The sequence below is a fragment of the Dehalococcoidia bacterium genome (assembly GCA_035310145.1).
In the GTDB taxonomy this organism is placed as follows: Bacteria; Chloroflexota; Dehalococcoidia; order CAUJGQ01; family CAUJGQ01; genus CALFMN01.
Window position 1 is genome coordinate 55,834 of sequence record DATGEL010000078.1, and the last position, 57,671, is coordinate 113,504.

The 57,671-nt window shown below is 68.9% G+C and carries 46 protein-coding genes and 1 tRNA gene (2 of these 47 only partly in view); 20 read left to right on the top strand and 27 right to left on the bottom strand.

Going from position 1 to position 57,671, the window contains the following annotated elements:
- From VKV26_14810 to ftsY, 6 genes are all read right to left on the bottom strand, one after another.
- Positions 1-176 carry the start of a type III pantothenate kinase gene (locus VKV26_14810; protein ID HLZ71170.1) on the bottom strand. 592 nt of this gene lie to the left of the window's left edge, so 176 of the gene's 768 nt are visible here — the first part of the coding sequence; the start codon lies at positions 174-176; its stop codon lies beyond the left edge, outside the window.
- A 55-nt stretch (positions 177-231) separates the two neighbouring features.
- Positions 232-1,275 carry a lysylphosphatidylglycerol synthase transmembrane domain-containing protein gene (locus VKV26_14815; GenBank protein HLZ71171.1) on the bottom strand — a complete coding sequence of 348 codons (1,044 nt, stop codon included), beginning with the start codon at positions 1,273-1,275 and terminating at the stop codon, positions 232-234.
- 92 nt (positions 1,276-1,367) lie between these two features.
- Positions 1,368-4,823 (bottom strand): flippase activity-associated protein Agl23, encoded by a 3,456-nt coding sequence (locus VKV26_14820; GenBank protein ID HLZ71172.1) that lies wholly within the window; start codon positions 4,821-4,823, stop codon positions 1,368-1,370.
- 97 nt (positions 4,824-4,920) lie between these two features.
- Positions 4,921-6,570 carry a glycosyltransferase family 39 protein gene (locus tag VKV26_14825; protein ID HLZ71173.1) on the bottom strand — a complete coding sequence of 550 codons (1,650 nt, stop codon included), beginning with the start codon at positions 6,568-6,570 and terminating at the stop codon, positions 4,921-4,923.
- Between the two features lie 242 nt (positions 6,571-6,812).
- Positions 6,813-9,242, bottom strand: coding sequence for a DUF2298 domain-containing protein (locus tag VKV26_14830; protein HLZ71174.1), 2,430 nt, complete (start codon positions 9,240-9,242; stop codon positions 6,813-6,815).
- 126 nt (positions 9,243-9,368) lie between these two features.
- Positions 9,369-10,514, bottom strand: a complete 1,146-nt coding sequence (ftsY, locus tag VKV26_14835) for a signal recognition particle-docking protein FtsY (protein HLZ71175.1) — start codon at positions 10,512-10,514, stop codon at positions 9,369-9,371.
- A gap of 134 nt (positions 10,515-10,648) precedes the next feature.
- Between ftsY and smc the strand changes: the two genes are divergently transcribed.
- Positions 10,649-14,290 carry a chromosome segregation protein SMC gene (gene smc / locus VKV26_14840; GenBank protein ID HLZ71176.1) on the top strand — a complete coding sequence of 1,214 codons (3,642 nt, stop codon included), beginning with the start codon at positions 10,649-10,651 and terminating at the stop codon, positions 14,288-14,290.
- Between the two features lie 20 nt (positions 14,291-14,310).
- Here smc and rnc read toward each other — a convergent pair whose 3' ends face one another.
- The 3 genes from rnc to ggt are packed head-to-tail and all read right to left on the bottom strand — an operon-like array spanning position 14,311 to position 17,315.
- Complete coding sequence (gene rnc, locus VKV26_14845) at positions 14,311-15,048, bottom strand: ribonuclease III (GenBank protein HLZ71177.1); 738 nt, start codon at positions 15,046-15,048, stop codon at positions 14,311-14,313.
- On the bottom strand, positions 15,045-15,671 hold the full coding sequence (locus VKV26_14850) for a hypothetical protein (protein HLZ71178.1): 627 nt from the start codon (positions 15,669-15,671) through the stop codon (positions 15,045-15,047). Before VKV26_14850 ends, rnc begins: the two co-directional genes overlap by 4 nt.
- A 33-nt stretch (positions 15,672-15,704) precedes the next feature.
- Positions 15,705-17,315, bottom strand: coding sequence for a gamma-glutamyltransferase (gene ggt / locus VKV26_14855; GenBank protein ID HLZ71179.1), 1,611 nt, complete (start codon positions 17,313-17,315; stop codon positions 15,705-15,707).
- Between the two features lie 394 nt (positions 17,316-17,709).
- On the opposite strand from ggt, the gene VKV26_14860 reads away from it, so the two are divergent.
- A complete protein-coding gene (locus VKV26_14860; GenBank protein HLZ71180.1) occupies positions 17,710-18,273 on the top strand; it encodes a class F sortase in 564 nt (187 codons plus the stop codon).
- Positions 18,274-18,532: 259 nt separating this feature from the next.
- Here VKV26_14860 and VKV26_14865 read toward each other — a convergent pair whose 3' ends face one another.
- From VKV26_14865 to VKV26_14880, 4 genes are all read right to left on the bottom strand, one after another.
- On the bottom strand, positions 18,533-20,266 hold the full coding sequence (locus VKV26_14865; GenBank protein HLZ71181.1) for an ABC transporter substrate-binding protein: 1,734 nt from the start codon (positions 20,264-20,266) through the stop codon (positions 18,533-18,535).
- Positions 20,267-20,399: 133 nt separating this feature from the next.
- Entirely contained in the window at positions 20,400-21,305 is a 906-nt protein-coding gene (locus tag VKV26_14870) for an ABC transporter permease (protein ID HLZ71182.1), read from the bottom strand.
- Positions 21,292-22,251, bottom strand: a complete 960-nt coding sequence (locus VKV26_14875) for an ABC transporter permease (GenBank protein HLZ71183.1) — start codon at positions 22,249-22,251, stop codon at positions 21,292-21,294. The genes VKV26_14870 and VKV26_14875 overlap by 14 nt, the downstream gene beginning before the upstream one ends.
- Before the next feature lie 51 nt (positions 22,252-22,302).
- The gene (locus tag VKV26_14880; GenBank protein ID HLZ71184.1) at positions 22,303-23,976 is read right to left on the bottom strand and encodes an ABC transporter substrate-binding protein; all 1,674 of its coding nucleotides are present in this window, start codon (positions 23,974-23,976) and stop codon (positions 22,303-22,305) included.
- Between the two features lie 124 nt (positions 23,977-24,100).
- On the opposite strand from VKV26_14880, the gene VKV26_14885 reads away from it, so the two are divergent.
- From VKV26_14885 to VKV26_14900, 4 genes are all read left to right on the top strand, one after another.
- The gene (locus VKV26_14885; protein ID HLZ71185.1) at positions 24,101-24,898 is read left to right on the top strand and encodes a FadR/GntR family transcriptional regulator; all 798 of its coding nucleotides are present in this window, start codon (positions 24,101-24,103) and stop codon (positions 24,896-24,898) included.
- A 69-nt stretch (positions 24,899-24,967) separates the two neighbouring features.
- Complete coding sequence (locus tag VKV26_14890) at positions 24,968-26,371, top strand: penicillin-binding transpeptidase domain-containing protein (protein HLZ71186.1); 1,404 nt, start codon at positions 24,968-24,970, stop codon at positions 26,369-26,371.
- Positions 26,372-26,463: 92 nt separating this feature from the next.
- On the top strand, positions 26,464-27,237 hold the full coding sequence (locus VKV26_14895) for an FhaA domain-containing protein (protein ID HLZ71187.1): 774 nt from the start codon (positions 26,464-26,466) through the stop codon (positions 27,235-27,237).
- Positions 27,238-27,407: 170 nt separating this feature from the next.
- Positions 27,408-27,755, top strand: a complete 348-nt coding sequence (locus VKV26_14900) for an FHA domain-containing protein (protein HLZ71188.1) — start codon at positions 27,408-27,410, stop codon at positions 27,753-27,755.
- A 14-nt stretch (positions 27,756-27,769) separates the two neighbouring features.
- Here the strand turns inward: VKV26_14900 and VKV26_14905 are convergent, their stop codons facing one another.
- Positions 27,770-29,047, bottom strand: coding sequence for an FtsW/RodA/SpoVE family cell cycle protein (locus VKV26_14905; GenBank protein HLZ71189.1), 1,278 nt, complete (start codon positions 29,045-29,047; stop codon positions 27,770-27,772).
- Positions 29,048-29,156: 109 nt separating this feature from the next.
- On the opposite strand from VKV26_14905, the gene VKV26_14910 reads away from it, so the two are divergent.
- Entirely contained in the window at positions 29,157-30,422 is a 1,266-nt protein-coding gene (locus VKV26_14910; protein ID HLZ71190.1) for a protein kinase, read from the top strand.
- A gap of 14 nt (positions 30,423-30,436) precedes the next feature.
- On the opposite strand, the gene VKV26_14915 is transcribed toward VKV26_14910, so the two are convergent.
- The 4 genes from VKV26_14915 to greA all read right to left on the bottom strand — a co-directional run bounded on the left by VKV26_14915 (position 30,437) and on the right by greA (position 34,777).
- On the bottom strand, positions 30,437-32,179 hold the full coding sequence (locus tag VKV26_14915; GenBank protein ID HLZ71191.1) for an NAD+ synthase: 1,743 nt from the start codon (positions 32,177-32,179) through the stop codon (positions 30,437-30,439).
- Positions 32,180-32,298: 119 nt separating this feature from the next.
- On the bottom strand, positions 32,299-33,018 hold the full coding sequence (locus VKV26_14920; GenBank protein ID HLZ71192.1) for a cytochrome b/b6 domain-containing protein: 720 nt from the start codon (positions 33,016-33,018) through the stop codon (positions 32,299-32,301).
- Positions 33,002-33,661: a molybdopterin-dependent oxidoreductase gene (locus tag VKV26_14925; protein HLZ71193.1), complete on the bottom strand. Its 660-nt coding sequence runs from the start codon at positions 33,659-33,661 to the stop codon at positions 33,002-33,004. Before VKV26_14925 ends, VKV26_14920 begins: the two co-directional genes overlap by 17 nt.
- A 318-nt stretch (positions 33,662-33,979) precedes the next feature.
- Positions 33,980-34,777: a transcription elongation factor GreA gene (greA, locus tag VKV26_14930; protein HLZ71194.1), complete on the bottom strand. Its 798-nt coding sequence runs from the start codon at positions 34,775-34,777 to the stop codon at positions 33,980-33,982.
- A gap of 109 nt (positions 34,778-34,886) precedes the next feature.
- Between greA and rsmG the strand changes: the two genes are divergently transcribed.
- The 3 genes from rsmG (at position 34,887) to VKV26_14945 (ending at position 37,702) form a co-directional block, all read left to right on the top strand.
- Positions 34,887-35,642 (top strand): 16S rRNA (guanine(527)-N(7))-methyltransferase RsmG, encoded by a 756-nt coding sequence (rsmG, locus tag VKV26_14935; GenBank protein HLZ71195.1) that lies wholly within the window; start codon positions 34,887-34,889, stop codon positions 35,640-35,642.
- A 162-nt stretch (positions 35,643-35,804) separates the two neighbouring features.
- On the top strand, positions 35,805-36,440 hold the full coding sequence (locus VKV26_14940; protein ID HLZ71196.1) for a YIP1 family protein: 636 nt from the start codon (positions 35,805-35,807) through the stop codon (positions 36,438-36,440).
- The gene (locus VKV26_14945; protein ID HLZ71197.1) at positions 36,440-37,702 is read left to right on the top strand and encodes an MFS transporter; all 1,263 of its coding nucleotides are present in this window, start codon (positions 36,440-36,442) and stop codon (positions 37,700-37,702) included. Before VKV26_14940 ends, VKV26_14945 begins: the two co-directional genes overlap by 1 nt.
- Before the next feature lie 22 nt (positions 37,703-37,724).
- On the opposite strand, the gene VKV26_14950 is transcribed toward VKV26_14945, so the two are convergent.
- A complete protein-coding gene (locus tag VKV26_14950) occupies positions 37,725-38,435 on the bottom strand; it encodes a septal ring lytic transglycosylase RlpA family protein (GenBank protein HLZ71198.1) in 711 nt (236 codons plus the stop codon).
- A gap of 423 nt (positions 38,436-38,858) precedes the next feature.
- On the opposite strand from VKV26_14950, the gene VKV26_14955 reads away from it, so the two are divergent.
- Together VKV26_14955 and leuS are read left to right on the top strand one after the other, a co-directional pair.
- Positions 38,859-38,931, top strand: a tRNA-Ala gene (locus VKV26_14955).
- A gap of 454 nt (positions 38,932-39,385) precedes the next feature.
- Positions 39,386-41,851, top strand: coding sequence for a leucine--tRNA ligase (gene leuS, locus VKV26_14960; protein ID HLZ71199.1), 2,466 nt, complete (start codon positions 39,386-39,388; stop codon positions 41,849-41,851).
- Between the two features lie 27 nt (positions 41,852-41,878).
- On the opposite strand, the gene VKV26_14965 is transcribed toward leuS, so the two are convergent.
- The 4 genes from VKV26_14965 to VKV26_14980 all read right to left on the bottom strand — a co-directional run bounded on the left by VKV26_14965 (position 41,879) and on the right by VKV26_14980 (position 45,248).
- The gene (locus tag VKV26_14965) at positions 41,879-42,382 is read right to left on the bottom strand and encodes a hypothetical protein (GenBank protein ID HLZ71200.1); all 504 of its coding nucleotides are present in this window, start codon (positions 42,380-42,382) and stop codon (positions 41,879-41,881) included.
- Between the two features lie 63 nt (positions 42,383-42,445).
- Positions 42,446-42,922, bottom strand: coding sequence for a pantetheine-phosphate adenylyltransferase (coaD, locus tag VKV26_14970; protein ID HLZ71201.1), 477 nt, complete (start codon positions 42,920-42,922; stop codon positions 42,446-42,448).
- Complete coding sequence (rsmD, locus tag VKV26_14975; protein ID HLZ71202.1) at positions 42,891-43,514, bottom strand: 16S rRNA (guanine(966)-N(2))-methyltransferase RsmD; 624 nt, start codon at positions 43,512-43,514, stop codon at positions 42,891-42,893. Before rsmD ends, coaD begins: the two co-directional genes overlap by 32 nt.
- A 9-nt stretch (positions 43,515-43,523) precedes the next feature.
- Positions 43,524-45,248: a hypothetical protein gene (locus tag VKV26_14980; GenBank protein HLZ71203.1), complete on the bottom strand. Its 1,725-nt coding sequence runs from the start codon at positions 45,246-45,248 to the stop codon at positions 43,524-43,526.
- A 247-nt stretch (positions 45,249-45,495) separates the two neighbouring features.
- Here VKV26_14980 and lysS point away from each other — a divergent pair, with 247 nt between their 5' ends.
- Positions 45,496-47,070: a lysine--tRNA ligase gene (gene lysS / locus VKV26_14985; protein ID HLZ71204.1), complete on the top strand. Its 1,575-nt coding sequence runs from the start codon at positions 45,496-45,498 to the stop codon at positions 47,068-47,070.
- Positions 47,060-47,563, top strand: a complete 504-nt coding sequence (locus VKV26_14990; GenBank protein ID HLZ71205.1) for an NUDIX domain-containing protein — start codon at positions 47,060-47,062, stop codon at positions 47,561-47,563. The genes lysS and VKV26_14990 overlap by 11 nt, the downstream gene beginning before the upstream one ends.
- Positions 47,564-47,600: 37 nt before the next feature.
- Here VKV26_14990 and VKV26_14995 read toward each other — a convergent pair whose 3' ends face one another.
- Together VKV26_14995 and VKV26_15000 are read right to left on the bottom strand one after the other, a co-directional pair.
- A complete protein-coding gene (locus VKV26_14995) occupies positions 47,601-48,020 on the bottom strand; it encodes a hypothetical protein (GenBank protein ID HLZ71206.1) in 420 nt (139 codons plus the stop codon).
- Positions 48,007-49,122 (bottom strand): LLM class flavin-dependent oxidoreductase, encoded by a 1,116-nt coding sequence (locus VKV26_15000; protein ID HLZ71207.1) that lies wholly within the window; start codon positions 49,120-49,122, stop codon positions 48,007-48,009. The genes VKV26_14995 and VKV26_15000 overlap by 14 nt, the downstream gene beginning before the upstream one ends.
- Before the next feature lie 166 nt (positions 49,123-49,288).
- Between VKV26_15000 and serS the strand changes: the two genes are divergently transcribed.
- Both serS and VKV26_15010 read left to right on the top strand, forming a co-directional pair.
- Positions 49,289-50,557 (top strand): serine--tRNA ligase, encoded by a 1,269-nt coding sequence (gene serS, locus VKV26_15005; GenBank protein ID HLZ71208.1) that lies wholly within the window; start codon positions 49,289-49,291, stop codon positions 50,555-50,557.
- A 132-nt stretch (positions 50,558-50,689) separates the two neighbouring features.
- Positions 50,690-51,784, top strand: a complete 1,095-nt coding sequence (locus tag VKV26_15010; protein HLZ71209.1) for a DUF1786 family protein — start codon at positions 50,690-50,692, stop codon at positions 51,782-51,784.
- A 12-nt stretch (positions 51,785-51,796) separates the two neighbouring features.
- On the opposite strand, the gene VKV26_15015 is transcribed toward VKV26_15010, so the two are convergent.
- Positions 51,797-52,294, bottom strand: a complete 498-nt coding sequence (locus VKV26_15015) for a hypothetical protein (GenBank protein ID HLZ71210.1) — start codon at positions 52,292-52,294, stop codon at positions 51,797-51,799.
- A gap of 345 nt (positions 52,295-52,639) precedes the next feature.
- Between VKV26_15015 and VKV26_15020 the strand changes: the two genes are divergently transcribed.
- From VKV26_15020 to VKV26_15030, 3 genes are all read left to right on the top strand, one after another.
- On the top strand, positions 52,640-53,959 hold the full coding sequence (locus VKV26_15020; protein ID HLZ71211.1) for a hypothetical protein: 1,320 nt from the start codon (positions 52,640-52,642) through the stop codon (positions 53,957-53,959).
- A gap of 25 nt (positions 53,960-53,984) precedes the next feature.
- Complete coding sequence (locus VKV26_15025; protein HLZ71212.1) at positions 53,985-55,634, top strand: alpha-amylase family glycosyl hydrolase; 1,650 nt, start codon at positions 53,985-53,987, stop codon at positions 55,632-55,634.
- Between the two features lie 73 nt (positions 55,635-55,707).
- Complete coding sequence (locus VKV26_15030) at positions 55,708-56,145, top strand: DinB family protein (GenBank protein ID HLZ71213.1); 438 nt, start codon at positions 55,708-55,710, stop codon at positions 56,143-56,145.
- A 27-nt stretch (positions 56,146-56,172) separates the two neighbouring features.
- On the opposite strand, the gene VKV26_15035 is transcribed toward VKV26_15030, so the two are convergent.
- Positions 56,173-57,423: an FAD-dependent monooxygenase gene (locus tag VKV26_15035; GenBank protein ID HLZ71214.1), complete on the bottom strand. Its 1,251-nt coding sequence runs from the start codon at positions 57,421-57,423 to the stop codon at positions 56,173-56,175.
- Between the two features lie 38 nt (positions 57,424-57,461).
- Here VKV26_15035 and VKV26_15040 point away from each other — a divergent pair, with 38 nt between their 5' ends.
- A protein-coding gene (locus VKV26_15040; GenBank protein ID HLZ71215.1) for an ATP-dependent Clp protease adaptor ClpS crosses the window boundary here: on the top strand, positions 57,462-57,671 show its 5' portion. 114 nt of this gene lie beyond the right edge of the window; 210 of the gene's 324 nt are visible here — the first part of the coding sequence; it begins with the start codon at positions 57,462-57,464; the stop codon falls past the right edge of the window.

A 57,671-nucleotide genomic window follows, 5' to 3' on the forward strand; every position in this document is an offset into this window, starting at 1 on the left:
TCGCGCACATCGGCCGGATTGATGCCGCAGGTGCGCAGCAGGCTGAGCAGCAGGATCGCATACTCGTCCGGCAGCCGCTCGCGATCGGTGCCCAGGCGCCAGCTTGCGCGCAGCTCCTCGCCAATGAAGACGCCGACGTGGACGCTGGTGTTGCCGATATCGATTGCGAGCAGCATGGCTACAGGGTACAGGTTTCGAGGAAGACGGAACAGGGAACCGAATCGGTGAGATTCAGCGTTCTGCGACGGCGCGCGATCGGGGCGGGTCGGGCGCGTCGCCTTCTTCGACGTCTTCCGTAGCAGCGGTCTGCGCCGGTGCTTCTCCGAGCCTCAGGTGGTAGATCGGCAGGAAGAGCAGCCCCAGCACCGTGACAGGCACGATGATCATCGCGTGTGCGACAAGCGCATACGCGGTCGCTACGCCCTCGCCGGCGCCTGCGATCACGATCACCTGGCGAGCGAAGAACTCAAACGGGCCGATGCCGCCCTGCGTCGAGGGCGCGGTCAGCGCCAGGTTGCCAGCCGCCATCGCCATCATGAACCAGCCCAGATTCAGGTGCAGGCCGAACGACTGTCCCACCATCCAGAAGACGCCGGACTCCATGCCCCAGGCCAGCGGTGAGGTCACGACGGTGACGATCAGCGCCGCCGGATTGCGCAGCGCCACCATGCCGCTGAGCAGCGAGGTGGAAAGCTCCCGCCCCAGCGGCTGCAGCGGGTGCGGCAGCAGCGCCACGACCCGATGCGCCAGCGCCTCCGCGCGCTGCGGCCAGCGCAGGATCAGGCCGAAGATCGCCAGCGCGACGAGAAAGACCGCGACGGAGACGGCGGCCAGCCCGCGCAGCGTGCCGTTCGAGCCGAGCAGCGCCACCGTGACCAGAAAGAAGAGGAGCAAGGTTAGCCCGTCGAAAAGGCGCTCGACGATCACCGTGCCCAGCGCCGAAACCTTCTTCAGCCCGTAACGCTCGCCCAGCACATAAACGCGCATCAACTCGCCGGCACGCGCGGGCAGCAGGTTGTTGGCCATGAAGGCGATGCAAAGTACGGGGAAGAGCTGGTTCGCCGAGAGTTCCGCAAGGTCACGCACGAGGAAGCGGTAGCGAAACGACCGCACCCAGATCGAGGCGAGGTACAGCGCCAGCGCCGGCAGGAACCACCAGTAATTCGCTCCCTTGAGGGCGCGCACGATATCGCCGGTGGGCGTGCGCCAGAACAGCAGGCCGATGAACGCCGCGCTGATCGCCAGCCCCAGCCAGAAACGGACGCTACGGAGCACGCGGCCCTCTCCGTGGTAGGCTTACGCGGATCAGTGTAGCCTGCCCGCCGCGTCTCATGCCCGAACCGGCCCCGACCCGCGGCGCACGCCGGTCAGTGCCCCGCAAGCGCGGCCGCCGGCAAGCGAATCACCTGGTTCAGCAGGCCGTCGGTCACGGCGACGTTCCCGGCCGCATCCGCGGCCACACCGATCGGCTCGCGCAGCGGCGAGGCCGCATTGGGCAACTGGCGATCGGAGAAGAGTATCTTGCCGTTGCGGTCGAAGCGTACGACGGCCACGGCATTCGGATGCGCCACGGGGTCGGCGCCGGGGAAGGTCGCCAGGATGGTGCCGTCCGGCAGCGCCGCGAGGAAGGGTTTGTTCGTCTGCGTCTGATCGGCGGCGGATGCCACCCAGCCCCACTGGTCGCCCTGGATCAGGTTCTGGACCTTGAACTCCTGATTCAGCACGACGATACGGTTGTTCCAGGTGTCGGCCACAAAGATCGTGCCGTCGGTGGCCACGGCGATGCCCACCGGCTCGTTGAACTGGCCCGGCGTGCTGCCTTTCGAACCGAAGGCGCCCAGCGGATTCCCGTTGGCGTCGTAATGCACGATGCGCCCGTCGCCGGTGTCGGCCACCCAGAGCGTGCCGTCCGGCGCCACGGCGATGCCGCGCGGGCCGTAGAGGTCAAGCGGCGACCGAGGCACGCCGCCGACCGCGAGCTGTCCCCACGCCTTGACGAACTGCAGGTTGGCATCGAGCTTGACGATGCGGTGATTCCAGGTGTCGGAGACGTAGACGTTCCCCACGGCATCCGAAGCGACGCCCCACGGTTCGTGGAAGGTAACGCCTCCCGCCTGCGTGGCCGTGGCCACCACGCTGCCCTGCGCATCGAACTTCTGGATGCGGTTGTTGAGCGAGTCGGCCACGATCAGATCGCCGGACTGGTCGAGGCTGACGTCCGTCGGCCTGTTGAACTGGCCCGGCTGCGTGCCGAAGACGCCGATCGTCAGGGTCGAGCCGTTGCTGTGCGCCGTGCCGCCGGCGCCGTTCGCCGCGCCGCTCAGCCCCTTGCCAGGCGTCCAGTCGGCCGGGAAGTAGACGTACGAATCGACCGAACCGAGATACTCGATGCCCTGGGCGGTGCTGCCGGAGACGATCGCCGGCTGGCCGCTCCGATCGGGCGTCGGGCGCGGGCTGATATCCGACGAGGTGACGCCGTAGCCGTCGCGGTTGGTGATGTACCCCCACCAGCGCTTGAGCTCGGAGCCGTTCCGCAGCCGCGTCAAGATCGATCGCGTGCTGGTGCCGGTCTTGTAGCCTTCCGGGAACCACCAGCGGTGGTGCAGGCGCTGGCCGGCGTCGTACTGGCCGGCGAACGGGGTCACCACCGCCACGTCCTGTGCGTTCACGATCAGGACTTTGCCCGGGTTGAGCGCCGCCGCGGCCGAGGGGTTGCTGGTGTAGACCGACAGATCCGGGAAGCCGGTGAGCGGGTAGTTGCGCAGGTACCAGGCCCAGGGCCAGGTGAAGGCGTCGTTGGAGTCCACCGTGATCGTAAGCTGGTTGCCCAAGCCGGACTCGCGCGCGAGCCGGTCGATCTTCTTCGCCACTTTGGGGATATCGGGCGACGACTGCGTGTAGATCAGCATCTCGTCCGGCGTGTCCGGGTGGATCCAGTTAAGCCGGTAGTCGGCGCGCACGGTCAGCGCGCCGAAGAGGCCGATGAAGCCGGCCAGCGCCACTGCCCCGGCCGCCCAGGCGGGCGCCTGCCCCTTGCGCAGCCAGCCGGCGCGACGCAGCAAGCGCGTGAGTGCGACCCCGGCCATGATCAGCACCGCCAGCGCGCCGAGCGCGGCGAGTACGCGCAGGCCGTCACTCGCCGCGTTCCAGGCGAGCAGGTAGGCCAGCCCGGCGCTGGCGACGAGTGCGATCGCGATCACGGCCGCAGCGTACCGGCGCGGGCGCGGCGCCAGGTCGAGGAAGGCGCCCCAGACGTCGTTGACGGCCAGCGCCGCAAGCACCGTCAGGGGCAACGCCAGGTGCACCGTCAGCCAGGGCATCTTCTCGCCGGAGACGGAGAGGCCGAAGAAGAGGGCGCCGAAGTAGAACAGCAGAAACTGCCGCAGCGGATCGCCGCGCATTGCGATCGTGGCGCAGGCGATTGCGCAGGCGACCAGCGTTCCCGCGACGAGGTGGCCGATGCCGCCGTCTACCATCGCGATCACGGGGATCAACGCGGCCGCGACCAGAAGGAAGAGGGTGTTGTCGATTCCGCGCCGGATCGCGTGGATCAGCAGCCCCGCGGCCGCGAGCCCGAGCGTCAGGTATTCGTACACGCTGAGCGTGAGGCCGTAGTAAAAGACGGGCTGCGTGCCGCGCTGCACGCCCTGCTGATCCAGCCAGTAGGAGAGCGCGCCCCAGATGCCGCTGGTCCAGCCGTCGCGGTTGGTGATGAACGTCGTGAACAGCAGGAAGTACGGAATGTAGAAGATCGCCGCCGCGACGAACCAGCGGCGCGGATCCCACCACCAGCCGACGATCAGCGTCAGCGCCAGCAGCCCCAGCACGGTGACCGCGCCGACGGCCTCGGTACGCGTGAACAGATAGCCGAGAATGCCCACGGTCCCCGGCTGGGTAATGTCGTAGTGCACCAGCGGCAGCTTCTGCAGGATGACGCGGATCGCCGCCGAGTACTGCGGCGCCGCCAGCAGGCCGAGCACCAGCAGCATAGGCGCGTCTGCCGGGAATTCCCGCAAACCGTTGCGCTCGCGCCACTCGTCGATCAGCGGCCAAACGCAGACGAACAGCCAGGCGACCGGCAGCACGGCGATGAAGATGCCGATCCGCGCCAGATTGGTGTCGCGTTCGCCATCCTCGCCCGCCGGCGCGAGCTGCCGCGCGAGATCCGCCCCCACGCAGCCGTTCAGGTAGAGCAGCACGATCGCCGCGATGATGAACGCGGTCTCTTTGGAAACGAACTCCAGCATCAGCGTGGCGGCCGCGAGATAGAGCCAGCGCTCCCGCTGCGACGCACGGAATCGCATCAGGCAAACGACCAGCATCAGCGTGAAGAAGGCGACCCAGGACTCGTTGCGAACAAAGCGGCTGTAGTAGAGCACCGAGGGCGAAAAGGCGATGAAGACCGCGCCCGTCAGCGCCCCCACACGGCCCAGCCAGGGCCGCAGCAGCAACGGCACGAGCACCAGCGCCGTGCCGAACAGCGCCGGGGCGAAGCGCGACGTGGCATCAGAAGCCCCGAACAGCAGGTACACCAGGGCGGTCATATGGAAGAGCAAGGGTCCGTGCATCAGCGGGTCGTGCGTGTAACCCTTGCCCGTCGCGAAGTACCAGCTATAGGTCGCATGCAGGCTCTCGTCATGATGCAGGGCACGGGCGCCCAGGTCCGTGAAGCGCAGGACGGCGGCCAGCAGGACCAGCCCGATATACAGCCACGCCTCAAGGCTGAGATGCAGCTCGGCGGCCAGCAGGCGGTCCAGCCCGCGCTGCCAGAAGGCGGCGCCCTCCTCACCGCCGAAGCCACGCTCACCCGCGATCGTGCTCATCCACGCCTCCGCCGGCCCGCCGCACCAGGATCACCGGTTCACGTGAGCCCGCTCACCGCCCATTCGCCTCCGCGCCCCAGACGGATCACTCGCCGGCTCACCTGGCGACGACGAGTTGTACTCTGACCGCGGCTGCCGACGGCCACGCCTTGCGAAACACCCACCACCGTACCACGCCGTGCGCGCTCAACGAATTCGGCGCCCAGCGCAACGACACGACCGTGGCGTTGCCCGCGGGCGAAAATCCGGAGGGCGGGGGCGAACCGGCGGCAATCAGTTGCGCCCCCCCGTGGCCGCCGCTGCGCACCGTGTCACGCAGGTACCATGCCAGCGGCAACAGCGCCTCGTCCGTGACCGTGGACACGCCGCCGCCGTTCTGCTGCAGCAGCCGCGCCAGCGCCACTCCCTCGTGCGTGGTGTGCTGAGCGACCAGGAACTCGTCGCCGCTGCCAAAGGCCACGGCCGCGGCGCCGTGCAGACTAAACACCAACCCCACGAGCGCCAGGGCCGCGCTGGCGAACACCGCGGTGCCGGCGCCAGCGTCGCGCCAGCGGTACAGCACGCCGGCGAAGCAGATGAAGGCCAGCATCAGCCCGAACCAGATCCGCTGCACGGGCCCAAATATGGCGACATTCAGGGTGAGTCCGGCCGAGATCAGGCAAAACGCCAGCGCCGCGATCAGCCCGCCCGCCAGCAAGAGGTCGATCAGCTCCGGCTGCCCCTCGACGAAGCTTCGCGTCACGATGTTGAGGGCCACGCCGCCCAGTAAGGCGAGCGGCAGCGTGGTAAGCAGCAAGGTCGACGGCTGGCGGGCGCCCATCAGCAAGTTGAGCGAGGCTCCGGCCGCCAGCCAGACAAGCGCCAGCCCGTTGACGGGCCGGCCGCGCCAGAGGCGCCCGCGTACCACCAGCCAGGCGCCGAGGGCGCCGACCAGCAGCAAGGGCAGCTCGTAGCCCAGCAGGACATCAAAGAGGTAGTGCCACGGCGGGCTCTGCGGCAACGGTTTGAAGGCCAGCGCGAACTCGGCCGTGGCGCCGGGTTGCAGACGTTGGAAGCCGAAGCCGAAGCGGGAGCAGGTGAGCAGCAGCGCCGCGGCACACAGGGGCGCCGCACTCGGCAGCCAGATGCGCCAGCGGCGCACGCGAGTCCAGGCGCTCAGCACCGCCGGATCGTGCGCCCAGGCGCCGCGGGCGATCAGCCAACCTGCCAGCGGCAGAACCAGGGCCAGGTACACCGCGTCCGTGCCCAGGCCGAAGACGGCCAGCGCGACGATGACCGCGACGCGGCGCGTGGTCGGCTGCACCACGCAGGCCAGCGCCAGCGCGGTGATCAGCACCGCGAGCGCGGCGCCAAGCGACTGACCGCCGCTGGACCGGGAAGCGGCCACGAAGACGGGCGACACCGTGGCCAGTGCCGCGGCCGCGAAGGTCGCGCCCCGGCCGAAGAAGGGGCGCAGCAGCCAGAACGAGGCGATCAACAGCACGCCGGCGATGGCCGGAACCACCCTCGCCGCAGCGTCGCCGGCGCCAAACAGCTTGAACAGCAGCGCCGTGACCGCGTCGGCGAGACCGCCGGGCCAGGCAGCGAAGCCGCCGGGCCGCAGTTGGGCGGCGCCGAGCGACTGCAGCGCTCGCGTCCCCTCGGCCTGCGTCAGCGGTACCTCGCCCAGCGAGAACAGCCGCAACGCCGCGGCCGCGGCCAGCAGCAACAGCCAGAGCGCCTGCTCAACGGTTACGGCCCGAGGCATGGTGAACGGCGTGCCATACCCCCTCGCCGCCCCGCCCGAACGTCGCGATCGTTGCCTTTGGTCCCATGGCTGGGCGACGGAGCCTTCGAGCGGCCGCGCCCGATCGGCCGCGTGAGACGTGCTCTGCCCGCTTATGACTGGGGCCGTCCCGATCTCTGCCGCCCGAAGGCTCGCGCCGGCGTCGTTGACCCGATCCACCCCGGCTCCTGTGCGCTTGATCGGCGGCTCGCGCTCTTGCTCGTTCATGGCGAGGTTGCGTACAGCGGCGGCGGCACGATGCGGTAGATCGTCACCGTGTGGCTCTGGTAGACGGCGTCGCCCATCTGCGCAAACTTGGCCAGCCCACCGCTGCCGTACACCATGCGCTCCGGGTTGCCGACCACCACGTAGCCCACGCCATACCGGGTCAACAAGTCAAACGCGCGGCGGATGTCCGACGTTTGGTAGATCTCGCCGACGTCGTTCCGCCGCTGCTCGAAATATGGCTGCTGGCTGCGCTGCTGCTGCTCGTGAAACTCCCAGTCGATCACGCTCGGCAGCCCGGTGCGTGAAGCGATGCGGCCCTCAAAGCTGTACGAATCGCCGTACGCCTCCAGCACCGTCGTCACGCCGGGCACATGACCGTTCAGCCAGGCGACGGCGCCGTACTCGTCCCCGTCCGTCTGCTTGAGGAAGGCCAGGCCGTCGAGGGTGCGCGGCTGCCCGGCATCGCCCTTGAAGGCGTTGGTGCGATTGAAGCTGGCGTAAGCAGGATACACCAGCGACCCGGCGAACACGGCCGCGGAAAGCCCCGCCGCGACCGGCAGGAGCCGCCGCGCCACCGGCAGCGCCGGCCGCCACTGCGCGAGCGTGTACAGCCCGCCGACCGCGCCGCTGACGCTGAGCAACGTCCAGGCGCAGTACCAGAGCTTGAATGTCGTATTCGCGCGCGTGAGGCTGCTGTCGCGGATGTAGAACAGCTCCGGCCCGTAGACCAGCAGCACGCCGACCGCGATAGCGCCCAGCAGGAAGATGCGGGCCGGCTGGCCGGCCTGCTCTCGCTCAGCCAGCGCCTCGTCGAGCAGTGCGGCCAGTGTTGCCGCAAGCAGCAGACCGGTGACGACCACCGTCAGCCAGCCCGGACCGCGGATCTCCAACTCCGCGCGCAGCCCGCCCGTCCCGTGCCGCGCCAGCACCGCGAGCGCCCAGGCCAGTGGCAGCAGGGCGACGGCGCTCAGCGTTTTCAGCCCGTTGCGGCGCAGGCCGCGCCAGCCGCGGTTCGCCAGGCAGTACCAGACGAACAGCGCCGAGGGCAGCATCAGCGGCGTCCAGAAGAGCAGGAAGTGCTGAAAGGGCAGGAACATGCCCTCGGCCGTGAGGCCGGCCACTTCGGTATGTCGGAAGAAGACCTCGGTGGGCTGAAGGTAGGGCGACTGCACGCTGCCGCTGGCGGAGAAGAAGTACGGTGCGTAGCCGAGCAGCCCCAGCGCGACCACGCCGCCCGCCTGCAGCGCGCCAACGGGCCATTCCACATCGCGACGCAGAAACCAGCGGGCGACGATCATCAGTACCGCGAGCGTGGCGAAGACAGGAAAATCCCAGGGATGCACGAAGATCAGCAGGCCGATGCTGAGCACGGCAAGCAGGTACAGCGAGAGGCCGCCCCGCCAGCGACCGGGCCGCGGCAGCTCGTCGGCCAGCAGCAGCGCCAGGCCGAAGGCGGCGGCCAGCACCTTGAACGGCAGCGCCAGCACGTGGGGATGCAGGTCGCCCAGCAGGAAGCTGAACGACGGGAACTCCAAAAAGTTCCAGTTCGAGCCGAGCCGCGTCGGCCGCCAGCTCGACCCGAAGAAGTTCTCGGGCCACCAGTGCGGGCTGCGCAGGCCGGCCACGTCGGCCGGACCCAGCCCCAGGATGTCGAGGTGCGAGTAGAAGCCGGCCGGCAGCCAGCCATGCGCGGCAGTGAACTCGAACACGCCGGCGAGGTTGCCGATCACCATCAGCAGCACGACCGCCAGCAGGCCCGCGCCGAGCGGCCAGCCCTCCTTCAGCGAGCTGCCGGGGCGCAGCATCGCCGCCGCGTTCGCTGCCAGGCCGAAGATGGCGAGCGACACCAGGGCCGCGGTGAGCGCCAAGCCGACATTGAAGGCGTAGCTGGCCGGCGTCGCCGTCAGCTTGGCGACGGCGCCGAGTCCCACGTAGCCGCCGTAGTAGTAGGCCATCGGCTTGCCCGCAAGCCAGGGGTCGGTGGGCGCGAAGTCGGCGGCGCGGGTGACGGCGTTGTAGTTGGCGAACTCGAACGGCTTCTCCGTGGCGGCGATCGCCGGTTGGTAGGAGCGCAGCAGCCCGACGAGCAACAGGGCGACGACGAAGATCGCCTCGCACCAGATCACATAGCCGCTGTGCGCGCGAAACCAGGCATGCAGCTGCTCGCGATCGCGCCCGTACAGCCAGAGGCCGGCGAGCGCCAGTCCGCCCAGCCCGAGCAGGACGGAACCCGTCGAAAACGGCAGCACACCTGCCGTGCCGCCCAGCCACAGGACGTAGATCAGCACGGCGAGGCCAAGCACGCGGGCGAGCGCGTAGCCGCGGTCGGGCAGGCGCCGGAACACGCGAAAGCTGAGCGGCAGCGCAACCAGGCCGATCAGCTCGGCTGCAAGCCACCACCGCGCCAGGTAGGCCAGAGAGGCCATCGAAAGCTACGCTCCGCCGGCGCCGGGGCGCAGAACCACGCAACTGTCTGCCGCCTCGGAGAGCTTGATGCGCTGACCGACCTTCCTGTCACCTGTCACCCGTCACCCGTCACCTTCATCGGCCGCCTACTCGGCAAAGAGGGCGTCCACAAAGCCCTCGGGATCGAACGGCGCCATGTCGTCGGCCTTCTCGCCGGTGCCGATAAAGCGCACCGGGATGCCGAGCTGATCGGCGATGGCGAAGACGATGCCGCCCTTCGCCGTGCCATCGAGTTTGGTCAAGAAGATCGCCGTCACGCCCACGGCCTCGGCGAAGGTCTTGGCCTGGGCGAGGCCGTTCTGCCCGGTCACGGCGTCGAGCACCAGCAGCACCTCGTGCGGCGCGGTCTCGTCGAGGCGCTGCACGACGCGGTTGATCTTCTTCAGCTCCTCCATCAGGTTGGACTTGGAGTGCAGTCGGCCGGCCGTGTCCACCAGCACCACGTCGGCACTGCGCTTCTTCGCCGCCGCCATCGCGTCGAAAACCACGGCGGAGGCGTCCTGTCCCTGTTGATGGGCGATCACCGGCGCGCCTACGCGCTCGCCCCAGAGCTTGAGCTGCTCGATCGCCGCCGCACGGAACGTGTCGCCGGCGGCGAGGATCACCCGCTCGCCGTCGCGGCGGAAGGCGCGCGCAAGCTTGGCGATGCTCGTCGTCTTCCCCACGCCGTTGACGCCGACGACGAGGATCACGGCCGGCTGGAAGGCGCGGCCGTCCACCACACCGTCGCCGTCCTGACCACCCCAGAGCTGTCCGCGGTCATCGACGTCGCTGAGCACGGCCACCAGCTCGTCCTTGAGCGCGTCGCGCGCCTCCTCGGGTTGCTTCATCCCCTCCTTGCGCACGCGCTCCTGCACGGCGGCGAGGATCTTCTCCGTCGTCTCGGCGCCGGTGTCGGCCAGGATCAAGATCTCTTCGAGCTCATCCCACAGCTCATCGTCGATCTGCGAGCGCTCGAAGACCCCGAACATGCGCCGGAAGAAGCTGCGCTTCGTTGGCCGCAGCGCTTCTTCCGTGCGCTCCTCGACCTCCTCGTCGAAGGCGGGTCCCTCCTCGGCCTCGGCCGGCGGTTCGTCCGCCTCCGGTTCGTCGCCGGCGGAGGCTGCGAGCGCCGCTTCGTCCGCGTCGCCTCGGGCTTCTGCCTGATCGGCAAGCGACTCGGCGCCGGGCTCGGCCTCTTCACCGTCTCGCGATTTGCGGCGGAACAGTTTGAACAGGACAGGCCTCCGCATGCGCGCGGAATCGCGCCAGCGCGTCGATCATAACAAGCGCCGCGCCGCTGCCACAACGCGAGTGGCCGGGCTATCCCCGGCTTCCCCTGTTATGCTATAACAGATCGAGCCGGTGGACGCCGTGGGAGCGACGGGTGTATCTCAAGCGCCTCGAGATCCAGGGCTTTAAGAGCTTCGCCGCGAAAACGGCGTTTGAGTTCGGCCCCGGCGTGACCGCGATCGTCGGACCGAACGGCAGCGGCAAGAGCAATCTGGCCGACGCCCTGCGCTGGGTGCTGGGCGAGCAAAACCCGCGCGTGCTGCGCTCCCGCAAGGCCGAAGAGGTGATCTTCGCCGGCGATCGCCGGCGTCCGCCCGCCGGCGTCGCGGAGGTCAGCATCGTCCTTGACAACGGCGATGGCTGGCTGCCGCTCGACTTTGAGGAGGTATCCGTCGCCCGCCGGCTGCACCGCTCGGGTGAGAGCGAGTACCTGATCAACCGTGCCCGCGTGCGGTTGAAGGACGTGGCGGACCTGTTCGAGCGCGCCCGGGTCGGCCAGAACAGCTACGCGATCATGGGCCAGGGCCTGGTCGACCAGGTGCTCTACCTGCGGCCGGAGGAGCGGCGCGCCCTGATCGAAGAGGCCGCGGACGTGCGTGGACACCGCACGAAGATCGTCGATGCGGTGGACCGGCTGAACGCCACGCGGGAGAACCTCGACCGGGTGGACCTGCTGATCGGCGAGATCGCGCCGCGCCTGGCGCAGCTCGAGGCGCAGGCACGCCAGGCCGGCGACTACGCGCGCTTGACCGAGCAGCTGGGCGCAGCGCTGCAGGCGTTCTACGCCCTGCAATGGTCGGAACGGGAGAGCGGCCTGGACGCGGCGCGCCGGCTCTACGAAGAGCGCATGCACGCGGTGGTGCAGGCTCAGGCAACGGTCGAGCGGCTGGCCGGCGAAGCGGCGGAGATCGGCGCCGAGCTTGCCGGCGAACGCGAACGCGCCGCCGCGGGCGAGCAGACGTTGCGCGAGCTGGACGATCGCATGCGCCGGGAGGAGCAGCGACTTGCCCTGCTGGCAGAGCGGCGATCGTTGATCGCACAACGGATCGAGGAGATCACGCTCGACATTGCCGGCCTGCGACACCAGCAGGCCGACTTCGCCGACGACACGTCGGTCGCTGAGACGCTTCCCGGCGCCGAGGAGGCCGAAGCCGAGCTGCAGCGCGTCGAGACCGAACTGCAGGCCGCGCGGGCGGAGCACGAGACCGCGCTGCGTGAACAGTCCGCGGCGGACGACGCGCTGCGCCAGGCACGAGCGCAGAGCAGCGCGGCCGACGACCGGTCGAGCCGGCTGGAGCGTGAACTTCGCGGGCTCGAACGAGAGCAGGCGGACCAGGCCGGACGGCGCAACGGGCTGCTGGCACGGCTGCGTAAGCAGGGCGCCGACAGCTTGCAGTACGCGCGCCGGCAGTTCGAAGCGGCACAGCGCCACGCCGCGGCGGCTGAAGCGTACGCGCTGGCGCGGGCAGAGGCGGTGGCCGGAAGCGAGGCGCGGGCTGCGGCGGATCGGGACCGTACGAATATCGCCCACGAGCGCGAAGCGCTTGAGGCACGGCTGGAGTTGCTGGCCCGCCTGCGCGACGATGCGCGGGGCGGCGATGCGGCGCTGCGACTGCTGGTGGACGCCGCCCAGAGCAGCGGTCCCGACGCCCCGCCCAGGCTGCTCGCGGTGTTCGCCGACCTCTTGCGCGTGCAGCGCGGTTGCGAGACGGCGATCGAAGCGGCCCTCGGCGATCAGCTCTCAGCCGTGCTCGTTCCCGAGGCGGTCGACGCCCGCGCCGCGGTGCAGGCGCTGCTGACCGGGCAAAGCGGCCGGGCAACGGTGCTGGCGCTGACAGCGCTGCGGCCGTCTCGTCCCGTGAACCTGAGTGGCGAGCGCGGTGTCGTCGGCGTGGCCTCGCGCCTGGTCAAGTGCGACGGGCGCTACCGCGACGTGGTCGACACGCTGCTCGGTCGAGTGATCGTGGTCGAGGACGACGCGGCGGCCGAGCGCATGTTGCCGCGCGGACTCGGTACGGTGGTGACGCTCGAAGGCACGCTCTACCGTTCCAGCGGGGCGATCAGTGCGGGCAAGGCTGGGGTTGGCGGACTCGCCCTCGCCTATCAGCAGGAGCTGGACGAGCTGCCGGGCCGTATGGCTGCACTGCGCGTGCTCGAAGCCGCGAAGACGCGCGAGGCCGAGCAGACAGCCGCGGACGCCGATGCGGCCGAGGGGCGCGCTCGAGCGATCGAGGCGCAACTTCGTACGGCCGAACACGAGCAGCGCGCCGCCACGGAAGGGCTGGCGAGGGCGAAGGCCGCGATCGCAGCCCTGAAGGGTGAAGCCGGCTTTCTGCGCGGCGCCGGCGCCGGCTTCGCCGACCGTCGCCTACGGCTGCGCGACGATCTCACGGCGGCGAACGCCGAGCGTGGCCGCCTCTTGCAGCAGTTTCGCGCTGCGCAGCAGCTCGCTGAACAGGCGCGGCGCCGGGCCGAGACGTGGCGCGGGCCGGTCAACGATCTGCGCGGACGGCTAGCCGCGGCGATCGGCGCCCGCCAGGCGCTGGCGCAGCAACAGGCGGCGCTGCAACGCTTGCGAGACGGCCGGCGGGCAGCCGCCGAGCGCACGGTGGAGGCGATCTCCTCCCGCACGGTGGACCTGGATCGCCGCCAGGCCGAGCTTCAGTCGGTGGAGAGCGACGAACGCGAAACCGCCGCAAGCGTCTCGCAGGCGCGAGCCGAGCTGGCCGACGCTCGCGCCGCGTTGCAGCCGCTCCGCGAGCGCGTGACATCGCTGGCCGCGCGCGAACGCGAGCTGAGCGAGGCCCATCTGGGCGGCCGGACGACGTTGATCGAACACGAGCGGGCGGCGATCGAGGCCGAGGCGGCCGTCAGCCGGCGCGGCCAGGCGATCGAACGGTTGCGCGAGGAGCTGGAGGCCGAGGGGCTGGAGCCCCCGCACGCTGAAGGCGCCGTGGCCGCGGCCGCGGCGCTTGCGGCGCGCGTACTGAGCAGCACGGCAGGCGGCGCCGAGCCCCTGCCCCCATTCGCCGCCGCCGAGTCGCAGGCAGCCACGCAGGCGACGATCGAGCGATTGCAGAGTCGCGTGCGCTCGCTGCGCGGCAAGATCCGCCAGCTCGGACCGGTGAACGCGCAGGCGGAGGCCGACTACGAGGAGGCGCGCGAGCGGCACGCATTCCTCAGCTCGCAGGTCGCCGATCTCCGCGTGGCCGAACAGGACGTGCAGGTGGCGCTGGAAGAGCTGCGCCGCGTCGTGCGCGAGCGCTTCCGCGAGTCGTTCCACGCGATCAACGCCGACTTCGGCCGCTACTTCAAGACCTTCTTCGGGGGCGGCAATGCCCGCCTCGCGCTCACCGAGCCCGAGGACTACGGGGAGAGCGGCGTCGACATCCTCGCCCAGCCGCCGGGCAAGCGGCAGCAGCATCTGCAACTGCTGAGCGGCGGCGAACGCTCGCTGGCCGCCGTGGCGCTGCTCTTCGCCCTGCTTGAGACGAATCCCGCCCCGTTCTGCGTTCTGGATGAAGTCGATGCCGCGCTGGACGAGGCCAACGTCGGCCGCTTCAGCGAGACGCTGGCCACGCTGGCGCAACAAACGCAGTTCGTGCTGATCACGCACAACCGCGGCACCGTGCAGGCCGCCAGCGCGATCTACGGCATCACGATGAGCGGCGACGGCGTCTCGACGGTGCTCTCCATGCGCCTCGACGACTCCGCACCGGCCTCCGCCGAAGGGTGACCCTTCCGAACGCTCGCGGTTTAGGCCGAACCGGAGAGCGCGGCCAGCGCCATCTCGGCGGCGGCGCGCTCCGCGCTGCGCTTGCTGCTGCCGGCGCCGCTGCCGAGCACCCGCTCGCCGAGTGAAACCTCGACGCGGAAGCGGCGCGCGTGGTCCGGCCCTTCGATCCCGGCCACACGGTAGACCGGGGTCTGGCTCCAGCGCGCCTGGCAGCGCACCTGCAAGGCCGATTTGGGATCGCCGGCGGGTTCGCCAGACGCAAGCGCCACGAACTCCGGCGCGAGGGTGCGGCGGATGAACGCCTCGGCCGCCGTCAGCCCACCGTCTTCCACCAGGGCGCCGATCACGGCCTCGAAGGCACGGGCAAGGTTCTGTGGCCGCCCGCGCCCGCCTGTCTGCTCCTCACCGCGCCCGAGCCGCAGCAGCTCGCTCAGTTCCAGGCGCTTCGCCACGGTGGCCAGCGTCTCGCCATTGACCAGTTGCGCTCGGAGTGACGTGAGCTGGCCCTCGCTCGCCTCCGGGAAGCGCCGGTAGAGATCGCGGGCCACGACGAAGCCCAGCACCGCGTCACCCAAAAACTCGAGCCGCTCGTTCGAGTCGGTCGCCGGCTGGCCGGTCTCGTTCAGCAGGGAGCGGTGCACAAACGCGCGTTGCAGCAACTCTGGCCGGCGGAAGCGCAGGGCCAACCGCTGCTCAGCCGCTGTCGGTGCCTCGGCCGGGTCAGCGCGGGTTTGCGCGGCGCGCAGCTGACGGCTCATTGGCCGTAACAGCGCAGGTCAGACGGCCCGACCTCCTGGCCGCGCAGGAAGGCGATGTGCGTGGTCCAGACGCCGAGCGCCTTGCCTCCCAGTGGTCCATTGAGCTTCACATAGACGTTGTCGACTTCGTTTGGCGTGATGTCGCGCCAGACATCGAGATCGAGCGCGGCGCCCGCCGCCTGCTGCACGAAGAACGTGCCGGTGCTCGCCACCTGGAACGCCGCGCCGCCCTTCTCGAACGTGACCGGGTTCAGCGCGACGGTTCCGTCGCGCACACGCGCTTCGAACACGCGTAGCAGGCCATCCTGGTCGCCCACCAGCCGCTGGAACTCGACCGAACCCTGGTAGATCACTTCGTTCTGGTCGTAGTACGTGGTGTGGCCGGGCGTGACTTCGAGCACAGCGCCGCCGTCCAGCAGCAGCCAGCGCCAGTCCGTTTCGCGGCTGTTCAGGTGCTCCGCGCATTCGAGCGCGCTTTGTACCAGGCGGTCGTCACCGTTCCAGAGCATGATCGCATCGCCGGGCTTCAGTGTCTGCGGGGTCGACTCGACCGGCGCGGGCTGGCCGTGCTCCTTGCGCTGCTGCCACATCCGTTCCCAGCGACCCAGGATGCCCTCTGCCATGCGCTTCTTGCTCCCGCCGCCACCGCGGCCCGCTCATAGTCCCGCGACGCTGCCTTCGCCCCGCAGATCCGAGGCGCCTAGCCGGGCGCCGCTCTCTGCATCGATCTGGATCGCCGTCACCCTCCCCATCAGCCCGTCCCAGGCGCCAATCTGGCGGACGCGATGGCCGCGCTGCTCCAACTCCGCGGACACGCGCTCGTCGTAGCGGCTCTCCAGCGTCACTTCGAGGCCGGCGCTGTGGCCCCAGCGCGGCAGATCGACTGCGGTCTGCAGATCGAAGCCGCCGTCGACCACGGCGCTGATGATCTGCATGTTCGTCTGCACCTGCTGCATGCCGCCGGGCGTGCCGCCGAACAGGAACGGCCGGCCGTCGCGAGTGACCAGGTAGTTGTTGAGCGTGTGCACCGGCCGCTTGCCGGGCTCGACGGCGTTGGCGTGCCCCGGCTCGATCGAGAAGCTGCACATGCGATCGTTGAGCAGCACGCCGGTGCCCTCGACTACCAGCCCGCTGCCCCAGGGATGGAAGACGCTCTGGATCGCGGCTACCGCGTTGCCAGCGGCGTCGCACACGGCGAAGCTCGTGGTTTCGTGCACCGCCTCGCGCAGGCGGCCGGCCTCCGGCTGGGCAGCGGCCCGCCGGGGGTCGATGCGGGCGCGGCGCTCGGCAATGAAATCCGGTTCAAGCAGGCGCTGCACCTCGAAGCCAGAGCGGCGCGGGTCGCCGGCGTGCGCGATGCGATCGGCAAAGGCCAGTTTCTTCGCCTCGACCATCAGGTGCATCACGTCCGGCTCGTTCGGCGAGCGGCCGGAAAGGTCGAAACCTTCCAGCAGCAGCAGTTCTTCCAGCAGGATGTGCCCCTGCGTCACCGGCGGCTGCTCGTAGACCGTCAGGCCGCGGTAGGCGCACGAGATCGGCCGTGCAGTCTCTGTCTCATGCTCGGCAAGGTCGGATGCCGCGAAATAGCCGCCCTGCTCGCGCGACACGCGAAGCAACGCCTCGGCGAAGGGGCCGTGGTAGAATGCCGCGCTGCCGCCCTCAGCGATCTGTTGCAGCGTGCGGGCCAGGTCCGGCTGGCGCAGGATCTCGCCCGCCCGCGGCTGCCGGCCGTGCGGCAGGAAGGCCGCTACGCTGGCCGGGAACTGGCGCAGCACCGGCTCGAACTCGGCCGTCTGTTGCGCCAGGCGCAGCGAGACCGGGAAACCATCCTCCGCTGCCGCTATGGCAGGCTGCAGCAGCCGGGCGCGGGGCAGCTTGCCGAAACGCGTGTGAGCCGCCAGCACGCCGTCCACGAAGCCCGGCACGGCCACGCTGCGGATACCGCGCTCGGGAATGCCGCCGGCGTACTCGGCCAGCGTGGCGCCGGCCGGCGCGACGCCGCTGCCGTTGATCGCCGTGACTTCGCCCGTCTCGGCGGAGTAGACCAGCCAGAACACGTCGCCGCCGATGTGGCTGCGCGTCGGCTTGAGCACGGTGAGCAGGAAGGCCACGGCCGCCGCCGCATCCACGGCGTTGCCGCCTTCGCGCAGGACGTCGAGGCCGGCCTGCGTGGCCGCCGGATGCGAGCCGGCCACCATCGCCCCGCGAGACATTACCGGCCCCTGCTGCGGCGCCCAACGATTCGCCTGCGCGTTCGCTGTTGTCATCGTTCTGCTCTCCGGCGCGTGCGCCACGCCGCACGCCTGGCTATCGCTACTCTAGTCCACCGCTCGCCCGCTCGCCACGGGCTTTCGGCCCTCATCCTCTCTTCTCCCCTTCTCCCAATCCTGGGAGAAGGAGACGATCCAGCGTCGGGCATTCCGACCGGCTTGCGGTTAACCCGGCGCAGTCCGATTCCAGCGCCGCCCGATCGCCCCTTCTCCCAGGATTGGGAGAAGGGGAAGGGGGTTGAGGGCCGATGGCTTGCAACACTGCCGAACCTAAAGGCGGTAAGTTCTGCAAGATCGCTGTAACTTTGCCGCCGCTTGCGTTAGCATGGGGATCGCAGCGCCCGGTGCGAGCCGCGGCCCTGCCCCCACACTCCTGCCGGAGTTCACTCACGTGGCCCCACTCCGCCGCCTGCTGATCGCGGGCATCTGCGCGCTGCTGGCGCTGGCCTTCGCCCGTTCCGGCGTTGTGCGGCACGCACCGACGGCGCGTGCCCAGGACGAGCCGCCGCCGCCGATGCCGGTCGAGCTGCAGATCCCCGCGGTGCGCATCGACGCGCCGATCTGGCAGGTGGGCGAGGACGACGACGGCGGCATGGACAGCCCGTGGAGCGACACGGCGGTGGGCTGGTTCGCGCCCGGCTTCGTGCCCGGCCAGCCCGGCAACGCCGTGATCGCCGGCCACGTCGACTGGGTGGACCATGCCGCGGTCTTCTACTTCCTCAAGAACCTTTCACCGGGCGACCTGGTCAACGTGGTGATGGACGACGGCAGCGTGCTCAGCTTCGCGGTGGACGAGGTCGACCAGTACGACGACGGCGACACGCCGATGGACCAGATCTTCGGCAACTCGGACCAGGCGCACCTGAACCTGATCACCTGCGGCGGCTACTTCGACCGCTCGACGCGCAACTACGACCACCGCCTCGTCGTCTACACCACCCTCGTGCAGAACTGAGCTTTTGGCCCTCACCCCTGTCCCCTCTCCCAATCCTGGGCGAGGGGGACTCACGCCGATCGATCGGGGCGGAAGGCGGGGCGGCGTTTAGCTCTCGTGACCGAGCAGCGGCGCAGCCGGACGCGCCGCAGGCATCGTCGCCCAGCTCAGCTAACCCGCAGCCCTCCGGAACGCCCGTACCAGGATCGCCCCTCTCCTTCTCCCAGGATTGGGAGAAAGATCAGTGGAATATCACGGGGGTGAGGATGAGGGCCGCGCCTCAGGACTTCCACACCATCTGCATCTGCGTCCAGATCGAGGGACCGAGCTGAAAGTTCTGCACGTTCTTGCGCGTGGTCTGCTGGAACACACCCCACGAGAAGATGACAAAAGGCTGCAGGTCGATCAGCGTCTGCATGATCTGGTGGTAGATCTCGGTGCGGGCCGCCACGTCCAGCGTTTGCTGGCCCTTGTCCAGCAGCGCGTCGAGGTTCGCGTCGCTGATGTGCGAGAGATTGAACCCCGCCTTGGTCTTGAAGAGCTGATAGCAGAAGCCGTCAGGATCCACGGCGCCGTTCCAACCGAGGCCGCCGGCCTGATAGTTGCCCTTGTTGCCATTGTCCACCACCGTGGCGAACTCAATCGGCTGCAGGGTCATGTTGAGTCCGGCGGGACTCATCTGGTCCTTCATCAGCTCAAACGTCTGCTGCAGCAAAGGCGAGGCGTTCGAGTACTGGATCGTGAAGTCTACGCTGCTCTTGCCGGCCTGTTGCAGCAGGCTCTTCGCCTTGGCGATGTCCTGCTTCAGGTACGGTCCCTGGATACTGCCGAACAGCGTACCGGGAATCTCCGTATCCGCTGGCACGACCGTACCGAAGTTAACGGTGTCGGCGACGGCTTGCCGATCGATGGAGTAGGAGAGCGCCTGGCGCACGCGCTTGTCCTGGAATGGATCCTTCTCAACCTCCAGCATGATAAAGCTGAAGCTGAGACCCGGAATCTGCTTGTACACCAGATCAGAATTCGACTGGATCGACTTGAGATCCTTCGGCGGCGGTGACTCGATATAGTCCAGGTCACCGGTCTTCAGGTTCGCCAAGCGCGTGTTCTCGTCGGGAATCGGCTTGAGGATGAGCTTGTCCAAGTACGGGTAGACTGTGCCGGTGTCATCCTTGCGCCAGTAGGTCGGGTTCTTGTCCAGTGTGATCTGGTTGTCGTGCTGCCACGACGTGAACTTGAACGGTCCTGAGCCGGCAGCGGTTAAGTCGTTTGGCAGGTTGGCGCCGAGCTTCTGGAAAGTTGTCGGCGAGTACATGTAGCCAGCACCGCCGGTCAGCTTGGACAAGAACGGCGCGTACGGCGCACCGACGGTGATCTTCAGCGTTGTGGCATCGACCGACTCCATCGCGGTGATAGGCTTGACGTCGGCGTTGCGGACCGATGCCTTATCGTCAATGTGCCGCTGGAAATTCCATTTCACCGCGTCAGCGTTGAAGTCCGTGCCGTCCTGGAACTTGATTCCCGGATGCAGGTGGAACAGATAGGTTGTGTTGTCGGGATTCTCGACCTTGTCGACGGTATTGCCTGCGATCTTGAAGTCGTTCGTGCCGAGGAACAGCGCCTCCACGATCTGCGCCTGCACGTAGCTGCTGTACACATCCTGCGACTTCGCCGCGTCCAGGTTGGTGGCGTCGCGGGAGACGCCGATGTTCAGTGTGCCGCCGGTCTTTACTTTGGCAGCCGCGGCAGCCGTGGCGGAGCTCACGCCGATCGATTGGGCCGTGGGCGGCGCGGCCGGCGAGCCGCTGGGCGTGCCGGCGGCCGTGGTCGCAGCGCTGGTGGCCGGCGCGGCGTTCGTGCTCTTGTTGCCGCCGTTATTGTTGCTGCTGCTGCAGCCCGCCAGCGCCAGCGCCATCAGGCTGGTGGCCGCCGCGCCGCCGCCCAGCGCCCGCCGCCGGCTCACGCGCGACGCCGCGATTCGCTGCCAGTAGTTGTCCTGATCGTACGCGCTCACGGTGTTCGTCCTCCCCCTCCGTGCCGGCGCTCGTGGGCCGGCCGCGGCTCAAGCTTCCGGAGATACATGCCGTCTTGCCGCTGGCACCTCCCGCATCAGAGATTGCGCCCGCATCGCTGCAGGCGCCGGCCGCCTACCGTCCCTTCAGGCGCGGGTCGAGATAGTCGCGCAGGGCGTCGCCCAGGATGTAGTAGGTGAAGACGGTGAGGAAGATCGCCACGCCGGGGCCGATCGCCATCCACATGTTGTTCTGCAGGTAGTCCTTGCCGATCGTGATCATCGCGCCCCAGTCGGGCGTGGGCGGCTGCCCGGCGATGCCGAGGAAGCTCAATGCGGCCAGCGCCAGGATGGCGTTGCCGCCGGCGAGCGACGCCGCCACGATCAGCGGGTTGGCGATGTTCGGCAGGATGTGGCGGAAGATGATGCGCCAGCGCGAGGCGCCGATCACCTCGGCGGCGCGCACGTACTCCAGCTCCTTCGCCTGCAACACCTGGCCGCGCGTCAGGCGGAAGTAGAGCGGTACGCCGAGGATGCCGACGGCGATCATGGCGTGGTTCAGGCCCGGCCCCAGGGCGCTGACAATGGCAATCGCGAGCAGGATGCCGGGAAAGGCGAGCTGCGCGTCGATGTAGCGGGCACAGAGCAGGTCGGCCAGGCCGCCGAAGTAACCGGCCATCAGCCCCATGACGATGCCGACCGCGAGCGAGATGCTCACCGCGATCACGGCCACGCGCATCGAGATCTGCGCGCCCTTGACCACGCGGCTGTAGGTGTCGCGGCCGAGGTTGTCGGTGCCGAGCCAGTGCTTGCCGGACGGACCCAGCAGCAGCGCCTTGGTGTTCGTCTTGATCGGATTGTACGTGGTCAGGGCGTCCGCGAAGATCGCCACCAGCACCAGCAGGATGAAGATCGCGATGAACAGCGAGAGCACGCGGTAGCGCGATACGAAGCGCCAGAGCGAGCGCCGGCTCCGGTTCGCGAGCCCCAGGTCCGCCACAGCGGCCGGGATGGCGGGTGCGCCGCGCTCACTTACGACCATAGCTGATCCTTGGGTCGAGGTAGGCGTAGGCGATATCGACGATCAGGTTGGCGAACATATAGCTGAAGGCCGCGATCAGCACCACGGCCTGCACGATCGGATAGTCGCGCTGGCCGATCGCGTTGACGGCCAGGCGCCCCACGCCGGGCCAGGTGAAGATCGTCTCCGTGATCACCGCCCCTTCCCAGAGGCCGCCGAGCGCCAAACCGACCAGCGTGACCACCGGCAGCAGCGCGTTGCGCATCGCGTGGCGGGCGACGACGACGAACTCGCGCAGACCCTTCGCCCGCGCCGTGCGGATGTAGTCGGTGTAGAGCGCCTCCAGCAGGCTGGAGCGCACGAAGCGCGAGAGCGTGGCCGCGCCCGTCGGCCCGGCGATGGCGCCGACCAGCGCGGGCATCACCAGGTAGCGCAGGTTCTGCGCCGGCGCTTTGGCGAAGGCGACGTAGCCGCCGGGCGAGAAGATGCGCCAGTGCAGGCTGAAGACCAGGATCAGCAGCACGCCGAACACGAAGTTGGGCAGCGAGACGAAGACCAGCGAGAACATCGTGGCGAAGCGGGCGAAGAAGCTGTCGCGCCAGACCGCGGCAACCGTGCCGATCACCACGGCCAGCACCACCGAGGCGGCGAAGCCGGCGAGGCCCAGCTCAAGCGTGGCCGGCAGCCGCTCGGTGATCGCCTTGCGCACCGGCTCGCGGCTGGAGAGGGAGCGGCCGAAGTCCAGGTGCACCAGCCGCCCCAGCCACTTGACGTACTGCACGGGATACGACTGGTCGAGCCCGAGCTCGTGCCGCAGCGCCGTAACGTTCTGCGGCGTCGCTTCCTGGCCGAGAATCACCCGCACCGGGTCGCCCGGCGTGAGACGCACCATGACGAACAGCGCCATCGTCACCAGCAGGGCGACGGGGATCATCGAGAGCACGCGGCGGACGATGTAACCGGTCATCGTGCAGCTATCCTACAGCCTGTCGGACCGCCGTGCGCGGCGGCGCGCCGGTTACTGCGACTTCCAGACGCCCGCATAGCGCTGAATGCCGTCGGCGATCAGCACGAAGCCTTTGACCTTCGGCGTATGCAGCTCGATCACGAGCGGATGATTGATGAAGATCCACGGCGCGTCGTCGGTGACGAGCTTGTTGATCTGCTTGTACAGGCTGTTGCGCTGCTCCTGGTCGTAGCTGGCGCGGGCCTGGTCCAGCAGCATGTCCACCTGGGCGTTGGAATACTGCGGGTCGTTGAAGCCGCCGCCGGTGTGGAAGTGGTTATAGCTGTTGCCGTCCGGGTCGATCCGCCCGCTCCAGCCCAGGATCGAGGCGGTGAACTTGTGGTTCTGCGTGTCGTCCACCAGCTTGGTGAACTCCTCGGGCACGATGTTCACCGTGATGCCGGCGTCCTTCAGCTCGTCCTTGATCAGCTCCGCCAACTGCTGCTGCTGCGGCGAACCGGAGGTGATCAGCATGTCGAAGCTGAAGCCGTTGGGCTTGCCGCCCGAGGCCAGCAGCGCCTTCGCCTTCGCCACGTCATGCGTGTACGGCTTATACGAGGCGTCGTACGGCGGCAGCGGCGGCGAGATCGGCCCGTTTGAGACTACGCCCAGGCCGAAGTACACGGTCTGCAGGATCGCGTCGCGGTCGATCGCGTAGGCGACGGCCTGGCGCAAATCCTTGCTGCTGAACGGCTCCGTCTTCACGTTCAGCTCGATGCCGTTGAACTGTAGGGCCGGCGCGTCCTTGTAGACGAAGGCGCTGTCCTTCTTGACCGCGGCGATGTCCTTTGCCGGCGGGTTGATGGCGATGTCCACGTCGCCCGTCTTCAAATTGTTCAGGCGGTTGTTTTCGTCCGGGATGATCTTGTAAACGAGCTTGTCCAGGTAGGGGAGTTGGTCGCCGTTGGCGTCCTTTTTCCAGTAGTTCGGGTTGCGCTCCAGCGTGACGTGATCGTCCTGCAGCCACTCGACGAAGCGGAAGGGCCCCGTGCCCGCGCCGACCGGGGCCGTAGACAGGCTGTCGCCTTCCTTCTGGATCGCCGTGGGCGAGAGCATCATGCCGGCGCGGTCGACCAGCGTGGCCAGCAGCGGCGCGAACGGCTGCGTCAGGTTGAATTTGACGGTGTACTTGTCGACCACGTCCACGGAAGCGACGCTGGCGATCTCGCTGTGCCGCGGCGAGCTGGCGGTGTTAAGGATGCGGTCGATGTTGAATTTCACGGCCGTCGCGTCAAAGTCGGTGCCGTCCTGGAATTTCACGCCCTGGTGCAGCTTGAAGACGATCGCCTTCGGATCGCTCGTATCCCAGCTGTCGGCAAGGCCGGGCTGGATCTTGAGGTCCGGCCCGATCGAGACGAGCGAATCGTAGAGCTGGTAGTGAATTTGACGATCCACCAGCAGCGTCGACTTGATCGGGTCGAGGTTCTTCATGTTGGAATCGATCGCGACCGTGAGCGTGCCGCCGCGCGTCGGCTTTACCGCCGCGGCGCTGGCCGCGGGCGCGGCGGCGGTCGCCGCCGCCGCCGTGGCACTGCCGGCAGCAGGCGCGGCCGCCGTAGCGGCGGAGGAGGGGGCCGCGGCCGGCGCCTGCGTGGGCGCCTTGCCGCTGTTGTTATTGCCGCCGCCGCACGCGGCGAACAGCGCCGCCGCCGCGAGAGCCAGGCAAAGCGCGCGCACATTCCTCACCACAGCCCCTCCTGTCGCGTCGTGCTATACTGAGGCTCCAGCGCGGTGGTCTGCTGGTCTGACAACAGTAGCGCGCGATGCCGCCCCACGCAAGCGCGAGACTGTGTGCGCGACGGAGGAGCTGATGCCGGCGGGCGAGACGGAGATGCTGCTTGCCGCTCGTGGCAACCGTGGCCGGCCGGCGGGCGACGCGGCCAGCCTCGGGCCCGTGCGCCGCACGAACCTCTCGGCGGCGATCGCCGACCGCATCGCCGAGAGCATCGCGCAGGGCAAGCTGCCCGCCGGCAGCCGCCTGCAGTCCGAGCGCGAGCTGAGCGACCTGTTCGGCGTCGGCCGCTCCTCGATCCGCGAGGCGATCAAGACGCTCGAGAGCCGCGGCCTGGTGGAAGGCCGCCAGGGCGAAGGCCGCTTCGTCCGCGCCCAGGATCTCGCCGGGCTGGTCCGCCCGCCGGCGGGACCGCTTTCGGTGAGCGAACGCGAAGTGGCGCAGCTCTACGAGGCGCGGCGCATCATCGAGCCGGGAATGGCGGCGCTGGCGGCCGAGCGCGGCGGGCGGCGCGATCTCGCGGCCGCGCGGCGGCTGCTCGAGCGGCACGAGGAGCGCGTGAACGCCGGCAGCTACGGCGGCGCCGAGGACACGGCCTTTCACCTCAAGGTCGCCGCGATGGCCGAGAACCCCCTGCTTGCGCGGCTGCTGGAGGCCGTCTTGCAGGCGCTGCACGCGATTCGCGAGCCGGCGTTGCGTTCAACGCCCTCGATCAAACTCTCGCTCGCCGGCCACTGGCGCGTTCTGGAAGCGCTGGAGGCGCACGACCCCGACGCGGCCCAAAACGCCGCGCTCGCGCACCTCGACCGTGCTCGGCGGCTGGCCCTCGATGTAGTGCGTGCCAGCGACGGAACGGCCGAGGGTCCATCGGAATAGCCGGCGCTGGCCCGTCTCCACATCGCCCTGTGCGAATATGAACGGGGAACGAACGGAGAGGCGGCGGGCGTGATTCGGCAGATCCGGCAGACCGCGGCGGTCTTCGCCGTCGGCTTCTTCCTGCTCAGCGGCGGTCTGGTCTACTGGCAGGTGGTCCGCGCCAATACGATCGCCCGCGATCCAGGCAATCCCCGCACGGCGGAGGCGGCCCGCACCGCCGACCGCGGCCGCATGCTCGACCGCAACGGTTCCGTGCTGGTGCAAAGCGTGCTGCAGGCCGACGGCAGCCGGCTGCGCCGCTACGCGCTGCCATCGCTTGCGCAGACCACGGGCTACGTCAGCACCCGCTTCGGCCTCTCCGGCCTCGAGCAGGCGTACAACCAGTACCTGAGCGGAAACAGCGGCGGCGACCCGCTGGACACGGCGATCGACGACCTGCTGCACCGCTCCCGCCCGGGCAACGACCTCGTGCTCACGATCGACGCACGGCTGCAAGCGGCAGCGGCGCAGGCGCTGGGGGACCGGCCGGGCGCCGTCGTCGCGCTCGATCCTTCCACTGGCGCGGTCCTGGCGATGGTCAGCGCTCCCGCCTACGATCCCGGCGCGATCGACGCGCAGGGCGATCGCTTGCTCAACGACGCGGGGAAGCCGTTGCTGAACCGCGCGACGCAAGGACTCTATCCGCCCGGCTCGACCTACAAGGTCGTGACCGCGACGGCGGCGCTGGACTCCGGCAAGGTCAAGCCCGGCGACCGGTACCGCTGCGTCAACGGCGTCGTGGTCCAGGGCTTCGTGATCAACTGCGAGAATGCGCCGCCCGGACGGACCGAATGGGACTTCGAGACCGCCTTCGCCTTCTCGATCAACGCGACCTTCGCGCAGGTCGCCGCCGATCAACTCGGATCTGACCTCTTCCTGCGTTACAGCCGCGCCTTCGGCATGGACCAGGCGCTGCCCTTCGATATCGACACGGCCGAGAGCCGGACCAGTCACGCGGGCGGCGGCCTCGATCCGGTACTTCTGGCGAACAGCGGCTTCGGGCAGGGGCAGTTGCAGGTCACGCCGCTGCAAATGGCGCTCATCGCCGCGACGGTGGCGAATCACGGCAGTCTGCCGCGGCCTTACTTGGTGCAGCAGGTGCGGGCGCCCGACGGCAGTGTCATCCAGGATCGCGCGCCGCAGAGCATCCGGCGTGTGATGAGCGAGCAAACGGCGCAGCAGCTTACCCAGTTTATGCTCGCCGCGGTGCAGGAGTTCGGCGGCGCGGCCGGCCTCTTGAACCAGGAGATCGCCGGCAAGACCGGCACGGCTGAGACGGGCGCCGCCGGCGCCGCGGATTCGTGGTTCATCGGCTTCGCGCCCTCCGCCCACCCGCGCCTTGCGGTCGCGGTGATCGTGGAGAACGGCGGTCCCGGCAGCCAGGCGGCGGCGCCGATCGCGGGCCAGGTCTTTCGAGCGTTCGCGGGGCGATGATCGACTCTCGCAGGGCCGGACCTGGGCCGGTGATAAGCTGGTGCTGCGACTGGCCGCGGCGCCCGCATGCCCGGCCCGTTCCCGACGAGACGATGAAGCCTTTGTCGCGCCTCGAAGCGCTGATCGCGGAGGTCATGGAGCGGCCGGCGTGGCTGCTCGGCTCGCGCCGCCTGCACCCGCTCGAGCTGACCGGCGCGCTCACCCGCGCGCTGGAGGAACGCGCCGTGCGCCTCGCCGACCGTGTGATCGCGCCCGATCGCTACGAGCTGCGTGTCAATCCTCTGGACTTCGCCGCGCTGACGGAGCTGCGCCCGCTGCTCGAAGGCGAGCTGGCCGAGTTTCTAGCGCGAACCGTGGCGGAGCGGGATCTCGCCTGCAACCGTTCGCCGCGCGTCAGCATCGTCGCGGCGGTAGACGTTCGGCAGGGGCGCGTTGCGGCGACGGCCCAGTTCAGCAACGAGCCGGCCCTTGATGCAACCGCTGTCGCCCTCGGTGCGCCGCCCGGCCAACGTTCGGCAGTTGCTCCCCGTGCGGCCCAGGCCGTTCCGCCGCGGCGCGACGCGGGCGCGGCGTACGCGCGGCTGGAGCTGGTCGGCCCGGGCGGCGAGACGCTTGGGAAATATCCGCTGCATCCGGGCGCACTGATCGTCGGCCGGCGCACGGGCAGCGACGTCATCTTGCTGGACAGCAAAGTCTCGCGGGAGCATGCGCGCATCGAACTGACCGCCGACGGCGCGACGATCCGCGACCTTGGCAGCCTGAACGGCACGCGCGTCAACGGTGAACTGCTCACGGCGCCCCGGCGCCTGCACCCCGGCGACATGATTGAGATCGGCCGCGCCCGGCTGCGCTTTGCCATCGCCTAGCCCGATCGGACCGCGCGGTACACTGGAAACGGCCCAGGCGCCCGGCGACGCGCCCCGGTCAAGCACGCTCAACGGGAGGACGCGGGTACCTGCTCGACGATTCAGCGGTCATCCTCCTGCGGCTCGGCGTACTGGCGCTGCTCTACCTCTTCCTTGCTGTTGTGCTGCGCGTGGTCTGGCGCGATCTGGTGCGCGCGGCGCCCGCGCGGCGCGGCAGCGTCGGTCGGGCCTTCCTTGTCGTGCAGAACGGCGCCGGCAAACAGGTGCGCAGCGGTTCGCGCATCGCCATCGAAGGCGCCGCCAGCATCGGCCGTGACAGCGATAACCAGGTCGTGATCGACGACAGCACCGTCTCCGGCCGGCACGCGGCCCTGGTGTACCGCGAGGGGCGCTGGTGGCTGGAAGACCTGGGCAGCACCAACGGCACCTGGATCGGCGACCGCCGCGTGGAGCAGCCGCAGCCGGTCTCCAGCGGTGAGCTGATCCAGGTCGGCCGCATCATCCTGCGCCTCAACTGAGCGAGCGCGCTGCCTCACGCGCGTTCGAGCGGCCGCGACGTGGAAAGTCGCAGCAGCATGCCCAGCAGTACAAAGTTCACGACAATCGAGGAGCCGCCGTAGCTTACGAACGGCAGCGTGATCCCCGTGATCGGGATCAGGGCGAGGTCGCCCGCGGCGATCACCATCGCCTGGATCGCGAGGATGGCCGTGGCGCCGACGGCCAACAGCATGCCGAAGTCCGCCGGCTGGCGTGTGCCGATCCGCAGCCCGCGGAAGGCGAGCACGAGGTACAGCGCGATGATCGCCAGCGCCCCGGCGCTGCCCAGTTCTTCGCCGATCGCGGCGAAGATGAAATCGGTCTGCACGACGGGGATGTCGAGCGGCTGGCCGCGACCCAGTCCGGTGCCGAGCACGCCGCCGTTGGCGAAGGCGTAGATCGACTGCGCGAGCTGGTAGCCGCTGTCGTGCACGTGCGTCAGCGGGTGCAGCCAGAGATCGACGCGCGTGTGCACGTAGCCGAAGGCGTGGTACGCCAGCCAAAGATTGAGGAGCACGATCACCAGGCCGGCTACCACGAACGCGCGCCGCCCCGAGGCTACGTAGAGCAGCAGCAGCGTCACGCACAGCAGCAACAACATCGCGCCGAGGTCGTGCTGCCATGCCATCAGCGCCAGCGTGAAGCCCCAGATGACGACGAGGGGCACAAGGTAGGGAAGCGTGGGGACGCGAAACGCGCGCCAGCGCGTGCTCACCGCCGCCAGCACGTAGCGCCGATCCGCCAGGTAGCCCGCGAGGAAGATCACGAGCAGCAGCTTCATCGCCTCCGTGACCTGGAAGTAAAAGCCTCCGAAGCCGAGCCAGAGCCGCGACCCGTTCACCTCCTTGCCGATCAGCGCCGTCACCGCCATCAGCGCCAGGCCGCCGAAGGCCGCAAGATACTGGTAGCGGCGCAGCACGGCGTACTGCTCCATCGCGCGCACGGTAGCGAGCATTAGCAGCAGGCCCAGCGCCAGCCAGACGAGCTGCTTCGCTGCCAGCGAAGCCGACGCCGGGTTGAGCCGCACGGCGAATACCAGTCCGACGCCGGCCAGCAGGGCGACGACCGGCAGCAGCACCTGATCGCATTCCGGACTGAGGCGGCAGAGCGCGAAGTGGGCGGCGAGAAAGAGCAGGCAGAAGCCGGCCGCCAGCGGCGCCGAGCGTGTCCGCGCCGCCGGCATCGACTGCTGCAAGGAAACGCACGCCAGGGCGAGGAAGCCACAGACCAGCAACAGCAGGAAGAGTTCGTTCGCGCGGCTTCGCAGTACCATACCTATGGCGTGTGCGCGGCCCGCTCAAAAGAGGCCGCCGCTCCGCCACCGAGTGTACCAGCCACACGGCCGATCACCGGGAGCAGGGCAGAGGGGGACCAACCGGGGGATGAGTCAGCCCTCAGGCACGGCGTTCGACCGGCAGCGGCCCGACCGCATTGGGCCCGGCATGCGCTTGTCCGACCGCTACGACGTGCAGGAGCCCGTCGGCTATGGCGGCATGTCCAGCGTGTACCACGGCATCGATCGCCTGCTCGACCGCGACGTGGCGATCAAGGTGCTGAACACGCGCATCGGCGGCAACGATGCCGAGCGTGCCGCCTTCCTGCGCGAGGCGCGGGCCGCGGCGTCGCTGACGCACAGCGGCATCGTCGGCGTGTACGACGCCGGCATCTACCAGGGCTGGCCCTACATCGTGATGGAGTATGTGCCGGGCGGCAGCCTGAAGCAGGTGATCGACACGCAGGCGCCGCTGCCGCCCGCCCGCGCCGCGGCCCTCGCCGCCGAGGTGGCCGATGCCCTGCAGTACGGCCACGACCGCGGCGTGATTCACTGTGACGTGAAACCGCAGAACGTGCTGATCGACGCCCGCGGTCACACCAAGCTGGTCGACTTCGGCATCTCACAGTCGCTCGCGGCCACGGCTGCGCTGACCTCGTCCGTGAGCGGTACGGCGGGGTATGTCGCGCCGGAGCAGCTCGAAGGCGTGCCCCTGGACGGGCGCGCCGACATCTACTCCCTTGGCACGGTCCTCTACGAGCTGCTCAGCGGCCGCCTGCCCTTCGAAGCGCCGAACCTGGCGGCGCTGGCGACGCGGCGGCTTGTGTCCGAGCCGCGCCCGCTCCGCGAGTTGAACCCGAACCTGCCCCCGGCGCTGACGGCGACCGTGATGCGTTGCCTTGCACGGGATCGAGCCGGCCGCTGCCGCAGCGCCGGCGAGCTGGCGGCCGCGCTGCGCGAGGCGGGGACCGCCGGCCCTGAACGCTTCTCCGTCGATGGCCCGTCCCTCGCGCCGCCGCGCGAGCCTACGCAGGTTTGGCGCCGCGAAGATCTGACCGCGGCGCCGCGGCCACGCTCGGGCGCGTTCTGGTTGCTGCTCGCGATCCTGCTGGCATTGCTGGTGGCGCTGATTGTTTCCCTCGCCGTCGTGCTCTCTAGCCGTACGAGCGCCGGCGGCACGGCCGCGGTGCCATCGGTCCAGCACGAGCGGCTGGACCGGGCCACGAGCGACCTGCACGCCGCGGGCCTGACGGTCAGCGTGACCATGACCAGCTCGCAAGAGCCGTTTGGTACGGTCATCGGTCAGGACCCGCCCGCCGGCACGGCGCTGAGCAAGGGCGGCGCCGTCAGCCTGAGCGTGAGCCGCGGGCCGTAGTGCGCGGGCGGCCCTCAATAACCGCGGTAACGGTTGGCGATCGGCAGGCGGCGATCGCGGCCGAAGGCGCGCGGCGTGATCTTGACGCCGGGCGGCGCCTGGCGGCGCTTGTGCTCGCTGCGGTTCACCAGCGTGATCACGCGCTGCACCAGCGCCTCGTCGAAGCCCAGCGCCACGATCTCATCGACGGTGCGGTCGTCCTCGACATAGGCCTCGAGGATCGGATCGAGCACTTCGTACGGCGGCAGGCTGTCGCTGTCCTTCTGGTCTGGCCGCAGCTCTGCCGAGGGTTCTTTCACCAGCACGTTTTCGGGAATCACCGGCCGCTCGCCGAGCGTATTACGGTAACGGCAGACTTCGTACAGCAGCGTCTTCGGCACGTCCTTGATCACGGCGAAGCCGCCGGCCATGTCACCGTAGAGCGTGCTGTAACCCGTGGCCATTTCGCTCTTGTTCCCCGTGGTCAACGCCAGCGCGTTGAACTTGTTCGTGAGAAACATCAGGTAGTTGCCGCGGATGCGCGCCTGCAGATTCTCCTCCGCCAGTCCCGGCGCCAGTTCGCCGGCGATCGGCTCCAGCGTCTTCAACGACGCCGAGAACGCCGCTTCGATCGGGAGCGTCAGGCAGCGGATGCCGAGGTTTTGCGCCAGCTCCGCGGCGTCGCTGCGGCTGTGGTCCGAAGAGTAGCGCGATGGCATCGAGACGCCGGTAACGTGCTCGGCCCTCAGCGCATCGACGGCCACGACGGCGGTGATCGACGAGTCGACGCCGCCGGAGAGGGCGATGAACACGTCGCGGAAGCCGTTCTTGCGCATATAGTCGCGCGTGCCGGTCACCAACGCCTGGTAAACCTCGGCGGCGCGGCCGAGCGGTTCGATGCGATTCGGCGCCGGCAGCGGCGTGCGGCGCTCGTGCCGCGGCGAGACGCCGCTGACGAAGATTGACTTGCGGCCGGCGGTTTCGCCCTCGAAGTCGAACTGCTCCTTGCGCCGGCGCGAGTCGTGCAGCCGCGCCTGCACCACGGCGTCCACGTCGATGTCGCAGAGCAGCAGATCCTCGGCGAAGCTCGGCGCGGCCGCGACCAGGTCGCCGGCCGGATCGAAGATCATGCTGCCGCCGTCGAACACCAGTTCATCCTGCCCGCCGACCATGTTGACGAAGCAGACGGCGACGGTGTTGTCGGCGGCGCGGGTGCCGAGCATCTTCTCACGAAAGCTGCGCTTGCCGGCATGGAAGGGTGAGGCGTTGATGTTGAGGATCACCTCGGCGCCGGCCAGCGCCTGCTCCTGCGTCGGGCCGCCCGGATACCAGATGTCTTCGCAGATGTTGACGCCCACCTTCGCGCCGGCGATCTCGTAGACCGGGGCGCGGCGGCCGCGCTGGAAGTAGCGATCCTCGTCGAAGACACCGTAGTTGGGCAGGAACTGCTTGTGGTAGCTATCCACGTGCCGGCCATCGCTGAGGATCGCCGCCGCGTTGTAAATATCGTTCGCCAGGTCGACGAAGCCGACGACGGCCGTGATGCCCTGCGTGTGCGGCAGCAGGTCGTGGAGCGCCCTGAGGTTATCTTCGACGAACTGCCGCCGAAGCAGCAGATCTTCCGGCGGATAGCCGGTCAGCGCCAGCTCGGGCAGGCAGACGACGTCGGCGCCGGCGTCGCGCGCCCGCGCGATTTGCGCCACGATCGCCGCGGCGTTGCCCTCGATGTCGCCCACGGTTGCGTTGATCTGGGCGAGCGCCACGCGCAGAGTTCTCATGGATCTATCGTACAGGCTGCGCGGCAGGCGCGACAGCGTAACCCGCCCTCGGCTGGCTGCAAAACCGGTCCGCATTCCCACGCCCGAGCGTCCAGGACGGCGGAGAGCCGGTCACCGACTCACGATTCAGCACTCGAACCGGTGCCGCTCGCCTGCTGCCCATCGCCGGGCGCCGGCAGCTCGCGCACCCACTCTCGGTGATGCGCCAGCGCCCAGTCGCGCCGCACGCGCCCATCGAACATGCCGCGCAGGGAGGGCCGCGTGCCGGGATTGATCGTCGCCAGGTAGACATGGCCGGCGACGAGCGGCAGCGCGAGCAGCATGAAGAGGTCGTGCAGGGGAAAGACGCGCTCCACGAAGGCCGAGGCGAAGACCGCCTTGGTGAAGAAGTTGACGCCGAGCACGGCCCCGCTCAGGCAAAGGCCGAACGAGAGCAGGAGCATCGCCGCGGTGTTCAGTTTCTGCCCGGCATTGAATTTGCCCACCGGCGGCGCCGCGAGTTTTGCACCCAGCAGCGCATAGCCGGCGTAGCGCAGCCAGGCACGATCGAGGGCTTCAACCCGCAGCAGGCGCCGCAGATCGGCGCGAAGCCAGCGTCGGCCCGGCGCCGCAAGCCACACGACCGGCGCCGCCAGTGCGAACAGCACGCCCGACAGAATATGGATCAGCGGCACCAGCCGGTAGCCGCCGACGTGCACTGCCTTAACCGACGGCAGGAACAGCAGCAGCCCGCTGGCGAGCAGCATCAGGAACGGGATCGCCAGCGCCCAGTGCGCGACCCGGGAGGCGGCGGAGAAGCGCCGGATCGTGCCCTCCGTGCCGTCAACTGCGCCAGCCATCGATCTGCCAGCCCCGCTGCTCCCAGTAACCCACCACGCGCTGGCCGGTAAACTCGACGCGCGTCAGCCACTTCGGGCCCTTGTAGCCGTACATCTGCGGCACGATCAGGCGCAGCGGCCGGCCGTGCGGAGGCGTCAACGGCTGCTCGTACATGTGATAGGCGAGCAGCGTATCGGGCAGCAGCGCCTGGTCGATGCTGAGACTGTCTCGGTAGACGCCGCCCAGTGAGTGGAAGGTGATGAAGGAGGGGTTGACCGGCTTCACCAGGTCCGCCAGGGTTTGCAGCCGCACGCCCTGCCAGCGCACGTCCTTTACACCCCAGCCCTCGACGCAGTGAAAGTCGCTGACCTGCGAGACGGCGGGGAGGGCCAGCAGTTGCTCCCAGCTCAGCGTGAGCGGCTGCTGCACGGCCCCGTCAACAGTAAGCTGGAACGTCGCGGGGTTGAAGACCGGCGTCTGCGTCTCAACCTCGTTGATGCGGAAGCCGCCGAGATTGGTGAGCACCCTGCAGGCGCCGCCCACAAGCACGGCCGCCCCGGTTCCGAGCCAGAGCAGGCGCCGCCGGCTGATGCGCGGCCGCTCCACCGTTCCGCTGGCCACGGCTGCAGGATGTGGAGGAACGTCGGTAATGGGGCCGTCCACGCCGCTCGCCCCCTCGTCCGCTATCACGCATCGGCCGGCTCGACGGTTCGAGCGTTCGCCGGTTGCGACGATAACAGGGGCCGGTCCGCTCTCCCCGCTGCACCACCCCGCCAGCGGACCGGCCCCTGAGGAGACGTCTGGACGTCCCATCACGCTGGGAGTCCACCGCAAGCATGGGCGCCACGGCAGCAGAGAGGGTTAACGACCGATTAAATCCTTGCTAACGCTTCATCGCGCGGTGCACCGCTCGGCATTGCAGAGAGAGCGTAGCGCGGCGCCCCGTTGCCGCGCGTGAAGGCGGTCACGGCGCCGGGTTCACTAGCCCTCCACGGATTCGACGCGCAGCTTCAGCGTGCCCGCCGGCACGTTCACCGACACCTCTTCACCCTTGATGCGATCGACCAGCGCCTTGCCCACCGGCGAAAGGATCGAGATCTTGCCCAGCTTCGGATCGACCTCGCTCGGGCTGACAAGCTGATACTTGGTCGCCTGATTGGTGCCGAGGTTGAGTACGAGCACGTGGCTGCCGACGCGGGCGGCGCCGGTGGAGGCGCCCTCGACGATCGCGGCGTGGCGCAGTTGTTCCTCGATGCGGCGGATGCGCGCCTCGACGTGCGCCTGCTTCTCCCGCGCGGCGTCGAGCGGCGCGTTCTCGCGGAAGTCCTTATCCGCCATCGCCTGCTCAAGCTCCAGCGCGATCTCCGTACGGCTGTCCTTGAGCTGGGCAAGCTCCCGCTGCAGCGCCTCGAAGCCGGAACGCGTCATCTGCACGGCGTCGCTGGAGAGGCCGCTGCCGTTCTCGCTTTCCGTGCGGCGCAGCTTGATCGCCGTGCTCAGATTGGTGGGGGTGAGCCCGGCCTTCTTGAGATGCGCAAGAAACGGCCGCACCGCCTCGACGCTGCGACCCTGGCTGCCCCCGCGACCCGCGGACTCCTCGACGAACCGCTCCACGTCGCTGCCCTTCAGCGCGCCCACCGGACGGGCGCCGCCGAACCACTGCACGAAACGGTGCACGGCCGGCTGCGCGTCTTGCGCGGCGTCCTGGCCGAGTGTTGCGATGTACTGGGCGGCCGCGTCCACGAGCGACGTGTTGGCGGTGGATTTCTTGCTTGCCACCTGAGCCTCCTGGCCGAGGGATGCGCCGGCCGCGCCGGGATCGGCCGAAAACGACGAATGACGCCCCACCGGCGGCGGCGTCACGCCGATCATACTATGGAGCGGCTCGATGGGGTGTCAACGCGCGGACCCGCCCGGCGACCTCGCGCTGCTCGCGGCCGGCGCCGAAGCAGTCGGTCTCGCGCTCGACGACGCGGCGTTGGATCGCTTCCGCCGCTACCTCGCGCTGCTCGTCGAGCACGGCGCCCGCATGAATCTGACCAGCGTGCGCGACACGGCCGGCATCCAGCGCCGGCACTTCGTCGAGTCGCTGGCCTTCGGCGCGGCACTGCGCGACGCGGGCCTGCTTCAGGGCCGGGAACGGGTCGTCGACGTGGGCGCGGGCGCGGGCTTTCCCGGCGTGCCGCTCACGATCGTCTGGCCGCGGCTGCGCCTCACCCTGCTGGAGGCGACGAAGAAGAAGGCCCGCTTTCTTGAGCACGTGCTGCACGAGCTGGCGCTGCCAAATGCGGCCGTCGTCGCGGCGCGGGCGGAAGACGCGGCCCACGAGTCGCGGCTGCGGGAGTGCTTCGACCTGGTGCTCGCCCGCGCCGTAGCGCCGCTGCCGGCGCTGGCCGAGCTGACCCTGCCGTTCTCGCGCATCGGCGGCCGGCTCGCCACCGTGAAGGGTTCGCGCCTGAGGCACGAGCTGGCGGCGGCCGGGGCGGCGATTGCTCGTTGTGGTGGCGGCGCGGCGCGCACCCTACCGCTGCCCGGCGTCGGCGTGGAGAGCCCGCTGCGCGTGATCGTCGTGGCCAAGCTTCGGCCCACACCGGCAGCGCTGCCGCGCCGCGCCGGCCTGCCCCAGAGCCAGCCGTTACGTTGAGCTGCGCGGGACTTTCTCAGAATCACCCGTCCGTCTGCCCATCTGCGCGGCCCTGTTTGTGCCGGCGTGCTAGAATGCGGCGAATCGGCTGGCGCTCCGATCACGTAGATACCATAACAGCGGATCGGCCGCGCCGCGGGCCGCCGAGGAGGCGCGGAGCGCATGGACACGCAGGTCATCGTCGACCGGCTGCAGCGGTTCCTGTTGAAGCTCGACACCAGCGTTTTCGAGGAGATGCGCGACGACACCAATGCGACGATCCCCGCCCTGATCATCGCGGCCATCGCCATCCTGCTGGCCGGGTTCGGCGGCTGGTTCTGGTGGCTGGCGCAGGGCTACGGCGATGCCGGCAAGATCTTTTGGCAATCGGTTTTGCTGGGTTCGATCTTTGCCTTCGTGCTTTGGGCGGTGTGGATCGGCGTGGCGTATGTCCTCCTGGTGAACGTTTTTCACTATACCGCCGACATTCAGCGCATGTTCCGAGCCTGCAGTTTTGCCACGTTGCCGCTCATTCTCGGGCTGCTCATGTTCATACCGGGCGTAAATCTTGGCGTCGGTGTGGCAGTGTTTGGCCTATTTTTCCTTCTCATGGATATTGGCATCCAGGTGTCCGTGGACGCCCAACCTGGCCATGTAATTGTGTCCACCTTCATCGGTTTCATTGTATTCTGTTTGGTGCTCTCGGTGCTCGTCACCAAGGAGAATGTGCTGGCGCCCAGCGTCTTCGCCTTCCGCCTGCCGGCGACCGACCTTTCCGAGGTTGCTAACGCGCTCTCGAGCTTCAACAGGTTGCGATGATGAATCCAGGCGCGGGGTTCGGCAACCGGTCGGCGGCGGAAACGCCGCCGGCCGGTATCGATTTACGGGCGAACCTCCGGCGGTTTTATGTCTACCGCTTCCTCTCAAACCTGCTGCTCTGGCTGCCGATCTGGGTGCTCTACCTGCAGCGCGAGCGCGGGTTGTCCCTCTCGCAGATCACGGCCCTCGACGCGCCCTTCTGGCTGATCTCTCTAATCGCGCAGGTGCCGACCGGGGCGTTCGCCGACCGCTACGGGCGGCGAACCGCGCTCGTCGTCGGCGGTCTGGTGCTGGCGATCGCCTACCTCGTCTTCGGCCTCGCCTCATCGTATCCGCTCATTCTCGCTTCGTACGTGCTCTGGGCGATCGGCATGGCGTTCGGGCAAGGCGCTGACCTGGCGCTGCTGTACGACCACCTCGCCAGCCACGGCCGCCAGGAGGACTACCCGCGCCTCGCCGGCCGCGCCTTTGCCTGCACGGCCGCGGCGGCGATCGTGTCGCTCGCGGTGGGTGCTCCGCTGGCCGCGGCCACCCGCCTGGACGTACCGATCCTCGCCACGGCGGGCATCTCACTGTTGACCGTCGCGGTGGCCCTGCGCCTGCACGAGCCGCCCCACCACCCCAGCGAAGATCGCCCGGGCGTCTGGGAGGCGATGCGCCGCGGCGCCGCAGAAGCCTGGCACGAGCCGCACCTGCGCTGGATGCTACTGTTCTCGTCGGCGCTGAGGGTTTCAGAGCTGGCGCCGATCATCTTTGTGCAGCCGTTTCTCGTGCGGCACGGCGTATCCGTCGCCCAGGTCGGCGCCTGGCAGATCCCGGCGCGCGTGGGCACGATTGCCGCGGCCCTGCTGGCCTACCGCCTTGTGCGGCGTGTCCGCGAACGCCGCTTCCTGCTGGCGGCGCCATGGCTTTTCTGCGCCTGCTTCCTGCTGCTCGGCCTCTGGGACAATCTGATCGCCTTCGTCGCCTTTCCGCTGTTCGCGGTGGCATCGGCTGGCGTCGACCCCACGATTAGCGACTACATCAACCGCCATACGCGGGCCGCGCAGCGCGCGACCGTGCTCTCCCTCGGTCAACTGTTGGGCAGCCTGGTTCTGGCGGTGCTGGAGCCCGGCCTCGGCGCCATCGCACAGGCCGCGGGCCTGACGGCCGCCTTCCTGACCACGGCGCTGTTCATCGGCGCCGCCTCGCTGCTCACGCTGGGGCCGTGGGCACTGCTGCCACGGCCGCAGGTCGCTGCCGAGCCGCTGGCGACGGCGTAGCGCCACGCGGGTTCGAGACGACTCAGGGCACCGGCAGCGCGACGGAAACTGGAATGACGCCCGCCGACGCGGGCGCGATGCTTAGGAAGGCGGCGCGCGAGAGGTCGAGGATCACGCTGCCGCCGAAGCCGCCGCGATCGGTGATGCGCAGATGCACGGCCTGCCCCGTATCTCTGTTCGTCACGATGATGACCGTGCCGCAGGGCAGCGTATTGCTGGCTGCGGTCAGTGCCCACTGGTCATAGATCTCGCCGCAGTAGGTGATGCTGCCGTTGAAGCCGGGACCGTACCAGGTCGCGAGCCCGGTCTGGATCACCGGACCGGCGACCGGCGCCGGCGTCTCCGGCAGGCTGCCCGGCGCCGGCGCGGCGTCGGGAGAAGCCGGACCAGACAGTACGGGTAACGGTATCGCCGGCCCCTGCGGTGCATCGGAGGCGGCGGGCGCGCTCTCGGGCCCAGCGGGCGGCGCCGGCGGCGCGGCGATCGCGCGGTCGGCTGCGTCGGCCGGCGGCAAGGCCGGGCCAGTGCTGAGCGAGAGAATGGTCTTGGCTGGTACTTGGGACGCTGCTGCAATCGACGCGAACGATAAGTCGCCGCCGTTGACCTGTGCGGAGACGCGCTGCGGCGAGCCGCCGAGCTGCACCACGGTGTCGCCGCCGGCGAGCGTCCCGCTCGCCGAGATCAGCGTCACCGTTACGGCGCTGGCGAGCGCCGCCACGAGCTGTCGGTGCATGAAACCCCCTTCATTACCGTGCCTCTCGGGCGTCCCGCGGCTTCCTCCAGAGCGCGGGGTCGTGTCAGTTTCTCCGAGAGTGCTAGCCGAACCGACAAAGCAGACAAAGTGCCGCTTACATCTGGCGGCCCGCGCCATGGTACGGAGCGCGATGGGAGCTTGTCCAGCGAAAGGCGGCGCATGGCCGTACAAGTTCCGCACAGTGTGGGAGAAGGTCGGCCCGACGGCACGATTTTGCACGGTCGCTGCAATAAGCACAGATGATCTATTGCGCAACCATATCGCAACTGATGAAGTGCTCAATCAGTTCGGGTGCAGAGCACCAACCCGCCGACCCGGAGCGGCGCGAGCGGCGACGAGTGTTGCAGCGTCGTTGCATTATCTTGCGGTCGCGAGCGGCATCTGCTATACTGATGGAACTCTGGGGATGTAGCTCAATTGGGAGAGCGCAACACTGGCAGTGTTGAGGTAAGGGGTTCGAATCCCCTCATCTCCACCGGCTGAACGGCGAGCGGACAGCCGAACCGAAACGCACACACGCCGAACGGGAGCAGTAGGTCTTCGATCTCAGCAGGGCGTTCCGCGTCCATGGCTGGGCAGCGAGCCGCCGGTTGGTGCAAGGCGGCATGTGAGACCGAACTCGCCCGGGAGTGGCGGCCGCGAACCAGTGGTCCCGACGCCGTACAACGCGGGGCCGGCTCAGTAGCGGTCGACGGCCAGCGCCCGTTATCGCGCCCCCAAGGCGGGCCGCAGCGAGACGTCCCCGGCACGGTCGGGGCGCCGCGGCCAAGCAGGGTGGTACCGCGGAGTTTGGCCTGTGTGCCCTCCGTCCCTGAGTGGACGGAGGGCTTTTTGTGCGGCTGCAACGCTGCCCGATGGGCAGCGTGTGCGCATGAGGGCATCAAGGCACCGAGGCGCGCGGGAGGACCGGCGCACGCGGGGAGACAACGATGGCAACACAAACATCGCACGTTGAGCGCTACGAGCCGGCCGCAATCGAGCCGAAGTGGCAGGAGCGCTGGGAGGCCGACGGGCTGTACCGCGTCCGCGACGACGATCCGCGTCCGAAGTATTACTTCCTGACAATGTACCCGTATCCCTCCGGCGACCTGCACATCGGCCACTGGTATGCGGAGGCAGTGCCGGACGCGCGGGCGCGCTACCTGCGCATGCGCGGCAACAACGTCCTGTTCCCCATGGGCTTCGACGCCTTCGGTCTGCCCGCCGAGAACGCCGCGATCAAGAACAACGTGCACCCCTACGTCTCCACCATGGCGAACATCGAGCGAATGCGGCGCCAGTTTCGCCAGATGGGCGCGATGTTCGACTGGTCGCGTGAGGTCGTAACCTGCACGCCCGAGTACTACCGCTGGAACCAGTGGTTCTTCCTGCAGTTCTTCAAACACGGCCTGGCCTACCGCAAGCTGGCTGCCGTCGACTGGTGCCCCAACTGCAACACGACGCTGGCGCGCGAGCAGGTGGTCGGCGAGGACCGCCACTGCGAGCGTTGCGGCACGCCCGTGGTGAAGCGCGACCTGGACCAGTGGTTCCTGAAGATCACCGATTACGCCGATCGGCTGCTGAACTTCGAGGGACTGGACTGGCCCGAGAAGGTCGTGACGATGCAGCGCAACTGGATCGGCCGCAGCGAGGGCGCCGAGCTGGTCTTCCGCGCCCTGCTGTCCGACGGCGCCAGGGAACCGCTGACGGTCTTCACCACGCGGCCCGACACGGTGTTCGGCGCCACCTTCATGGTGCTGGCGCCCGAGCATCCCCTGGTCGAGCGGCTGACGACGCCGGAGCGCCGCGCCGAAGTCGACGCCTACGTCGAGCGTGCCGCCCGCGAAACGGAGATCGAGCGCACGGCGGCCGACAAGGAGAAGACGGGCGTTTTTACCGGCGGCTACTGCCTGAACCCGTTCAACGGCGAGCACATCCCCGTCTACATCGCCGACTACGTGCTGCTGGGCTACGGCACCGGCGCGATCATGGCGGTGCCCGCGCACGACCAGCGCGACTTCGACTTCGCGAAGGCGTTCGGGCTGGAGATTCGCCCCGTCTACGCACCTGAGGACTGGGACGGCGCGCCGTTCGCCCAGGCGGAGACCCACGGCGGGCGAACGATTAACTCCGGCCCGTTCAATGGGCTGGAGGAAGACGAGGCCAAGCGGCAGATCGTCGCCTTTGCGGAGAAGGAAGCGATCGGTCGCGCTGCCGTGACCTACCGCCTGCGCGACTGGCTGATTAGCCGTCAGCGCTACTGGGGCACGCCGATCCCGATCATCTACTGTCCCAGGGATGGCACGGTCCCGGTGCCCGAGTCGGATCTGCCCGTGCTGCTGCCGGAAGATGCCCAGTTCCGCCCCACGGGCGAATCGCCGCTGAAGTACCACGAGGGATTCCGCAAGGTCACCTGCCCCGTCTGCAGCGGGCCGGCCGAGCGCGAAACCGACACGATGGATACCTTCGTCGATTCGTCCTGGTACTGGTATCGCTACCTGAGCCCGCACGACGACAGCGCACCGTTCGACCAGGCCGCGGCGAAGCAGTGGCTGCCGGTGCAGCAGTATACGGGGGGCATTGAGCACGCCATCCTGCACCTGCTGTACTCCCGCTTCTGGACCAAGGCGATGAAGGACCTGGGCCTGACGGAAGACGAGGAGCCGTTCACACACCTGTTCAACCAGGGGATGATCCTGAGTGGAGACGGCCACAAGATGAGCAAGTCGCGCGGCAACGTGGCCAATCCGGACGAGCAGGTCGCCCGCTACGGCGCCGACACCGTGCGCTGTTACTTGATGTTCATCGGCCCCTGGAGCGAGGGCGGCCCCTTCCAGATGACCGGCATCCGCGGCATCAGCCGCTGGCTGAACGCGGTCTGGAGCCTGGCGCTGGAGCCCCCTCCGTCGGGCGCCGGCGACGAGGCTGCAACGCGCGATCTGCGCCGCCTGCAGCACAAGACGATCAAACGTGTCGGGGACGACATCGAGGCGATGCGCTTCAACACGATGATCGCCGGGTTGATGGAGTATGTGAACGGCCTACGCCAGGCCGCCGATCGCGGCGTCGAGGCCGCGGCATGGACCGAGGCGGTCGAAACCCTGGTGCTGCTGCTGGCGCCCTCCGCGCCGCACATCGCGGAGGAGCTGTGGCAGCGCCGCGGCAAGCCGTACTCGATCCACCAGCAGGCGTGGCCGGCCTTCGACGCGGCACTGGCTGCCGATCAGGTCGTCACCGTGGCGGTGCAGGTAAACGGTAAGCTGCGGGACCGCGTGGAATTGCCGGCCGGAGCCGGCGCGGCCGAGCTGCGCGAGGCGGCCCTGGCCAGCGAGCGCGTGCGCGTCTACACGGACGGGCGCGAGATCGTGCGCGTAATCACCGTGCCGGGCCGCCTGGTGAACATCCAGCTGAAGTGAGCGGCCGCGGCGGCCCTGCCGGCGGATTCAGCGGCCGCCCTCGTTTTGCAGGGCATCGATGCCCTGTCGCACGTTGGCGAGGAAGGCCGACATCTGCTTATCCAGACGAGAGAGCACCGCCAGCGCGTATTCGTCGGCGTCGGCCATCTGCTGGCGCGCCGTCTCGCGCGCGGCACGCACGTCCTGCGCGGCGGTCAGCTGCGCTTCCTGCAGCAGGCCGTCGGCACGCGCCTGCGCCTCGCGCCGCATCCGTTCGGCCTCGCTCTGCGCTTCGCGCGTCACCGCTGAGTCGCTCAGGCGGCGATGCAGCTCGGCCTGGGCGCTGGCCACGATGTTGCGCGCCTCGTTTTCGGCGTCGGCAAGCGTTTGCTCGCGCCGCTGCATGACGTCGCGCGCCTCGCGAATGTTCGCGGGAATGGCCACGCGCAACTGATCGATCAACTCCAGCAGGCGCTTGCGATCGACCAGTACGCCGCCGCCCATCGGCACCTTGCGCGCGGAGGCCACCTCTTCCTCGAGCTGGTCCAGCAAGTGAAGGATATCGACGGCTGCTACCTCCCGGTGGCGACGGCAGAGCGGCGGGGAAGTGGGCGTCTAGCCCTCGCCGAATTTGCGCCTCAGCGCCGCTGCCACATGTGGCATGACGAACTCGGAAGGATCGCGCCCCAAACTGGTTACCTCGCGGATACGGCTCCCACTGATAAACAGGTGCTCAAGGCTGGTCATAAGATACACGGATTCGATCTCGGGCTCCATCTTCTTGTTCATCAACGCCATGTCGAATTCGTATTCAAAGTCGGTGACCGCGCGGATGCCGCGCACCAGCACGTTGGCGCCATGTTCGCGGGCGAAGTCCACCGTGAGGCCGGGGATCTCCGCGACGCTCACGCCGGGGAGATCTTTCACCGCCTCGCGGAACAGGTCGATGCGCTCCTCGGTGCTGAACACGGTCGAGCGACTGCGCACCACCGCAACGATTACGGTACCGAAGATCTTGTGCGCGCGGCGCACGATGTCCAAATGGCCGTTGGTCACGGGGTCAAACCGGCCCGGATAGACCGCAATCGTCAATGTCCTCTCCTTCGGTGGCATCGCCATCGGGATTGTCGTCATTGGGCTTGTCCAAATAGTAGAGGGTCACGGAGGTGTCGCCGTGCCGCCGCGTAACCCGCCGTGGCAGCCCGCCGCACGCGTCCGGAGGCATGGTACGGCGGCCGTGCTCGTAGACGATAGTGCTTGATGCATCGAGTTCTCTGCCGGAGCGCAGCCGCTCCAGCGTTTCTGCGACGCTTGCATCGGCGTATGGCGGGTCGCAGAAGATCAGGCCGAACGGACCGTTCACGCGGCCCAACGCAGCCGGCAGCGCCGCGCAGTGCACGCGGGCGGCGGCTTCCAGACCGGAGCGGCGCAGGTTCTCTGCGATCACCGCGCAGGCGCCGCGTTCGCGTTCCACGAACTCCGCGAACTCGGCGCCGCGGCTGAGCGCCTCAATCCCGAGGGCGCCGGTGCCGGCATAGAGGTCCAGCACGTGACTAAACGAGGCGCCGCGCGCTTCAAGCATGGAGAAGATTGCGCCACGCACTTTGTCCGAGGTCGGCCGGGTGGTGAGGTTGCGCGGCCCCGCCAGCGTTCGGCCGCGCGCCGTACCGGCGATGATGCGCATGCGAGCGGCTCAGCGGCTGCTGCGCGTCGGCGTCGCCCGTGCCGGCGTCGGCGTGAAGCGGCCCGAAGGCGAGGCCGCGGGACTCGCGCCGGGGCCGGCGGGCGTGCCCGCGCGCACGGTGACCGAGGTGGTGTCGATGACGCGCATGGTGCCGTCACTGACGATGACGGAGATGGTATGTGATCCCGGCGTGTCGGGCGCCGTCCACGTGATCACCGCGCGGTTGCCGGCGTCCGCAATCGGTTTTCCGTCGGCCAGCCAGCTCGGACGCAGCGTCTGCGGATTGGGTTGCTGAAGCAGCGGCGCTCCGGCTGCCTGGTACTGCTGCACCGCCGGCCAGATATTGGTGACCGCCGGATTGGCAGAGGCGTCGTCCACGGCCACGCCGCCCAGGTGATAGACCTGGACGATTTCGAGCTTGTAGCCCACGCTGAAGCTGTTTTCGATCCAGACGGTGCGCTGGCCGTCCTGCGTCTTGTACTCAAAGGAAACAACACCCTGCGGCGTCCAGTTCGGCCCGCTGCCGCCTTCGCGGTTGATATTCTCCGCGGCCAGCGTTGCCTGGCCGCCGGTCACGAGCTTGTCCGGGTCGCGCACCGTGATCTGGCCCGCGAGACTGAGGGCCTCCAGCGTGGTCAGGGCGCGCACGCTGCCGGAATCGGCGCGCTCCTCCGAGAGGGGCGAGACCTCCAGCAGCAGCCGGTGCGAGTCGACCAGGCCCGTCAAATACTTCACGGCATCGGGGACGCGGGTGCGGTAGATCGACTGATCGCGCTCCACGGCCATGATCAGCAGATCGGCCGACCTGCCCAATGCGGCCCAGTCGTAGGCGCCCGTGTTCCAGCCGTTGGCGTCCTTGCGTGGCAGCGGCAGGCGCAGCACCAGTTTGCGGTTGGCGGCGTGCAGCTTATCCGCCAGCGCCTGCACGAACTGGGTGAAGTTGTCCTTCAGCGGCGTGTCCACCGCGGAATAGTCGAGCTCAATCCCTTCGTAGTTGCCGCGGGCCGCCTCGGCCACGATGCGATCGATGTGCGTGCTGCGCAGACCTGCGCCGGCGAGGATGCCGTTGACGTTCTGCGAGGCGGCGCCGCTTTGGGCCGTGATCGCCGGCATCACGCCGTAAGGCGCGCCCTGCGGCACGTTCACCGGGCCGCCGTTGAGCGAGCCATCGGCGGCGGGGGTGTAGGTGAACGGCGCCGCGTCCGCGATGAACTGCGCTGCGTCGGGGCTGGCGAAGGTGTTCTGCGGCAGTTCGCCAAGCACCAGGAAATCGCCGCCCGTGCGGCGCAAGACCGCGAACGACTTCGGCAGATGCATGGCGGTGGTGTTCTGAGCCTGTGTGCCGCCGGCGATCACCTCGGCCGGTGCAAGCCGCGTCCACTTGCCGCCGTCGTAGGAGTAGATGCTTAGCCCGCGCGTGGTCGAGCGATCGCTCAGCTTGATCTGCAACGACACGTTTTGCCCGGCGTACTGGCCGTAGGAGGAGCCCATCACACAGTAGCCGCTGGCGTAGGCGTAGCCCTGCGGCGGCGCCGGCGCTTTGCCCGTGCAGTCCGCCACCTGGTGCGCCGACGCGCCGCCGCAGCGGCTCGCGAGGAAGATGATCACCAGGACGAGCAGGAGCAGCGCCACCAGCCCAAAGCCGACGATCGGCAGGTTGCCGCCGAACCCGAACGCTCCCGACCCGCGCTCACCGCCGCGCAAACCCAGCGGACCAGCGCCGCGCCGGGTCATCGCCGTTCCTCCACGCCATTTGCCCGCGCGATCCGGCGCTCGCTCGCCTGCAGCTCGCCACCGCCGCTTCGTGTGTCTGTCATGCTATAACAGAATCTACCCAAATCGCACGCCTGGTGTTGTCCGCCCCTCACGTCTCCCATCGACGCCCCCCGACCACGCGCCGCGCGCGGCGTATCTTTGATCCTACGTCCCGCCGCCGTTACCCTCTAGCCATCGACCAATCTCTCTCCCGGGCCAAACGAGCGTGGACGAGCGCACAGACGAACTGTTCGAGCAGCGCCGTGCCAAGGCGGAGCGCCTGCGCGCCCTTGGCGCCGATCCGTACCCGATCCGTGCCCACGGCACGCATACGGCCGCGCAGGCGCTCGCACAGTTTGAGCGGAACGAAGGCGGCGGAGAGCAGACCTCAGGCGACGTCAGCGTCTGCGGGCGGCTGCGGCCGCTGCGCATCATGGGCAAGAAGGCGATCTTCGCCCATCTTGAAGACTCGACCGGCGAGATCCAGGCCTATTTCAAGCGCGATCTGCTCGGCGAAACCGGCTGGGCCGTACTGGAGCAGCTCGAGTTCGGCGATTTCGTGCAGGTGCAGGGGCCGCTGTTCCGCACCCGCATGGGCGAGATCACGATCGAAGCGCGGGCGCTGACGGTGCTCGCCAAGGCGCTGCGCCCGCCGCCGGAGAAGTGGCACGCCATCAGCGATGTCGAGTTGAAGTACCGCCAGCGCTATCTCGATCTGATGTCGAGCGCCGAGGTGCGCAGGCGCTTCCAGCGGCGCAGCCAGATCGTCGCCGCCATCCGCCGCTTTATGGACGGCCGCGGCTTCATCGAGGTCGAGACGCCGGTGCTGCAGAGTGAAGCCGGCGGTGCGGCGGCGCGGCCGTTCACCACCTTCTTCAACGCGCTCGACGAGCAGCGCTACCTGCGCATCTCGCTGGAGCTGCATCTCAAGCGGCTGCTGGTCGGCGGCCTGGACCGGGTGTACGAGATCGGCCGCATCTTCCGCAACGAGGGCGTGGACGCGCTGCACAACCCCGAATTTACGATGATGGAGAGCTACCAGGCCTACGCCGACTACCAAGAGGTCGCCGAGATGGTCGAGCAACTGGTGGCCACCGTCGCGCAGCAGGTGCTGGGCACGACCGTGGTGCCCCACGGCGAGAGCACGCTCGACCTGACGCCCCCGTGGCAGCGCATCACTATGCGCAACGCCCTGATCGAGTTCGCCCGTCTCGACTTCGAGGCGTATCGCGACGAGGCGGCGCTGCGCCGCTGGATGGCGGAGCGCCGCCTGCACGCGGCGCCGGAGGCGGGCTGGGGCAAACTCATCGACGAGGTCTTCTCCGAGCTGGTGCAACCCCACCTGCAGCAGCCCGTATTTGTGCTGGACTATCCGGTCGAGCTCTCGCCGCTGGCGAAGCGCAAGCCGGACGACCCGGGGCTGGTGGAACGCTTCGAGCCCTTCGTCGGCGGCTTCGAGATCGGCAACGCCTACAGCGAGCTGAACGACCCGATCGACCAGCGCGAGCGCTTCGTCGCCCAGATCGCCGCCCGCACGCGCGGTGACGACGAGGCCGAGCTGATGGACGAGGACTTTTTGACGGCGCTGGAGCACGGCATGCCGCCCGCCGGCGGCCTCGGCCTCGGCATCGACCGGCTGGTGATGATTCTGCTGAACGAGCCGACGATCCGCGAAGTCCTGCTCTTCCCGGCGCTTCGCACGAAGCGTATCGCCGCCGGCGGTGTGGAGAGTGCCGAGCGATTCGGCACCGCCACGATTAGTCAGCCTATGCCGCCTTCAGCACCCACCGATGGCGCCTGATCCGGAGCCACGCGTTCGCCATCTGACCGCCACGGGCTTCGTGGTGCACGATGGGCGCGTACTGCTGCACTGGCATCGCAAAGAGCGGCTCTGGTTGCCCTTTGGCGGCCATCTCGAAGCCAACGAAGACCCGGCCGAGTGCTGCCTGCGCGAAGTCTTTGAAGAGTGCGGTCTGCGCTGTACGATCGCCGGCAGTCCGCCCCCCTTCGCCTTCTCCGAGCCGCCCCAGCGCCCGGCGCCGGTAACCATCCTGCTGGAAGCGATCACCGGCAGCGGACCAGCGCACGAGCACATCGACCTGATCTACTTTTGCCGCCCGCTCGATCCCGTGCCCGCGACCTTCGGCGATCCCACGATCCGCTGGCTCAGCGCCGCGGAGTTGCACGCCAACGCTGCAGTCTCGCCCGCGCCGGGCATCGGGCCGGCCACGCTGACCGAGGATGTACGCCTGCTCTCGCTGGAAGCGTTGCGCCGCGCCGCCGAGCGGCGTTAGGCGCCGAGCGAGGCGGCTCGTCGCGCCTCCGTTTCTCTCAGGCGGAGGGCGGAGGAGACGCGGGCGGTGCGCCGGCCGCCGGCGGCGCCGAGAGATCGACCGGCTTGCCCTGCGCGTCAAGCACGCCGGTGAGACCGAGATCGTTCACCTTCCAGACGCCCTCGAGCTCCCGCCAGCGCGTGGCGATCTCGGCGGTGCCATCGGCGCTCTGCAGCTTCAGGTTGACCAGGTGATCGTCGCCGTCCTGGCCCACGAGATCGACCGTGAAGCCGGTGGTGGGCGCCGGCATCTGGCCCGCGGCCATCGCCGCCGCGGCCCGCTGCTGCATCTGCCCCTGCATCGCCATCGCCTTCATCATGCCTTCGGGCGTGAACACCAGCATCAGGCCGGCGATGTTCGGCGGTACCGCCGTCAGGTCGCGGGCAAAGGCGTTGGCGGCTTCCTCAAGGGTCGGCATCGTCTCCTCCGGCGGCGCTCGCGGCAGGACGGCGGAAGGCCGGGATAACCTTCTCCCCGAACAGCTCGATCGAGCGCATGATCTTATCGTGGGGAATGCGGCCGGCCTGCATGAAGCAGATCATCTGATCGACGCCGGCCGTTTCGTACATGCGCACGGTGCGGATGCACGCCTCGGCGTCGCCGATGCAGTAGGTGCCGTCTTCGAGCAGATGGCCGAGGTCCTGCGTCGACTGCGCCCGCGCTTCCTCGCCCAGCCGCGCGTAGTACTCGTAGCCGGGAATGCATTGCCCGCGCCAGTCGCCGAGCAGCGAGCTGAGCATGTGCGTGTACCAGAGCGCCGCCGGCCCGCCGATCGCCCGCGCCTCCGCATCATCGTCGAGGCACAGCGTCACGGTGAAGCCCGCGACCTGCTCGTTGATCACGCCGGCGGGCGGCTGTGCCAGCGTGATCGCCTCACGGTACTGCGCGATGCGCGCCGCCAGGTTCGCGGGCCGGCCGACGATGAAGCAGAGCACGCCCAGCCCGTGGGCGCCGGCGCGAAGGAAGGTGTCGGGGCTGCCGGCCGCCACCCACATCGGCGGATGCGGCCGCTGCAGCGGCTTCGGCAAAATGCTGCGCGGCGGCACGCTGAAGAAGCGGCCCTCGTAGGCAAAGGGCTCGTCCAGCCACATGCGCGGGATGATGCGCACCGCCTCTTCCCACATCTCGCGCGAGAGGGCCGGTTCGATGCCGAAGCCGCCCAGCTCGACCGGCGTGCCCGAGCGGCCGGTGCCGAAATCCACGCGGCCCTCGGAGAGAATGTCGAGCGTGGCGATGCGCTCGGCGACGCGGATCGGGTGGTTGTAGGCCATGGGCAGCAGCACGACGCCGTGGCCGATGCGGATGCGCTTCGTGCGCTGCGACACGGCGCCGAGGAAGACCTCCGGCGCGGAGGAGTGCGAATATTCGCTGAGAAAATGGTGCTCGACCTGCCAGACGTAATCGAATCCGACGCGGTCGGCCAGCTCGATCTGTTCAAGCGCCTGGTGGAAGAGGGCGCGTTCGAAGCCGGCGTGCCAGGGGCGCGCGTATTCCAGCTCATACAGCAGGCCGAACTTCACGCCACAAACCTTTCGGCGCATCCGAGCCGGTGGATGGCCGCGTCCCGCCACGCCACGGCTCTGCTTCTCTCAGTGTGTCGGCGGCCCGCGGCCCCGTCAATCGGCGGCCGCACGCCGGGCCGACGCCGCGTTGACAGGCCCCAACCGATCCCGGACACTCGTGACGATGATTAGCCCACAGTTCATCCGCGATCACCCTGAAGCCATCCGCCGCTCCATCGAACTCCGACACACCCCACAACCGCTTGACGAGTGGTTGAAGGTCGATGCCGAGTTCCGCAAGCTCGATCACGAGGTCAATGAGCTGCGCGCCCGGCGCCGCGAAGAGAGCAAGCGTATCGGCACAACCCCCGCACCGGCCGAGCGCGAGCGGCTGCTCGAAGCGGCTATACGCATCCGTGACCGGCTCGCGGACCTGGAGCCGCGCCTGCGTACGCTCGAAGCGGAGCGCGAAGGGCTGCTGCTCGAGTTCCCCAATCTGCCCGACGACGAAGTGCCGCCCGGCGAGGACGAGCGCGACAACGTGCTGGTCAGGCAGTCGGGCGAGCCTCGGCCGTTTGACTTTGAGCCGCGGCCGCACTGGGAATTGGGCGAACGTCTCGGCATCATCGACTTCGAGCGCGGCGTCAAGCTCGCCGGCTCGCGCTTCTATGTGCTGAAGAACGCGGGCGCGCAGCTCGAGCGGGCGCTGATCGCCTTCATGCTCGACCTGCACCGCCGCCAGGGCTACAGCGAAGTCTACGTGCCCTTCGTGGTCAAGGAGGCCGCGCTGCTGAACGCCGGGCAGTTGCCCAAGTTTCGCGATAACCTCTACCACGACGCCGAAGACGACATCTGGCTCGTGCCCACCGCGGAAGTGCCGGTCACCAACCTGCACGCCGGCGAAATCCTCGACGCCGCGAGCCTTCCTCTCGATTATGTCGCCTACACCCCCTGCTTCCGCCGGGAGAAGATGAGCGCCGGGCGCGACGTGCGCGGCATCAAGCGCGGCCATCAGTTCGACAAGGTCGAGATGTACAAGTTTTGCGCTCCTGAAGAGTCGCCGGGCGAGCTGCAACGGCTGCTGGCCGACGCCGTCGACACCTGCAAGGAGCTGGGCTTCACCCATCGCGTGGTGCAGCTCTGCGGCGGCGATCTCAGCTTTGCCTCGGCACTGACCTACGACATCGAGGTCTGGGCGCCGGGCTGCGGCGAATGGCTCGAAGTCAGCTCCTGCTCCAACGTACGCGAGTTTCAAGCGCGACGGGCCAGCGTCCGCTTCCGCCGTGCTCCGGGCGAACGTCCTGAGTTTGTACACACGTTGAACGGCTCCGGCCTGGGCCTGCCACGCACGCTGATTGCCGTGCTGGAAAACTACCAGCAGGCCGACGGCTCGATCCGCATCCCCGAGGTGCTGCAGCCCTACATGGGCGGCCTCGAGGTGATCTCCGCTTGAGCGCAGCGCTCCGCCTCTCAATGGCTACTCCGCGTGGCGTGTCGCGGGCAGTACGATGATCGTACGCGGCATGCTACGATGGCGCGTCGCCTTTCCGTCCGGCGACGCCGCGATCCGCGGGAAGGTTCGGTCATGCGCATCCTCGCGATCGATATGGGCACGGGCACGCAGGACATCCTGCTGTTCGACAGCGCCGGTCCGGTCGAAAACTGCGTGAAGATGGTGATGCCGTCGGCCACCGAGATCGCCGCGCGGCGCATTCGCCGCGCCACGCTGGAGAAGCGCCCGGTGCTGCTCACCGGCGTGACGATGGGCGGCGGACCTTGCCACTGGGCGCTGGAAGCGCATATCCGGGCCGGCGGCAGCGCCTTCGCCACACAGGAGGCTGCCAAGACCTTCGACGACGATCTCGCCGTCGTCGCCGGTATGGGCGTTGCCGTCGTCTCCGAGGATGAGGCCGGCAAGCTTCGCGGTGTCGAGCGGATCGAGATGCGAGACCTCGATCTGAACGCCATCCGCCGCGCGCTTGCCGCCTTCGAGGTGCCCTCGGACTTCGACGGGCTCGCCGTGGGTTGCCTGGACCACGGCGCCGCGCCCCCCGGCTTCTCCGACCGCCTCTTCCGCTTCAATCACCTGAAGGAGGTCGTAGAAGCGCGCAACGACCTTACCGCCTTCGCCTTCCTGCCCGCCGAACTGCCCGAATATCTGACACGCGCCCGCTCGATGATCGCCAGCATCGATATCGAGGTGCCAACCGTTTTCCTCGACACCGGGCCGGCGGCGGCGCTCGGCGCCCTGCAGGATCCGCGCGTCGCCGAGCGCGACGAGCAGGTCGTCGTCAACCTCGGCAACATGCACGCGCTCGGCTTCTTCCTCAGCGGCTGCCACATTCACGCCCTGTTCGAGCATCACACGGGCTTACTCGAGAGCGATCAGATCGAGGCGATGACGGAGCGGCTCGTGGACGGCACGCTCACCCACGAAGAGGTCTTCGCCGGCCATGGTCACGGCGTCTTCTACGCCGACGGGCGCCACAGCCGCGATCCGTTCGTGGCCGTGACCGGCCCGCAACGCGGCAAGCTGCGCGGCAGCCGCCTGCAGCCGTACTTCGCGGCGCCGCACGGCGACATGATGATCAGCGGCTGCTTCGGCCTGGTGCAGGCCTTCGGCGTGCGCTATCCCGCGGCGCACGACCAGATCGCGGCCGCTCTCGGCGCCGCGGTCTAGCGCGCCTGGTGATTAGATCTGGATCTCGACGGTTTCAATCGTGTTCTGGCCGAGATTGCGCTTCCAGGCCCGCATGCCGGCCGGCTTGATTCGTGCCTGCTTCACCAGCGAGCGGGCGAAGTCCTGGTCTCCGTAGGGCACATACACGTAGAGCAGCCCGACACTGGCGAAGGTCTGCCACTTTTCCGCCGTGTCCGGCAGTCGCAGAGATCGTGACGTCTCCAGCTCGCCCAGCAGATGAACCTCGGTCGTGCTGGTGTCCATGACCACGATGTCCGGGAAGAGCAGCTCTCCGCCGGGGCCGCGCACGCCGATCGTGTGCTCGGGGCGGTTGGTATAGGTCTTGAGCTGCGGCTGCTCCGCCGTCGGATAGGCGAAGCGCGTCCGCGCCAACTGTTCAACGGCGACGTTCTGCACATTTTCGAAGTAGTCGCGGCTGGTGGTCAGCGCCGGCTCGGCGCCCGGCGGCACGTACTGGCTCTCCCGCCACACCTTATTCACCAGCGCCATCGCTGCCCGTCTCCCCTGCCGGGCGCTTCGCCGCGCCCGCCGCGTCGCCCGATGATAGGCGCATGCCGGGCCTACGATCCAGCCGCCCGCGACGGCTCACCGCGCCGGCGTGGCGTGTTGCAAAAGCGCGGCATAAAACAAGCCCTTGATATGGCATAACAGAGGGATCGCGAGCACTCACGCGGGATGGCCGTCGCTGGACGCTCGCTGGCCGCGTTGACGCCCCGCCAGCGCGCGGCGTACAACGGGGCCACTGGCTCAATTTCCCTCATTTCTCTGCGTTAGCTCCGATCGGCGGCGTCCGGGTTCTGCCGGCGCTCTGCCGGGCTGTGCGGGATCCCTGCCATGCCGTCGCTCGTCACGCTCGCTTCGGCCCGATCGCTTCACTCCGGCCGCGTTGCGCTCTTTGCAACGCTACTGGTCGTGTTGCTGTTCGCCGGCGTCTCGCGACGGGTCTTCGGCTCAGATCACGCCGTCGCCGCGCGGGTGTCGGCCGCCATCACCCTCGGCGGCCAGCTCGCCTACATCAGCGCGGGCAATGTCTGGGTTCTTCAGTCCGGCGGTGCACCGGTGCAGATCACAAACGACGGCGCCGCGACGCGCGTGCGCTGGTCGCCCGGCGGCTCGCTGCTGCTGGTCGACGAGCGCGATCAGCGGCTCTCGCTTCGGCCGGATGGGAAGCCGTTGCCGCTGGGTCAGGGAGCATGGCTCCCCGATGATTCGGCCCTGGCAACGACCGCCGGCGGCGGTGACCTGCAGTTGCTGGCGCCCGACGGCTCGCTGCTGCAAACGCTCGTGCCGAGCGGCGCACGGGTCTTATTGCAACCCGTGGCCTGGTCGCCCGACGGCGCCACCCTCGCCTTCAACCGCGTGGTGAGCGACGATCGCGGCATTCCCACGCAGCAGGCGGTCTGGCTCGTGGGGCGGGCCGGCGGGCAGGCGCTGGAGTTGCTGCCTCCCACCGATACCTGGCCCGAGGCGCTCGGCTGGTCGCCGGACGGCCGCTGGCTCGCCGTCTTCCGCGGGCCGGCAATGGCCTGTGTCTCGTGTCGCGCCGACGGGCAGGAGCTGGCTGCGGTTGAGCTGGCGACGGGGCGTACGCTGCCGCTCGGCACGGTGGTGCGCAGCGACGGCTACTGCTTCTCTGCCGACGGCAAGGCGCTGATTGCCAGCGCCGGCGCGGGCCGCGAAAGCTATCGCGACAAGCGTCTGCTGCGCCTCGATCTGGCGAGCGGCGCCACCAGCGTGCTGGCAGGCGGTGGCGAGACCGCGGCCATCCAGCCGGCCTGTGCGCCGCGCGGCGAAGCCGTTGCCTATACGCTCGGCCCCGCGCTCGACGGCGCCCCGTTCAGCGGTCTCGACGCGACGCACGGGTATCCGCAGTCGCTGCTCTCCGGCCGCCGCCTGCGTGCCGGCGCCGCCACAGCGGCCGCACCACCGCAAGGCTACGCGCAGGAGGCGCCGCACTGGGCGGGCACCGGCGCCTTGCTGTTCGTGCAGTGGCAGGTCGGCGCGGACGCCGAACCGGAAAATGCTTCGCTCTGGCTCGAAGATACGGTTGGCGGTGAGGCGACGCCGGTCGCCGCGACGCTGGGCACAAGCACGCCGCCCGCGCCATACTTCGGTGACGACGGGCTGGCCGATCTGTTCGACTGGCATCCGTAATCCGCGTCCGAGGCCAAACCCAGCGATGACAGACACGGATTCCGCCCGGCGGGGCGATGCCGCGCCGCTCTGGTGGCGCGGCGGCGTGGTGTACCAGATTTACCCGCGCAGTTTTCAGGACAGCAACGGCGACGGCATCGGCGACCTGCGCGGCATTCTTTCGCGGCTCGACTACCTGAACGATGGCAGCGAGCGTTCGCTCGGCATCGACGCCATCTGGCTTTCGCCCACGTTTCCATCGCCGATGAAGGACTTCGGCTACGACGTTTCCGACTACCGCGGCGTGCATCCCGACTTCGGCGATCTGGCGGCGATGGACGATCTGATCGCCGCCTGCCATCGGCGCGACATCCGCCTGCTGCTGGACTTCGTTCCCAACCACTCGTCGGACCAGCACCCCTGGTTCGTCGAATCACGCTCCGGCCGGCACAACCCGAAACGCGACTGGTATTACTGGCGCGATCCGGCGCCGGGCGGCGGGCCGCCCAACAACTGGGTCAGCGCCTTCGGCGGCGGCGCCTGGCAGTGGGACGCCGCCACGGGCCAGTACTACCTGCATTCCTTCCTGAAGGAGCAGCCGGACCTGAACTGGCGCAATCCGGAGGTCGTGGCCGCGATGCACGACACGCTGCGCTTCTGGCTGCGGCGCGGTATCGACGGCTTTCGCATCGACGTGATGGGCATGGTGCTCAAAGACCCGCGGATGCGTGACAACCCGCCGAATCCCGAGTGGGGGCCCGACGCGGGGATGCCGGAGCGCTTTTCTCAGATCTGGCTGTACAACCGCAACTGGCCGGAGGTGATCGACGCGGTGCGCGGCATCCGCGCCGTGCTGGACGAGTTTCCCGAGCGCATGGCCGTGGGCGAGGTCTTCGGCCCGCCGGAGACGCTCGCCTGGTACCTGGGCGGTGAAGCCTTGGACGGGCTGCACCTGGCCTTCGACTTTCACCTGATCGGCGGCTACGGCACCGGCCACACGCCCTGGAACGCCGCGGCCTTCCGTGAACGGGTCGATGCAGGGCAGGCAGCGCTGCCGGCCGGCGCCGTGCCGGCGTATGTGCTGGGCAACCACGACCAGTCACGGCTTGTCAGTCGCTACGGCCGCGAAGCGGCGCCCCCCGCGGCGATGCTGCTGCTCACGTTGCCGGGGACGCCGTTTGTCTACTACGGCGAAGAGATCGGCATGGCAGACGTGCCGATCGACGAGGCGCAGGCGCGGGATCCAGCGCGGCACCGTGCCATTGGCCGCGACCCGGAGCGCACGCCGATGCAGTGGGACGCGAGCGCGGGCGCCGGCTTCAGCAGCGGCCCGCCCTGGTTGCCGCTGGGCGACCCGTCGGTGAACGTTGCCGCGCAGACGAACGGTGCCGGCTCCCTGCTCAGCCTCTACCGCCGGCTGATCTGGCTGCGCAAGCGCTCAGCGGCCCTACGCGGCGGTTCGTACGCCTCGCTCGCTGAGACACCCGCAGAAGTCTTCGCCTTCGTGCGTGAGGCCGCGCGCCAGCGAGCGCTCGTGGCGATCAATTTTGCGGGTAAGCCGGCCGCGCTTCGGCTATCCGCCGACCTGGCCAATGCGCCGATCGCCTGCTCCACCGTTGCGGGACGGCAGGGCGAGTACCCAGCGGGCGGCCAGCTTGAGCTGGGGCCGCACGAGGGCTGCGTGCTGCTGACTTGACGCTGGCCGGCGGCTTCCGGCTACCATCGTCGGGCCACAGCCGTCGCAGAACCGCCGGCCAGGAGGGAAGCAGATGACCAGCCTGAGAGAGTTGCGCGCCGCGATCCTGGAGAACCGCGCCCAACTGCAGGCCGCGCTGCACGGCGCCGCGGCGCGGTGGGAGACCACGCCGCCGGCAAATAGCGGCGACGAGGCGTGGTCGCCGCGCCAGGTGGCCGAGCACATGATCGGCGCCGAGTGGTACTTCACCAACAACATCGCGCAGGCCTGCGGCGCCCCGGCGATGGAACGCCCGGCGCTCGACGTCAGCTCGCCCGCGGCTGCCGCGGCTACGGTCACCCGCGTCGGCGCCACCTGCGACAACATCCTGCGCCACGTCTCCGAGCAAGATCTGGCGAAGGGTCGCGCGATCGGGCAGTTCGGCACGCAGACGGTTGAGTGGATGCTGGCGACGATGGACGGCCACTCCCGCGACCACCTGCAGCAGCTCAAGGCGGCCGCGTCCGGCTGAGACCCGTGGCACGGTCACCATCTCAGCTCACGCGCTCCGCAAGGACTCACGTAGCCAGGTTGAAAGACCGCGGCGCGGCGGCTCGTCGCGCGAGACAGTGGCGAAGCCGAGCACGAGGCGGAGGAACAACCGCGTGATGCGCGGGCTGCCGGCGGCGCTGGCGATCAGCAGACGTTCCAGCATCGACCCCGGCGGCAAAGCCGAGAAGGCGCTCATGCCGACGAAACGGTGCAGGAAGGTGCGGGCGCGTCGCGTGCGATAGCCATCGCGCTGCTGGGCGGCGCCGCATTCGATACGGTGAAGCATCTCCTCCGCGGCCCACTCGCCGCTGCGCAACGCCCAGGAGATCCCCTGGCCGAACAGGGGATCGGTTTGCAGGCCGGCATCGCCGATCAGCAGCAGCCCCGGCGTCGCGCTCTCTCGCCAGACGTTGCGCAGGCCGCGCACGGCGATCGGCGGCGACGCGATGCGCGCATCCGCCAGCCGCTGGCGGAGCGGCGGAAAGCGACGCAGCGCCGGGATCAGCCGTTCGGACCAGCTGCCCGGCGGCCAGCTCCCGGGCGGCAGCATCACCCCGGCCACGCGCAGACCGCCGTCCGCGGGCAGCAGCGACGCCGAGCGGCCATGCCAGTAGAAGCCCTCCAGTGCAGGTTCTGGCTCTTCCGGGACGCCGGACAGGTAGGCCACGTAGGCGGTGTGTCGGTTGGGCAACGTGTAGCTGCGCACAGCCAGGCCGCGCACCAGCCGCGTGTGCCGGCCGCCGGCGAGAATCACCCTGGGCGCCACGATCGCGCACTCTGGGCCGCCCGCGCGCGCCTGAACCACCGCGCCGCCGATCTGTCCGTCGGGATGCAGCAGGCGGGCGACCTGCACCCCCTCCAACACCTGGACCTTTGCCGTCTGCCGCGCGGCGTCGAGCAAGAGCGCGTCGAGGGCGGGCCGCCGCAGGCTGAGTCCATAGGGATTAGCCACGCGCGCGTGCGGCAGCGGCTCGGCGAACGGCACGCCGTTCAGCCAGAGGCGCACCCCGTACCAGCGCTGTGCGCCTGCCGCCTCAACCGCATCCAGCACGCCGAGACGTTCCAGCACCGTCAGCCCCGCGGGCATCAGCGCGTGCGTGCAGAGCTTCGGACGGGGGAAGGAGGCACGGTCGATCAGCGTGACCCGGACGCCACGACGCCCCAGCAGGATCGCGGCCGCGCAGCCGGCAGGCCCAGCGCCCACGACGATCACGTCGGCATCGCTTGCCCCGCCGCTGCCGCTGCCGAGAGGAGACATACCTCCGCTTCCCGTCACGCGCTATACTTTGCGCGAATATGGCAACGAACCCGCGCCCCGAGGTTGAATCACGCCCGCGCGACGCCGCCGATCTGGCGCCGCTCTACCATCTCATTCTGCTCGACGACGACGATCACTCCTACGAATACGTGGTCGAGATGCTGGGGCGGATCTTCGGCTACAGCGTGGAGAAGGCGTTCGCCATCGCCTGCGCCGTGGATGGCAGCGGCCGGGCGATCGTAGAGACG

Bases quoted from the DNA above. Each gene is read 5' to 3' on its own strand.
- VKV26_14820 (HLZ71172.1), bottom strand. From the start codon at position 4,823: ATGAGCACGATCGCGGGTGAGCGTGGCTTCGGCGGTGAGGAGGGCGCC.
- VKV26_14825 (HLZ71173.1), bottom strand. From the start codon at position 6,570: ATGCCTCGGGCCGTAACCGTTGAGCAGGCGCTCTGGCTGTTGCTGCTG.
- VKV26_14830 (HLZ71174.1), bottom strand. From the start codon at position 9,242: ATGGCCTCTCTGGCCTACCTGGCGCGGTGGTGGCTTGCAGCCGAGCTG.
- ftsY (HLZ71175.1), bottom strand. From the start codon at position 10,514: ATGCGGAGGCCTGTCCTGTTCAAACTGTTCCGCCGCAAATCGCGAGAC.
- rnc (HLZ71177.1), bottom strand. From the start codon at position 15,048: ATGAGCCGTCAGCTGCGCGCCGCGCAAACCCGCGCTGACCCGGCCGAG.
- VKV26_14850 (HLZ71178.1), bottom strand. From the start codon at position 15,671: ATGGCAGAGGGCATCCTGGGTCGCTGGGAACGGATGTGGCAGCAGCGC.
- ggt (HLZ71179.1), bottom strand. From the start codon at position 17,315: ATGACAACAGCGAACGCGCAGGCGAATCGTTGGGCGCCGCAGCAGGGG.
- VKV26_14870 (HLZ71182.1), bottom strand. From the start codon at position 21,305: ATGGTCGTAAGTGAGCGCGGCGCACCCGCCATCCCGGCCGCTGTGGCG.
- VKV26_14875 (HLZ71183.1), bottom strand. From the start codon at position 22,251: ATGACCGGTTACATCGTCCGCCGCGTGCTCTCGATGATCCCCGTCGCC.
- VKV26_14885 (HLZ71185.1), top strand. From the start codon at position 24,101: ATGCCGGCGGGCGAGACGGAGATGCTGCTTGCCGCTCGTGGCAACCGT.
- VKV26_14895 (HLZ71187.1), top strand. From the start codon at position 26,464: ATGAAGCCTTTGTCGCGCCTCGAAGCGCTGATCGCGGAGGTCATGGAG.
- VKV26_14905 (HLZ71189.1), bottom strand. From the start codon at position 29,047: ATGGTACTGCGAAGCCGCGCGAACGAACTCTTCCTGCTGTTGCTGGTC.
- VKV26_14910 (HLZ71190.1), top strand. From the start codon at position 29,157: ATGAGTCAGCCCTCAGGCACGGCGTTCGACCGGCAGCGGCCCGACCGC.
- VKV26_14915 (HLZ71191.1), bottom strand. From the start codon at position 32,179: ATGAGAACTCTGCGCGTGGCGCTCGCCCAGATCAACGCAACCGTGGGC.
- VKV26_14920 (HLZ71192.1), bottom strand. From the start codon at position 33,018: ATGGCTGGCGCAGTTGACGGCACGGAGGGCACGATCCGGCGCTTCTCC.
- rsmG (HLZ71195.1), top strand. From the start codon at position 34,887: ATGGGGTGTCAACGCGCGGACCCGCCCGGCGACCTCGCGCTGCTCGCG.
- VKV26_14940 (HLZ71196.1), top strand. From the start codon at position 35,805: ATGGACACGCAGGTCATCGTCGACCGGCTGCAGCGGTTCCTGTTGAAG.
- VKV26_14945 (HLZ71197.1), top strand. From the start codon at position 36,440: ATGAATCCAGGCGCGGGGTTCGGCAACCGGTCGGCGGCGGAAACGCCG.
- VKV26_14950 (HLZ71198.1), bottom strand. From the start codon at position 38,435: ATGCACCGACAGCTCGTGGCGGCGCTCGCCAGCGCCGTAACGGTGACG.
- leuS (HLZ71199.1), top strand. From the start codon at position 39,386: ATGGCAACACAAACATCGCACGTTGAGCGCTACGAGCCGGCCGCAATC.
- rsmD (HLZ71202.1), bottom strand. From the start codon at position 43,514: ATGCGCATCATCGCCGGTACGGCGCGCGGCCGAACGCTGGCGGGGCCG.
- VKV26_14980 (HLZ71203.1), bottom strand. From the start codon at position 45,248: ATGACCCGGCGCGGCGCTGGTCCGCTGGGTTTGCGCGGCGGTGAGCGC.
- VKV26_14990 (HLZ71205.1), top strand. From the start codon at position 47,060: ATGGCGCCTGATCCGGAGCCACGCGTTCGCCATCTGACCGCCACGGGC.
- VKV26_14995 (HLZ71206.1), bottom strand. From the start codon at position 48,020: ATGCCGACCCTTGAGGAAGCCGCCAACGCCTTTGCCCGCGACCTGACG.
- serS (HLZ71208.1), top strand. From the start codon at position 49,289: ATGATTAGCCCACAGTTCATCCGCGATCACCCTGAAGCCATCCGCCGC.
- VKV26_15010 (HLZ71209.1), top strand. From the start codon at position 50,690: ATGCGCATCCTCGCGATCGATATGGGCACGGGCACGCAGGACATCCTG.
- VKV26_15015 (HLZ71210.1), bottom strand. From the start codon at position 52,294: ATGGCGCTGGTGAATAAGGTGTGGCGGGAGAGCCAGTACGTGCCGCCG.
- VKV26_15020 (HLZ71211.1), top strand. From the start codon at position 52,640: ATGCCGTCGCTCGTCACGCTCGCTTCGGCCCGATCGCTTCACTCCGGC.
- VKV26_15025 (HLZ71212.1), top strand. From the start codon at position 53,985: ATGACAGACACGGATTCCGCCCGGCGGGGCGATGCCGCGCCGCTCTGG.
- VKV26_15030 (HLZ71213.1), top strand. From the start codon at position 55,708: ATGACCAGCCTGAGAGAGTTGCGCGCCGCGATCCTGGAGAACCGCGCC.
- VKV26_15035 (HLZ71214.1), bottom strand. From the start codon at position 57,423: ATGTCTCCTCTCGGCAGCGGCAGCGGCGGGGCAAGCGATGCCGACGTG.